Genomic DNA, 44,355 nt, shown 5'->3' with positions numbered 1-44,355 from the left:
GTATCATCTATTAGATGCTGTAGAGTTTCATTCATTTGTTTCACCTCAATCTGTTAAGTGATTATCTTATGGAAGGACGAATATGACGATAAAGCCGAATAGGATGATGATGGTCAAGAAACCTAAAGCCATTGCCATCATATTTGACTCTTTTGTATAACCTTTTAATTCGTGTTTCTCAGTAGATCGATCAATTTTTCTAATTCGAAAAAGCATACTTACATTGATAAGAGCTAAAGAAATAACCAAGAAGAAAATGAGAAAAATAGGGTCTATGTCAAAGAATGGATTCGGTATATTTTGAATATTAAACGACTGAAAGAACATAAGTCCACTCAATATCAATTTCCAAATATTTTCTATCTTTTTTTCTTTGTACCACTCTTTACCCAGTTTCTCCTTTTCATAAATAGCTACCTGCTCGAAAAGAGGAATGAAAGACTTTGTTGTTCCTTTTTTGATAAAGCCTAATACACCTTGAAAAAGCATTAGAATGCCTAAACAAAAAAAGAAATGTGTTAATCTTATTTCAGAAATTTGAATAATCATAAAAAAGATCACCATCATGATGCCAAATATTAAATTAGACGCAGCTATTTGTTTTAGTCGCATCTTTTTTAATGCAGCTTGTTCCATACTATACTCCTCCCCGTTCAAATGGTTTGATAATCGCTCTATCTGTACTACGTTTTTACCGGGAAAATGTTTCAATATTTTTCCTTTCTATTGTGAATTTGGTTTTTCACACACGAAAAAAGTAAAGAGTAATTCCCTTTACTTTTTCGCTTGCCTCTATGGGTTTAGTCCTATTCTCAAACCGCTGAATTGACTGCTTACTCATTTTCATGGACTGTCTAATCAGTTGATATTAGTGTTTAAAAATTCCCCTTCACAATCGTTCTTTTGGCTTTCTTGACAATTCTGCTAGTTGCTTTTGTATCAGAATCTTTTAACCACTGTTCACACAGGTTTATGACCCAATTTGGTTGTGTTTTACTAGCGTCATTGAGCCAGTTTCCTACAGAATCTTGAACATATGTTGATGGATCAGATTTGAGCAAGTCTAGAATAGGCTGTGCCCTCATTGGCTCTTGTTTTAATGACTCAATATGCTTTGTCCAAACACCTCTTGGGCGAATAGCTTCTACTGAGAATCGGCGAATATTTTCATCATTACTTTTAGCCCATGCTGTTAAATGTTCTATACTTTGATCGAGCTGATCCATTAGGCTTTCTCTCACTGACATCCACGCAATTTCTCGAACTCCAAAATGAGGATCAGCTGCAAATGGCTGAATGTACACCAATTTCTCTTCCAAAGTTGATAAACGGTGTTTGTTCATATAAGCAGCCCAACAGCGGACGCTATCAGATACATGGTGAGTAAATGCCTGTAGCACTTCCGTTTGTTTTTCCCCATTCTCTTTCTGTAACACTTCATCTAACAATTGACCGATGAGACGAATTGCTTTCATTCCAGACTCAGCCTTTTGTTGAGTGACATCAGATGATACATCGTCTAAATGATGGTCTAAACCAACGGATGGCAAAACATGATGTAATAACGTCAGATGATTGACAGCCAGCCATTCAGTTAAATTCACACTCTCTATTTTTCCTTGATTCAAAAGGAACAAGACGTCATGAGGGATATCAGTCCCCTTTCGAGCACCTTTTCGATTGATGATCTCTTCGCTGATTTGCATTTATTTTCTCTCCTCGTCTAGTGGTGCTTTTGTTTGATATTCATCGTTTTTAAAAGAAATATATGAATGCCTTCAATCTTTGGATATTGCCCCCTATTGTATCAAATAAACCACTTTACTGGTGCATTCTTCAAACCAAAAAGGAACTACCCAAAATAAGTAGTCCCTTCCATACAAAATTGAATTTAAGTTACCTTCCTTGCTCGATCACCTTCAAACTCTTCTGCTGAGAGATTCTGTCAAACGCCACCATCAAGATGGTCATGAGTAAAGCGAGAAGAACCGTTCCAGCACTGATCCAGCTCAGGTGCAATATAGATGTCCTGCTCAATACAATCCCCCCTAACCCCGAGCCTAAAGCAAATCCGAATTGAATAAATGATGTATTAACACTTAATGCGATATCAGGAGATTTCGGAACAAGGGTTACAAGATATAGCTGCTGAGCTGGTGATGTACTCCATGTAGCGATCATCCATATCATGATAACAGCCACCATGACCACGAGATTCCCTGTGACAAATGCTAGTAGCATGAGCATCATGATTTGCAAAGTGATGCCAGAAAAAATCGTGAAGATGGGTCCTTTTTTATCTGCTGCCATCCCTCCAAGGCTTGATCCTAAAAAGCTGCATATTCCCGCTAGTAACAAAATGCCACTGATTTCTGTGATGCTTAGGTTGGCTGATTTTTGCAGGAAGGGCGTTAAATAGGTAAATAACGTGGAATATCCCCCTACATAGAATAACGTGACTGCCACTGCAAGTAATATACGCTTGTCTTTTAAAATCGATAATTGCATACGAAGCGTCACCGGCTCTTGTTCTTTCATAGAGGGGATTCGCCTATACACCACAATCAGCGGAATAAGCGTGATCACTCCAATGGCTGCGAATAATGCTTTCCATCCGATCATACTGCTTAGAAATGTCCCGATTGGAACGCCTAAAACCAAGGAGCTGCTTAATCCCATTAAAATGATGCCAATCGCTGTTCCTCTTTTTTCCCGTTCTACAAGACGAGTTGCAACCGCCATCTCCACTACAATCACCGTTCCTCCACTGATTCCTTGTAAAACTCTTGTGATCATGACCATTTCAAACGAATGACTGATACTTGTGATGAAGTTACTTAAAATAAAAATGATCAGCGTCCATGATAATATTTTTCTGCGGTCGATATTGATGGTTAGTGCAATGACAATCGGTGCGCCGATTGCTGCTGAGAGCGCTAAGGATGTGACCAATAAACCAGCAGCTGATGTCGTGACCTGTAAATCATCTGCGACCATTTGAATAATCCCTGTAATGATATATTCGATTGTTCCGATTAAAAAGGCTGCTAAAGCAAGTAAATAAACAACGGCTTTATTTTTCATCGTGACGGTTCTCCTTTGGGCAATGTTTACGATTTGACTTCATTTTTTATAGGAATTTGAATTTCAATGAGTCTTCCTTCTTCATTTTCTGACAATGGGTAATAGATTTCTCGGCCCGGCTGATCATCTTTCACGCGGTATCCGTTATGTTCGATCCATGTCGCCAGGTCAACACAAGCAGATTGTGCAAATGGGGATTGTGAATGAAATAATAGTGTCGCCATGGTTTCTTCAGCTGGTAACGTGCGCATCGTAATTCCCTGAGGAAGAGAGCCCCTTAACGCTTTAGCGGAATACCCAACCTCAAATTCGAACTCACTTTCTTTAGCAAGTGATTCCCTCCACAGCACGATTTGTGGCTCTGAGTTCAATTCTTGCGGGTGTTTATGTAACAAATGATGAAACGTTTGAAAGAATGATGGGATCTCATCAACAGTTCCGTTGGATTGAAAAGACATGATGCGTTTGCTTTCAACCGATTTGATGATGACCTCCTGTTCTTTTTCAACACACCCCTCTCGTTTGATGAGGTGCATCCGCTCCTTAATACGGGCTAATTTCTGTTGTTCTTTTTCGATCAATTGCTGAATCTCACTCTCTTTCAAGAGAAACATGCCCTGAATTTGCTCTACCGAAATATCTTCACGAAGAAGCTGCCCCATTTGCTTTAACGTAAAGCCTAATTCCTTATAGAGAAAAATTCGATTGACCTCAAGCAGCTGTTCAGCTGAGTAATAACGGTATCCCGAATCTTGATCGATCTGTTTAGGTTTTAATAAATCAATTTGGTCATAATATCTTAAGGTTTTGACAGGCACTTTACTTAACATAGAAAAATCGCCGATCTTGAACATCCTGCATCTCCTCCGATTTGTTGATCTGATCACAGTATAAACCTTTCAGTTAAGGGGAAGGTCAACATGAAGTTGATTAAATTTTTCAAAAGCACGAAAAAACCTAGATTTCTCTAAAATCTAGGTTTTGCTCATTATCCTACTATTTTTTCTAACAATCCCATCTCTTCAACAATCTTTATATCATCCATAAATCGTTGCAAACTTACTTTATGCTCTTTCTTTTGTAAATCTGTTGAATAACCTAAGCATAGATTAAAAATACAATCTAACCTTTGTCCGACTCCACTATAAAAATAATTCGTCAATATTCCATTATTTTCACTTGCAAGAACCAAAACTGTAGCGATCTCTAATACATATTCTATATCTTCTATAGAAATCGTTTGATCCTTTTTCTTAGCAGTCATGAATTCATGACTATGAATAGAACGAATCCTACCTTCAAGTAAATTGAGTATAGACCTTTTATAGATGACATACACACTGTGAATATGATGTTTATCAGGACAATAGGTATCTTGTAAAATGAATTTTATACGTTCATCTTCTTTTTCCATTTTTATTGCATCAAGATCATATAATAAAATATGATCAATTTCTTCTATTTTCATAGGAGGAAACATGTGGGATACATCTGTTTTGTTTTTCAATTGATCACCCCGAAATCTAGTCTCTCTTACTCCAAACGTTCCAATCTTTCAAGCCACTTGACAATAGTTCCGTTTGTAAAAAAATCGAGTATGACACCCTCGCAAAATCGTTCAGCTCTCAGAACCCCCATGATGAGAGCCAGCACACACTGCGAATTTAAATTGGAAACGTCCACATCCTCCATGTCATTCATTCCCCATTCAATTCCATTTTCTTTGAGGATCTCCCTATAGCGGGTAATCTCCAGTTCTTGATGCTGTTCTGCAAATGTATAGACATCCTCGATAAAACGACGGACCGTTTCGGAATAATTCACATAGGGCATCTGAATCGGATGTTCCGCTGTTCCGTCATTTTCTTGATCTATGACCCATTCACCAATATCATTGCCCTGAAGCAAAGGGATATAGTTAGTTAGAATCTCAAATTGACTCAACCTCATCCTCCTCCATTCCTTTGATCGACATCTCTGAATAAGTTGGTAAAAAAAGTCCGTGATGATCCTACAAGCTAGAAGCCAGTATTCAAATCACGGACCGTTTTATTCATTTCACTTTTTATACTCTAACCATCGATACCACGGTCTCCACATGAGCCGTATGCGGAAACATATCCACTGGTTGCATGTATTCGATTTTGTAGTCTTTTGACATGTATTCAAGGTCTTTTGCTAGTGTGGATGGGTTGCAAGAGACGTAGACAAAGCGTTTTGGTTTGACTTGTTTGACGGTGTCTAGGAAAGTGCGTTCGCAGCCTGTTCTTGGCGGGTCGACGACGATAACATCGGGACGGAAGCCTTCTTTGACCCATTTTGGCAGCCAGTGTTCAGCTGTTCCTGTCACATAGGTTGCGTTTTTCATGCCGTGTTTTTTGGCATTTTTCTTCGCGTCATCAATTGATTCTTTGATGACATCCATACCTCTTACTTCTTTTGCTCCATCTGAGAGCCACATTCCAATGGTTCCAACACCGCAATACGCATCGACTACCTTTTCTTTGCCAGTCAGTTTGGCCGCTTTTTTCGCTTCGTCGTAAAGCTTTAATGTCTGCTTCGGATTCAATTGGAAGAAAGCACGTGCACTTAGTTCAAAGGAAACGTCTCCTAAAAATTCTTGGATGACCATGTTGCCAGCTAGGTGCGATGTTTTATGCCCAAAGATGACTGACGTTTTTTCGCCATTGATATTGTGCATAATTGACGTCACTTCTGGCAGACGTTTTTGAATGGCTTCGGCGATTTCTTTTTTCTTTGGAAACTCAGGCTTTGATGTGACAAGGACGACTTGTACTTCACCTGTTTCAAAGCCGACACGCACAACAATCGAGCGCACGTCGCCTTTTCTTGTCCGCTCGTTGTAGACAGATACGCCGAATTTCTCTAAAATTTTGCGGACGACGCCTGTTGTTTTGTTCGTTTTCGGATGCTGGACGATACATTCCTTGATTGGGACAAGTTTATGGGAATTCAGCCCATAAAGCCCTGCGATGATGTCGCCGCTATGTGATCTTCCGACTTGGAACTGACTTTTATTCCGATAGTGCCATGGATCTTCCATACCGATTGTTGGTCTAATGTCGATCTTTTCAACCGACAGCTTTGTATGACGCTCCATTGATTGAATGACAATATCGCGTTTTTCCTTTAACTGCTGCTCATACGCCAAATGTTGAAGCTGACAGCCGCCGCACTCTTCGTATACTGGGCATGGCGGTTTGACTCGATGTTCTGAGCGCTTGCGGACTTTCCTCACCGTACCTTCTGCATATTTCGCTTGAACATTCGTTGCTTCAACTACTACTTCCTCACCTGGAAGTGCACCTGGGACAAAGACCACTTGCTTTTTAAAATAACCGACCCCTTCCCCATTAATGCCAAGGCGTTTAATGGTAAGCGGGAACTGCTGTCCCTTTTGCAGAAGGGCTCCTTGCTGTTTTTCTTTCACGTTTATTCTCTCCGTTCTATTTAAACCTTTATCAGTTGTCCTCATTTTATTCCATCTGAATAGTATATCACGACTTGGACGAAGAGCGAAAATGCCTTTCAATTATTTATCTGTCTCTATACTTCTCCATAAATAAAGGGAGGCGTAGCTTAAATACGGTGCCCACTCCTTGCTTAAAACTGCCATCTCTTCTTTTGTTGGCTTTTCTGGCAGGTCAAAGTGACGTTTGATCGCATTTTGAATCCCGATATCTGCCATTGGAAAGAGATTTGGTCTTCCAAGTCCATTCATGAGGACATTTTGAACCGTCCAAGGTCCAATCCCTCTAATCGGAAGCAGACGTTCTTCAATTTCAATATCCGTTAAGTCGTGTAATTCTTCTAAATTCAGAGAGCCGCTCACTATTCGCTTTGAGACATCAATCACATATTCCGCTTTTCGCTGACTGAATTGCAGTTTTCTCAAATCATCGGTTTCAAGTGATGCAATGGTTTCCGGTAAAGGGTCAAACCAAACGCCGTCGATTTGCTCACCATACGTATGAACAAACCGTTTCGTCAGCTCATAAGCAAATGCAAGATTGAGCTGCTGATGAATGATGCATTTCATCAAGCAATGATATAGATGGAAATCCAGCATAAGCGGCGTTCCGATATGACGTTCAAAAATGGGCGCAAGATTTGTTTGAGCAAAATGGTCATGCACGGCATGTAATTGATGCTCCATGCCAAATATCCGCTTCACCTCAGAAAGGATGGCTTCCTCCGGCCCGTTAGCCTGTACCCGGAACGAAGGTGCTTCTTTTGTTCCTGTCGCTTGAACGACTGCAATGTACGGTTTATGATTCAGCCTCATCGGTACTTTGATTTCTCTTTTATCCAGATCGACCGCCTTTAATGGATCGCTCGACAAACGTCTCAGCACTTGATCGAAGTGATAGGGCGGTTCAACCAATAGGTGTTTTTCCCACATGTTTTTCCTCTTCCTTTCTGTCAACACACGCAGATGTGATTGTTTCACTTTGCATGAATGATTCTCTATATTGAATACTTTTAAATATAAAGAGTACAAGAATTTATCAGTTATATCTTCCTTATTTATGGTCATTCTCCTTTTGGATAGATGAAAATTTTTAGTCGAATTTAGCTAAAATTCGACAGCAATCTTCAACATTTTAGGATCATTTTCCTTAAATTAGAAATAGAACCTATGGGTGATATCTTCTATTCCAAAAATATTTGTATAATTATGACATATCAAGGAGGTGAACAAAGGAATTAGCGGATTAGGCAATCATTTGTTTCATCTTGCAGGAACATATTTACCTCATTGATAACCGGCTTCACCTAGTTTCACGTTTTACTAAAAGAAGACCCAAAATTTAAAAACAAAGGAGATCCGACCAATGAAAAAAACAATTCTTTCTGTTGCCCTTGCCACTGCTGTTTCTTCGACACTACCAGTATTCGCTGACGCTGCTGAGCAAAAAACTGCTCCAGTTTCAACAACTATTCAGCAAACTGTGTTAAACAAAGCTGCTGAAGGTAAAGCAACGACAAATGCGACAAATGTTAACATTAACTTTGACGTACTTGGAATTGCCAATGCATTAATTAATGCTGCAAATGCTAACACAAACCGTGAAGGCTTTGTCAAAGGATTAATGGAGTCTGCTTTCTATGAGACTCGTTTCAACGGTGTTAAAACGTTTGCTACTGTTAAATACGGAAGCATTACGTACGGAGTTTGGGTATTTGAAAATGGATCTTTCACAAACAAAGGTGATGGCGGTTACATCAACTGGGCATTTAGAGGTTGGTTCGACCGTAACGGTGGTTTCGTCAACTTCCGTCGTCCTTAATTCTCGCTTTATCCATCAATCATACACGCACATTGGACCGATCTCAGCGATGAGATCGGCTTTTTTATGGTGAAAACGTATAAGTTCACCGCTGCTGCTTCATGATATAATGCAAGTCTGGAGGGGTGCACATGCTGAAAAAACTTGCAGTGACAAAAAACGGCGACTTGATTGAACATGCAACATTGCAGCAGCTTTCAAGCCCCGATATTGCCTGGTATTGGATTGATTTTTATGCGCCAACGGAAAAGGAAGCAGCACTGTTAAAGGAATTTTTTCAGTTCCATCCGCTTGCGATTGAAGATTGCTTCCATTATTTACAGCGGCCGAAGCTTGATTTTTATGAAGGGTATTTATTTTTCGTTCTTCATGCCCTCAATCAAAAAACACTTCGATCTGAGGAAGTCGACCTGTTTGTTGGAGAAAACTATATCGTTACTTTTCATTTGAAGGAAGCACCCTACATTGATCGAGTCATTCGAAAGCTCAAAGGGTCTGATAAAGCACGAGAGAGCGGTCCAGAGCATATGGCTTATATGCTGATTGACCAGCTCGTCGATGATTATTTTCCTATTATTTATCAAATTGAGGACAGGCTCAATGAAATCGAGGATGAAGAAGGGCATAAAACGTATGGTACATTAATGAACGAAGTATTCGGGATTCGATCCGATTTGCTCAAACTGCGCAGAACCATTATCCCGATGAGGGACCTCTTATATCGAATTGTGAACACGAATATGATGAAAAGCGATGCAAACCGGCAAGCATATTTTAATGATATTTATGATCATCTATTGAAACTAACAGAGATCGTTGAGTCAAACCGTGATATGACAGCCGATTTACGAGACAGCTATCAAACACTAAATTCCAATCGAATGAATGCCATCATGATGACACTGACCATTGTTTCGACGATTTTTATTCCACTGACCTTTATTGTTGGGGTGTATGGGATGAACTTTGATAACATGCCTGAATTACACTGGAAATATGGCTATTTTGGCGTACTGATTTTCATGGGTTTGCTTGTCTCAGGGATGCTTTTGTGGTTTAAACATAAAGGATGGTTTAGGATTTTCAAATAGTTTTTTGAGAGAAGTACTTGAAAGGGAGATACTATGGAAAACTGGATTCCACTGACAGACAAAGAACTAAAGTACGCATGGAAAACATTTGATCAAAAGTTTAAATTTAACCCAAGCATCTCTCGCTTTCCCGGTTTTCAAGCACCATCTCCTTACATCACATATGATATCTCTGCTTATTTCGAGGACCCTTCTCTCCTAAGTGCGGATGAAGACCTTGAAAAGAAGGCACTGCTGTCTTTTCAGGAGAATATCACCGGAACCGGCGAATATATGCTGGTACTTGATTGGCAGCACGAATGCTATTGGATCACACCATATGGCTCATTTGAAAAAGATGAATTTGGAGAATGGAGAGTTCCTGTGCTCCCAAATGGGGATTACTATTTCTTTTTATCAAAAGAGATGACCTGGGGTTTACTAGGACATCCTTGGGAGCAAAGCATCACGATTTTCGGTGAGGGCTTGATTGACTCCTTTACTCGTCATCGTCCCCTTTTGTTCCAGCGTAAAATAAGAGAAGGATAAGTCAAAAAGCTTGCAGATGTCTGCAAGCTTTTTTCTATAGCTGAGGGAGATGCCATACTTTTTCAAGCATGAGATCGTCTAAGCTTTTAAAGGTATATCCTTGTTTTTTTAAAGCAGTGATGGCATCATCAAGTGCCTCGGCATTGTCCCTTGAGACGGTATGAAGTAAGTAAATGGCACCCGGATGCGCCTGTTTCATCATTTGATTGTACGCATACTGTTTTCCTTTTTGATGGTGGATATGCCAATCTACAAACGCTACTGACCAGAAAACGGTTTGGTAGCCAAGCTGTTTCGTTTCCTTTAGTACCCTTTCACTGAACACCCCGCGCGGTGGACGAAGGTAGAGGTTATCTTGTTTTCCTGTGATTTTGTATACCGCTTCATTGACACGATCTAGCTCTTCTTTGATTTCTTTCGTGCTCTTTGTTGTTAAATCTGGATGGTGATAGGAATGGTTGCCAATAATATGACCTTCCTCTGCCATACGTTTGACGAGCTTAGGCTGGTCCTTTACGAAGTGCCCAGTCACAAAAAAGGTGCCGGGTACTTGATGCTTTTTCAGCACGTCCAAGATTTTGGGTGTGTACCCATTTTCATAGCCATTGTCGAATGTAAAATAAATCTCTTTCTTTTTCGTATTTCCTAAATAGAAAGCATCATATTTCTTTAAGAGTGTCGTCAGTTCCTTGCCAGCATCTGCTGGCTTGTGCTCTTTGCTTTTAGCAAATCCCCAATGAATCGGCTGATTAGACACGGCTTCTAAGTTTGAAAAAGGCATCGATACAAAAAGCACACATAGACAGATCAGTATGCATTTTTTCATTTACGTCACTTCCCGGTTTTTCTTCTATTGTGCAGAATATACCGGGTACTCATACACTTTTTGACCTGCCAATTTAAAGAAAAAAGCCCGCATCAGCGCGAGCTATTCTTCCTTCCAATCGGTTTTAAACCGTTCATATTTCGCTTCTAGGTCGTCAATCATCTGGATGAGTCTGTCTATATCCTCAACGTCTGTGGATTCAGGATCTAATGAATCAATCACATTCATAAACATATCTAATCGGTTCTTTAAATAATCAACCTGCTGTTCTTTGCTGTCTGCTGCCTTGCCCATAGATACACTCCCTTTAGCATTTGTTTATAGCTTATCTTTTTTTCCTTTGTAAATCAATTGTGTCCCCTCTTGCGTATAACGGTGATGGGGCTTAAAATTAACTGTTGGCGGGTCTATGTTTGCCCGAATGAAAAGGAGATAGATACCATGAACCAAAAAACAGCACTTCGTCCGATTACACCTGCATTCGACCCTTGGGAAGCCTATCTCGATGTGCAGGATTACGGAGAAATGAAGCTGACAAATATTGAATTGACGACAACGACGTTGTGTAACATGAGATGTGAGCACTGTGCGGTTGGCTATACTTTGCAGCCAAAAGATCCGAATGCACTGCCACTCGATTTACTGCTTCGCCGTTTAGATGAAGTACCGCTCTTGCGTTCCCTTAGCATCACAGGCGGAGAGCCGATGCTGTCTCTGAAATCTGTACGGGAATATGTCGTTCCTTTATTAAAGTATGCCCATGAACGCGGCGTCCGTACCCAAATTAATTCGAATTTAACACTTGATTTGGCTCGATATGAAGAGATTATTCCATACTTGGATGTCCTACACATTTCACATAACTGGGGAACAGTCGAAGAGTTTGCTACGGTTGGTTTTGCAATGATGGACCGAAAGCCAACCTTTGAGCAGCGCGAGAAATTGTTTAACCGCATGATTGAGAATAGTCAAGCACTTGTGAAAGCGGGTGTAACCGTATCTGCTGAAACGATGCTGAATAAGCGTACGCTTCCTTATATTGAACACATCCATCGTCAAATCGTGGACGAGATGAAATGCCAGCGTCACGAAGTTCATCCGATGTATCCAAGTGATTTTGCCAGCGCCCTTGAATCATTGTCACTTCCGCAAATGCGGGATGCGATTCATCAACTGCTCGATGTTCGTGATGAGAACACTTGGATGCTGTTTGGCACATTGCCATTTTATTCATGCAGCACAGATGAAGAAGACCAGCGCCTCTTGACTCGATTGCGTCAAGCGAAAAATGTGACAGTACGAAATGACCCTGATGGCCGTTCACGGTTGAATGTGAATATTTTTGATGGGAATATTATTGTGACAGACTTTGGCGATACACCACCATTAGGAAATATTGAAACTGATACGTTGCAATCAGCTTATACACGCTGGATGAACACAAAATTGGCAAAAGAACTGAATTGTCATTGCCCGAGTGTGCAATGCCTTGGTCCGAATGTTCTTGTGAAAAACAGTTATTATCAAGATGTTGATTTTACTTCTCGTACAGCCAGGGGGTAACCGATAGATGGACGAAACATTTCTGACAGTAGTCAAGAACAAATACATTGAAATTCTCCTTGTTGGCCTCATTCTTTGGCTTGCCGTCTTTATGATCAACAAAGCGCTTCAGATTTTCTTTAAACGCACTGAATTCATTGAAGACAAGAAGAAAAAAACGATTGAGAGCTTGGTCAAATCGGTTTCAAAGTATACAGCTTCCATATGTTTTGTCTTATATGTGATTTCTCTATTCTTTCATGACTTTGGGAAGATTCTTGCGGGGGCTGGTGTTGCTGGAATTGTCATTGGTTTTGGCGCTCAAACCTTGATTCGTGATATTTTAGCCGGCATCTTCCTCATTTATGAAAGGCAAATTCATAAAGGTGATTATGTGACGGTCAATAATCTTTTTAACGGAACCATTGAAGAAATTGGTCTCCGGTCTTTGCAAATTAGAGAATGGAGCGGCAAGCTGTTAACCATTTCAAACGGAGACATTCGTCAAATCCAAAACTACAATATGCACTACATGCGTATCACAGAGTCAGTCTTGATCAGCGCAAACCAAAATCCCGACATTGCTTTCAAGGCGCTAGAAACAGCATGTGATCAGTTAAATCAAATGCATCATGATTTACTGAAAAAAGATGAATTCCAAAACGCCATTGAACCTTTTCAGGTTCATGGCATTATGGGGCTCAATAAATTGAATCGCGGGATTGAGATCACCGTAAAAGGAATGGTCGAAGATGAAAAATACTTCGAAGCCGCCCTCGCTGTGCGAAAAGAAATGATCACACAACTTCATCAGCATGATGTGAAATTGCTTGAGGATCTCGTCTATCCACAGCCTACAAAATAACCTCATTTGTGATGAGGTTATTTTTTTGATTGTTTTTAGTTAACCAGTTAATTATAATATTATATAGTTCACCGGTTAACTAAAAGAAAGGATGTTTACATTGAGAAAAACTGAAGCGATTTTTTTTATTAAGCAAATGTATCAAGAGGTGTTAATCCAATTAGATATAGAAAAGGTGGAGACTTATTTTTCTTCAGATTATCAGCAAGTCACTGATGGAAAGGTCTCTTCCCTTGATGAATTTAAAAAGCATCTCTCCACATTAAAAGTCATGACCAAACAGCTCGACATCCCCGCCTTTCATGATATGTTGTTTGATGAAGAGACTCAGCAAGGGTGTTTTCGTTACACTGTACATGTTGAGCTGTCCACAGGAGACCACGGTCTAATAGATGTGATGGCGTTATTTACTTTATTAGATGGTAGAATCATTCGGTGTGATGAGCTGACTAGACCGCATGAGAAAAATAAGACGCTTGAACAACTTGGACATATCAGCTAAGGAATTCTTTTCTTTTCAGCCCTCTTACTTCTATCCTCTTGACTGATTCATGTATAATAGAAAGCAGATTGATTTCATGCAGCATGGGGACCCTCATACTGTGTATTTACTAATTGAAAGAGAGTGAATAAGATGGGTCGTAAATGGAACAACATTAAAGAAAAGAAAGCATCAAAGGATGCCAATACAAGTCGTATTTACGCAAAATTCGGGCGTGAAATCTATGTGGCTGCCAAGCAGGGTGAGCCAAATCCAGAATCAAACCAAGCACTTCGTTTTGTCCTAGAACGTGCAAAAACATATAGTGTCCCAAAACACATTGTGGACCGTGCGATTGAAAAAGCAAAAGGCGGTGCAGAAGAGAACTTCGATGAGCTGCGTTACGAAGGATTTGGTCCAAACGGATCTATGGTGATCGTTGATGCCCTGACCAATAACGTCAACCGCACAGCGTCTGATGTTCGTGCAGCATTTGGGAAAAACGGCGGAAATATGGGCGTCAGTGGATCTGTTGCTTACATGTTTGACCAAACAGCGGTGATCGGTGTCGAGGGGAAAAGTGAAGAAGAAACGCTTGAACTTTTAATGGAAGCAGACATTGATGTACGTGACATTATGGAAGAAGATGATACGGTGATCGTCTACGCTGAACCAGATCAATTCCATCAAGTACAAGAAGCGTTCAAACAGGCAGGCGTAGAAGAATTTACTGTCGCTGAAATCACAATGCTGCCTCAAAACGAAGTGACATTAGATGATGAATCGAAAGCACAATTCGAGAAACTAATCGATGTATTAGAAGAGCTTGAAGACGTGCAGCAAGTTTATCATAATGTGGATTTAGGGGAATAATGAGCTAAGCCATCGTAGTTGTTGGATTCATTCAACTTCTGCGTTGGCTTTTTTATTGTCTAGGTAAGGTTTACGTTCTACTCAAGACCATGTAATATGAAGAAAGAGTCGTTTCCACAAATAACCAAGGAGCTGAGTTTCATTTTTAAAACATGGTGGTTTTCGTATTATGGCTTTATGATCCTCCCTTTTATTGGTCTATGCTTAATTTTCAAAAATTTGACGATATTCACGAAAGTCTTTCTCTTTCTTTTCTTTGTATATCTTTTATATAACGCCTTTGATTTTTACATTCATGAAATGAAAAAGAAAAAAGATAGGACATCTTAATCAAAAAACAGTCATCTCCCCTTGGTAAGAGGAGATGACTGTTTTTAATTCATCCCTTGAAACCCAAACGTCAGGTGATCCTGAACAGGAATCCAAGCGCCGATTCCTTGTGAGGTCACATTTTTTACGACAAGTTTGCGTTTATTTCCCTTGAGCACAAGATACACTTCTCCGTAAGTAACCTTTCCTTTTTCGTTAATCGCTGGAGCGTATGCATGCAGGGTTGCTGCTTTTTTCGGAGATACGTGGTAGGACTGATCTCGCTTTGTTCCTGCACCAATCACTGTGTCGAAGGCGAGCGGAAGTTTTGTTTTTTGGATGGCTTTTTGCATCATCAATGTTTTCACATCTTCTGGGTTTGGTACTTTTGCTGTGAGCCCTCCACTTACTTTTACTTGTTGCTTTTGCAAATATTTGCCGATGGCTGTTTTGTTTCCGCCTCTATTATCAATGTGATTCGTGTTCACTTTTTTGTATTCCCAATTGGCGACGGTTTCGTTTGAATCATAGCTGAGTGCCCATCTTCCAAGAAAAATCGTTGCCCTGTAGCCAACTGCTAGCGGTGTACCTGAGATACTGGATTCATTCAGCATTTTAATTAAATGTGTATTTTCAATTGGTACACTTGTTGTTTTAAATAATTCGGCCGTCAGCTCGCTTGGCTGTAGCAGCGGTTGATCTTGTGAAGCATTTGGATACGTATTTTCCTTTGAGATACTGGCGACAGACGATGGCACCTTAAACGGCTTTGCTGCCTCGGCTGGAAAGCTGTATAGAAAACTTAAGGTTAAGAGAACAACAAACATGATGCGGGGCATCTTTTTCATATCATCACTCTTTCTCATTCATTTTTCCATAGTATTTTCCCGAAAGACGTCCCTTATCCACAAAAGATTATAAAAGGAAAAATCCAATCGCCATAATGAAATAGGCAGCGAGCAATGTAGCACCTTCAAACCAGTTCGTATCCCCATCATTTGAGAGGATGACCGTTAGTAATACAGAGGATGCCATGGCAATGAGCTCTGGTAATGAGAAGATCAGTGGCATTTGCTTTTCAAAAAACAGAGAGCTGATCACAAGGATCGGTGCGACCATCATGGCGACTTGAAGCGTAGAACCGAAAGCAATTTCGACCGCGACATCCATTTTGTTTTTATACGCCATGATGACGGCAGATGCGTGTTCTGCTGCATTACCGACAATCGCAACAATGATGACCCCGATAAACAGCTCACTCCAGCCAAACTGTTCTCCGACTGTGTCAAATGTATGGACGAGCCGCTCTGAAATATACGCCACAGCAATTGTCGCAAGGAGTAAAATCGCCGTGGCAAACTTCCCAGACCATTCTGGTGTTTCTTCTTCCGTCGCTGCTTCCCCTTCCGCAATTTCCTGCTTGGCAACATACACACCCCTGTGGCTGACCAGTTTGAAATAGAGTGCTGCGACATAAAGCAAAATCATCACGATGCTAATGCCGATACTTAAAACAAATTGACGATTTTCTGCCATCCCTATGGAAAAGACTTCTGGAATGACAAATGCCACAATAATCGCAAACATAAGAAGCCCAGAGTTATGCCTTGCATCGTGGACATTGAACTCTTGTCGTTTAAATTTCAATCCGCCAACGAAAAAAGACAGTCCAGCCACGAGCAGTAAATTGCCGATCACTGAGCCAGTGAGTGAAGCAAGGACAATAGCGGTGAGTCCTTGTTTTAATGCAAAAAATGAAATGATTAATTCCACTGCATTTCCAAAAGTAGCGTTTAATAACCCACCAATTCTTGGTCCCGCTATAATGGCAAGACTCTCTGTCGCTCTTCCCATAAAACTTGCAAGACCGATGATGGCGATACAATAGACGGCAAACATGACAGCCTGCGGAAAATGAAGAAAACTGCCAATTACAGATAATGGAACACCGATTGCGACAATCACAAGAAACAAACGATTCATACAGCCAATCTCCTTTACATCATATCTGACTGTTATTCTTTCGTGAGTGCCGGCATCATATACATTTAGATTCGTTCGTGTGAAAGGGTGATATCAATCGTTCCTTTCACGGATTGCACCATGGAGCAATGCTTCAACGCAAGTTTCATTACTTTTTCCAGCTGTTCATCAGAGGTGCTGATGCTTTCAAAGATCATATGTAAATGAATATGAGTGATTTTGTTTACAGTTCCTTCTCTTGTCGTTTCAGGCGTAATGGTCAGTCCTTGATAGGATATTCGTTTTTTCCGGCATACATGAATGACCATTTCTCCAAAACAGCCCGCAATAGCCGAGGTGAACAATTGATACGGCCTGTATCCCGCTTCTTCATTTCCTGAAATATGTAGCTGCCTTTGATCAGCATTAGCGACCCACCGATCATTTTCGTATATCAGCTTCATTCCTTTTCCACCTTTCTATTGAAACCCCTATGGTTCCATTGTACGATGAAAGCATGAACTTGTAAGGAGCTTCTTATGTCGAGAATTCATTTTATGATTTTAATTTTACTTGTATCCGTATCTGGTTTTTCACAGGGAGCGTTACTGCCAGTTATTTCGATTATTTTCGAACATGCCGGCACTTCCCCGACGTTAAACGGACTGCATGCCACAGGCTTATATCTCGGCGTGCTGCTTGCGTCTCCTTTTATGGAAGCGCCGCTGCGCCGCTTCGGATTTAAACCATTGATCGTCATTGGGGGCGCTGCTGTCTTTTTAAGTTTATTTAGTTTTGTCTTTATTGAATCTTATGTCGTCTGGTTCTTCTTGCGGCTGATGATCGGCATCGGTGATCATATGCTTCATTTCTCCACACAGACGTGGGTAACCTATGCCTCTTCATCTAGAAATCGCGGGCGAAATATTTCATTGTATGGGTTATCCTTTGGACTCGGTTTTGCCGCTGGCCCTTTTTTAACACCACTCATTGAAATCAATCCATCCTTGCCGTTTATTGTGTCTGGTGCAGTTAGTTTGTGTATTTGGCTGCTTGTGTTTGTTTTAAAAAATACATATCCTGATACAGGTGAAATGCAGACGTCAGAGCAGACAAATAGTTTGAAGCGCTTCAAGAAGGCGTTTCAATTTGGCTGGGTAGCGTTTATGATGCCGTTTTGCTATGGCTTTTTAGAAACGACGCTCAATAGTAACTTCCCTGTGTATGCGCTGAGAAGCGGGGTGACGATAGATGCTGTTGCGTTTATTTTACCTGCGTTTGCGATTGGGAGTATTGTTTTTCAGCTTCCTCTCGGGATGCTGAGTGACCGTTTCGGCAGACGACGCATGATTTTAGTTGTGACACTCGTCGGTTCATTCTTTTTCCTTTTAGCAGGGATTTTCATTCAGTCCGTTTTGGCTGTTGCGATCTGTTTCTTTATCGCAGGTATGGCTGTAGGTTCGACCTTCTCACTTGGCATCAGTTATATGACGGACTTATTGCCAAAGCATCTGCTGCCTGCTGGGAATTTGATGTGCGGGATGGCGTTTAGTGCAGGAAGTATTCTCGGTCCGGTTCTTGGCGGATTCTTTGTGCAGACGTTCGAGGGCATGAATTTACTTTACCTTGTCAGCATTGTGATTTTATTTGTGTTTTGTTGTGTTCGATTTGGGAAGACGCTGGCAGTGGTTGAAAGTAACTAAATGGAGGATCTATTTTGTTTACATTTAACATTTCAGATGACTTAAAATTGGCGTGTTTACAAGTAGCAGATGCAGAGGCATTATTTGCACTTATCCAGCAGAATAAAGATCACTTGGGAGAGTGGCTACCATGGGTGAATCACTGTCATCGCATAGAAGATGTTCAATCATTTATTCAATCTGCCCGCACTGCCTATGCTGAAAAAAAAGATATAGAAGCGGGTATCGTATTAAACGATCAATTAATCGGTGTATTCCGCATGACGTTTCAGCATCCGATAGGCAATATTGGGTATTGGATTGGTGAAGATGCGCAAGGGCAAGGTATTGTGACCAAAACAGTGAAATGTATGACAGATGCCTTTGCTCCAGAAGTCGATGAATTTGAAATCTTTTGTCCTGTTGGGCATGTCAGAAGTGAACGTGTTGCGATGAAAGCGGGCTTTCAGCTCGATCCAAACTATCAGCCAAAGCCTGATTCAACTTTTCTCCTGAAGCGTTATATATGGAAACTGAATCATTAAAAACTCCCCTGCACCTATGCAGAGGAGTTTTTTCATCTAGTGATACCCATTTTGCCCATTCGCACTTCCGCTTGTTTTGTGCTTTGGCTGATGGCCTTTGTTTTGTTTTGTGTTGCTTCCGCCTTTTTTCGATTGTTTAGACATTCGGTATTCCCCCATCCGTCAAGATTGAACATGTTCGTTCTTCTTTAGGATGCCCAGATTTCTTCACACCTTGCCTGGTACGATTTTACGCTTATGTAAAAGCGCATTGAGCTCGCCGCCGAGGATGATCATAATGCCGGTTAAATAAAACCAGATCATTAATATAATGATTCCCCCAATGCTTCCGTACATCGCACTATAGTTAGCAAATTCGCCTACATAAAATGAGAACAGCATGCTGACGAGAATCCAGCCAACAGCTGCGAATATGGCACCCGGCAGCACAAATTTCAATTTCAGCCTAATGTTAGGGGCAAAATAATATAGGGATGTAAAAACAATCAGTAAAATCAGTGGACTAATAATCCACCTCATGGCTGTCCAAATGGTGAGAAACGCATCTGACTGCCCTACTAATTTGGCAACGAATAAGCCAAGCTCTTTTCCAAAGACAGGCAGCATCAAGGCAAAAATAATCGTAAGCACCATCGCAATGGTTAAGATAATCGATGTTAAACGTACGAGAATGAAGGAACGATTTTCCTCGACTTCGTAAGCATGGTTAAATGCTCTGACAACCGCATTAATACCGTTGGATGCAGACCAGAGTGCCGCAATAATCCCGAATGACAACAATCCGCCGTTACGGTTATTCAGCGTCTCTTCGGCAATGGATTCAATCATCGAAAGCGCTCCCTCTGGCGCATAACCAGAAATGACGCTTAGAACATCCTTTGATGTCAGCGGCAAATAACCAACAAGCGTCAGCACGAAGATGAGAAACGGAAATAATGAAAGCAAAAAGAAATACGCAAGTTCAGCTGATTTTGCCGGTCCTTCATGCAGCAAAAAGCGTCCAATTAACGCTTTAACAAAACCCATACGCCTCATCTCCAATGATCAATCTTTCTGTTTCTTTTGAAAGTGATCCTTTGTTTCTTCAATAATCTCTAATACCTTTGGTGTTGTTTCCTTTAACTGATTCACCTGTTCATTCAGAAAAGACAAATCATCTGAGACCGTTCTCATCAATTGCTTCGTTTCTTCCATTTTTCCCTTCACACAAGCAGACATCTTGCCAGGCTCCAGGCGGTATTCATCCAGCTTTTGCTGGCAGTCATTCCATTTTTCTTTCAGTACAGTTCTTGTTGGACGATGAAATAATGTCAGCAATATGCCGCAGGCTGCGCCTATAACAGCTCCCCGAAGCACGATTTGTTTGTTCTCTTCCATCTCATCTGATCTCCTTTCAGTTAAAGGTGTTTCTCTTTTTTTACATACGTCAAAAAACGATCAATTCCTGTTTCAATTAAATCATGTACTTCCTCAAAGTTCCCAGTGTAATAAGGATCTGGCACATCGTCTCGATCGTCGTCTTCTACAAAGTCAAGAAGACGGCCAATAAAGTGATGTTTTCCATAGCCGGCTAAACTGCGGAGGCCGCCAACATTTTCAGCATCCATCGCAATGATATAGTCGTATGTGGTGATATCCTTATCCATGATTTGTCTTGCAGTCATTCCTTCATAACTGATACCCTTTTCATCAAGCAGCTTTCGTGTTCCTTCATGCGGAGGACTGCCTTGATGCCAGCCGCCAATGCCTGCTGAATCAATCACAAAGTGTTCGCTCAGCCCTTCGTCTTCGACTCGTTTTCTAAACATCGCCTCTGCCATCGGTGACCTGCAAATATTGCCGAGGGACACAAATAATACATGAATCATCCTTCATTCTCCTCCTATCTTTTCCCTAAGAATCCCTTTGGAAAACCTTTTCTCTATCATATCAAGCCCCTTTTCTTTTGGAAACTTTGCAAGAAAAACTCCCATCGGCATTGACAAATTACACAAAAACAGGAGAAACTTTAGGAGAATTACACAAACAAAGGGGGACATTAGATGGGAATCATTGAGCAATTTGTCACGACGATGAACAATTTTTTGTGGGGGCCTCCCCTGTTAATTTTAATTGTTGGTACTGGAATCTACCTCACCTTTCGCGTTCTCTTCATTCAAATTAGATTACTTCCTTATTCTTTAAAGCTCGCTTTTTCAAAACAAGACAAAACTTCAGAGGGAGATATCTCCCATTTCCAAGCATTAATGACGGCTCTTGCTGCAACTGTCGGTACAGGGAATATCGTCGGTGTTGCCTCAGCTGTCATTGCAGGTGGTCCTGGTGCAGTATTTTGGATGTGGTTTGCTGCATTTTTCGGGATGGCCACCAAGTTTGCAGAAGCTGTTCTTGCTGTAAAATACAGGGTCAAAAACGAAAAAGGCGAAATGTCTGGCGGACCTATGTATTATTTAGAGCATGGCTTAAAACAGAAATGGCTAGGGGTGCTATTTGCTGTTTTCGGTGCCAGTGCTGCCTTTGGGATCGGCAACCTGGTACAGTCTAATTCCATTTCAGGCGTCATGAATTCTACTTTTCAAATTCCAACATGGGTAACAGGTATCATCATTACCGCCTTTACGGCACTCGTGATTTTAGGCGGAATTAAAAGTATCGGCCGAGTGACATCTATTTTTGTACCAGTCATGGCTTTATTTTACGTCATTTGTGGGCTCATCATTCTTGTCATGAATGCTGATCTTGTTCCTGGCGCAGTCAGTCTTATTTTCTCAGATGCCTTTACAGGTCAAGCCGTGGCAGGTGGTGCGATTGGAACCGTTATTCGTTGGGGTGTCGCGCGAGGCGTCTTTTCCAATGAAGCTGGTCTTGGATCAGCACCAATTGCTGCTGCAGCTGCGAAAACGGATATGCCTGCCCGTCAAGCGCTCGTCTCTATGACGCAAGTGTTTATTGACACCATCATTGTTTGTTCTATCACTGGCATTACGATTGTCATGGCAGATATGTATTTAACAGAAAAAAGTGATGCGCTGACTTCGTTATCCTTTGCTCACTTCCTCGGTCCAGCTGGCTCAACCATCGTGGCAATCGGGCTGCTCCTGTTTGCCTATTCAACCATCATTGGCTGGTCCTATTATGGAGAGAAATGCTTTACATATTTGGCGAAGGATTCGTACGTCATGTATTACCGTATCGTGTTTGTGATAGCTGTCTTTTTCGGTGCCGTGTTTAAGAATGACTTCGTTTGGGGCGTAGCAGATATGCTCAATGGACTGATGGCCATTCCAAACTTAATTGGCCTCATCGGTTTATCAGGTGTTGTGGTGTTTGAATCCAAACGAATCATTGATAAGATCAAAGAGGAGAAAAAGGAAAAAAACATTTCAGTGTCGTCATAATAGCCCTTTTATTCTTTTGCTTTTCTGTTAAAATAGACATATTATTCGACACATGCAGGAAAGGACGTGCCGCCCTTGTCACAGCAAAAAGCGGCTGAAGTCAATCAGCTGATTGAAGACATTTCGCAAAAGCTCAATATGCTGAATATTGGAGTCATCAAAGCCGAAGACTTCAGTCCAGATAAGTATGAAGATATTGAATTTCTTCACCAAATGGTGATGAAAAAATCTTCATTCAGCCCAAGTGAAATGCAAGCCATTGCAAGCGAACTGAAAAGCTTAAGAAAATAATCGTGCACCTGATACTGAATTGCGGTTGACGCCGCTTTCTTACATCCATGCACAGAAAAAGCCAGCACCTCGCGAGGTGCTGGCTTTGTTTATCCTGTCAAAACTACTTATTTTGCGAGCAGTTTTAATGATTCACGGTTAAATGCTGGAATGTCATCAGGTGTACGGCTTGTGACAAGCTGATCCTGACAAACGACGACTTCTTCATCTTTGAATTTGGCGCCTGCGTTTTCCATATCTACTTGAATGGATGTATAGCCGGTCGCGCCTCTTCCTTCCAGCGTCTTCGCTGTAATAAGCAATTGCGGTCCATGACAGATCGCAAATACTGGTTTTTTCTCGTCCATAAAGGCTTTTGTGAATTGCACGTAGCGATCATCCGCACGCAGAATGTCTGGTGAGAAGCCGCCAGGAATCAGAAGTGCATCGAAGTCTTCTGGTTTCACGTTATCGATAGACGCATCGACTCTTACTTCTGCCTCTCCTTGCTTTCCTTTCACTGTTTTTCCTTTTTCGTTTTCAATGACTGTGATCTCATGGCCTGCGTCTTTAAAGGCTTTTGCAGGCTCGGTGAATTCAACATCCTCAAAGTAATCTGTTAAGACAACTGCAATTTTCTTACCCATGTAGAAACCCTCCTGCTTGATTATCGTTTACACTACACACTATACCCCCACCAATTGAAATCAAACATCCTATCCCTATGAGAAAACCCCCTTTCATAAAAATAAGCATTTAGACTCATTCACATTCCCTTAACAAGGTAATTCGTATGATTTATGTTATCTTTACAATAATCTGCAAAAAATAACTACAAAAGTTAACGAAACATTTCTACAATAGGTATTGTGGTCAAAAAAATTAGAAAGGCGGAGATCAGGTGAAGAAGCAAGCACATAGGTCTAAACGAAGGAAAAACCTGTCTATTCTGCTCACTTCCATTATGTTGATTAGTCTCATTCTCCCAGCAGTACCTACTCATGCAGAAACAGAAAGCGGCAGCGCCGTAAAGGTCAGTATCTTAGCCACAACGGATGTTCATGCGAACATGATGAATTACGATTATTACAGCGACAAAGAAACAAATGAATTCGGTTTGGCAAAAACAGCCGAGCTGATTGACAAGCACCGTTCACAAAATCCTAATACACTCCTTGTTGATAACGGAGACCTGATTCAAGGAACCCCTCTTGGAGAATACGTTTATAAAAATGAAAAAGACAGCATCATCAATCAAACAAAGGTTCACCCCATTATTCATACACTCAACAAATTAAAATATGATGCAGGTACACTCGGCAATCATGAATTTAACTACGGTTTATCTTTTCTTGACGGTACCATTGCGGGCGCCAACTTCCCGATTGTCAATGCGAACGTCAAAAAGTTAAACGGAGAACACCGATTTACTCCTTATGTCATTCAGGATAAAACCTTTAAAGATGCAAACGGAGCCTCCCAAACTCTGAAAGTCGGTTACATAGGATTCGTACCACCACAAATTATGACGTGGGATAAGAAACATTTAGATGGACAAGTTCAAGTGCAAGATATTGTGGAGTCTGCCAATGAAACCATTCCAGAAATGAAAGCAAAAGGCGCAGATGTCATCGTCGCTCTTGCTCATACAGGAATTGAAAAAACAGCTTCATCTAAAGGATCAGAAAATATGATCTTTGACCTTGCCACGAAAACAAAAGGCATTGATGCGATTGTGTCTGGCCACCAGCATGGCACATTCCCAAGCGCTGAATATAGCGGCGTTGACAAATTTGATGTCGCAAAGGGAACCATTAATGGCATTCCTGTCGTCATGTCAAAAAACTGGGGAAGCTACCTCGGGGTCATTGATTTAACGCTAGAACCAGACGGAAGCAACTGGAAAGTCACAGACGGAACAGGCAAAATCGAATCCGTTGCCGGGGTGACATCTCAAAACAGTACAGTGAAAAATGCCATTCAAACAACTCACCAAAACACCCTAGATTACGTCAGAAAGCCAGTTGGAAAAACAGAAGCAGACATTAACAGCTTTTTCGCTCAAGTGATGGATGACCCTTCTATTCAAATCGTGACAGATGCCCAGAAATGGTATGCACAAGAAAAAATGAAAGATACTTCGTACAAAAACTTGCCGATTCTCTCTGCGGGTGCGCCATTTAAAGCCGGCGGACGCAACGGTGTGAACTATTATACAAATATCGCAAAAGGTGATTTAGCGATTAAAAACATCGGCGATCTCTATCTTTACGATAACACCGTACAGATTGTAAAACTAAAAGGCAGTGAAGTAAAAGACTGGCTTGAAATGTCTGCTGGTCAGTTTAACCAAATCAAACCAAACACTTCAAATGAACAGCCTATTTTAAACGAAGAATACCGCTCATATAATTTTGATGTAATCGATGGTGTGACGTACCAAGTAGATGTCACACAGCCTGCTAAATACAGCACAACGGGCACACTTGTTAACGCTAGTGCGAACCGCATCAAAAACTTGTCTTACAACGGAAAACCCGTTTCTGACAATCAAGAATTTTTAGTCGTGACAAACAACTACCGTGCATCTGGCGGCGGAGGCTTCCCGCACCTCACACAAGATAAAGTCGTGCTTGCCTCAGCAGATGAGAACCGCCAAGTGCTGATGGATTATATTATTGAACAAAAAACCATTAACCCAAGCGCAGATCAAAACTGGTCCATTGCACCGATCAAAGGCGCAACCGTCACTTTTGAATCTTCTCTTTTAGCCAAACCGTTCGCAGAGAAATCAAGCAGCGTCGACTTTATTCGGAATGCCAGCACAGACGGACTTGGCGTGTACAAGCTAGCGTTTAAAGATGATGGTACAACAGAACCACCTGCAACAGACAATTGGCATTTAACGGTGATGCATACAAACGATACACATGCCCATCTGGATGATGCAGCAAGACGCGCAACCAAGATCAAAGAAGTTCGCGCCCAAAGCGAAAACAATATTTTATTAGACGCTGGAGATGTCTTCTCTGGTGATCTCTATTTCACAAAATGGCAAGGACTTGCCGATCTGAAACTGATGAACTTAATGAAATACGATGCCATGACGTTTGGGAATCATGAATTTGACAAAGGTCCATCTGTCCTTCGTCAATTCCTGACAGGTGATGCATCCAGCGTAGATGCTCAAAACCGTCATCAGTTTGAAAAACCGAACTTCCCGATCGTGTCATCAAACGTGAATGTCTCTAAGGAAAAACAGTTAAGCGACTTAGTGAAAAAACCAGCAACATTTAAAGCTGGTGAGAAAAAAGAAGCTGGCATTTACCCTTACATTCTGCTTGATGTAAATGGTGAAAAGGTCGCTGTATTCGGTCTCACCACTGAAGACACAGCCATTACATCCAGCAGTGGTCCCAACATTCAATTTCAAGATGCATACAAAAAAGCAAAAGAAACAGTCAATACCATTCAAACTGAAGAAAAAATCAATAAAATTATTGCGCTCACACATATTGGCTATAACCGTGATCTAGAACTGGCTCAAAAAGTAGATGGCATTGATCTCATCATTGGTGGTCACACCCACACCCTTGTTGAAAAATTAAAGGTCGTCAATAAAAAAGAACCAACGATTGTTGCGCAAGTAAAAGACTACGGACAATTTTTAGGAAAAGTAGATGTGGCCTTTGACAAAAAAGGCGTCGTACAGCCAAAAGAATCTACTTTTGACCTCATCACGATCGACGACTCTGTGAAAGAAGATGCGGACGCAAAAGCGATTCTTGATCAGTACAAGGCAGATATCCAAGATTTAAAAACCGAAAAAGTCGGGACGTCAGATGTCTTCTTAGATGGACAGCGTGAACACGTCCGTGCAAAGGAAACGAACCTTGGAAACTTAATTGCAGATGGCATGTTAAAGAAAGCACAAGAATCTGCTGGGGCTGACCTTGCCATTACAAACGGCGGTGGCATTCGAGGCAGCATTGAAAAAGGAGATATCACATTAGGGGATATTTTAACCGTGATGCCTTTTGGAAACACACTATATGTCGCAGATTTAAAAGGCAGTCAAATTAAAAAAGCGCTTGAACAAGGTCTTTCAGGCATTGAAGAAGGCGGAGGCGCATTCCCTCATGTAGCCGGTATTGAATATACGTTTACACTGAGTAAACCAGCTGGCAGCAGACTGATTGATGTCAAATTGAAAGATCAAAATGGCAATCTGACTGACATTGATGATCAGAAAACATACCGCGTGGCGACTAATGCATTTGTCGGCACAGGCGGTGATGGCTACAGCGTCTTTACAGAAGCGTCTCATGGTGAAGACTTAGGCTATGTTGACTATGAAATTTTCAAAGAGCAAATTGAACAGGCAGACGGTCATATTTCTCCAGTCATCGACCATCGAGTGAAAGAAGTATTCCTTCCTCGCTTGAAAGGAAAAGGCGCCTATGACATTCAAGATGATGAGAAATTCCAAACGTATGTGCAGCATACGAACAAAGCATTGCTCTATTTAGACAAAGCAACCGAAGCGAAAAAGGTTCAATTGTCTCTATCAAAAGGGCAAGTAGCTGAACTGAAGAAACGAGAGCAAGATCCAAACGTCACCATCTATCATGACAAAGTCGGTCTAGCATTACCGCTCTCCAATTTGTCAGAGCAAGATGCAGATATATCAATGGCAAAAACAAATAAGGTGAAAAACGCATTAACCGACACTTACGATTTCCAAATCAAACAAGATCAGAAAAATGTGTCTACCTTTAAAGATCCCGTCACACTGTTCTTTACATTAGATGCGCCTGAAAAAGCGAAAAAACCAGGTGTCTATTATGTCGATCGTGAGAAAAACCGCTATGCCAAAACAAGTAACGGTTCATTCGAAAACGGGATTGTCTCAGGTAAAACGGAGCACTTTAGTGAATACACCGTACTCAATCAAAGTGAAGCGGCTGGAACAGCTCCAGACCAAAATGGCGGAGACGGTGGAACTTCTGCTCCAGGCGGTTCGGATCCAAATCAGGATGGAAGCAGCATGCCAGGTGGCACACTGCCGAATACGGCAACGATGATGTATACAGCGGTATTGATTGGCTTACTCATGCTCGCCTCAGGCGGTATCCTTTATTACTACCAGCGCAAGCGCACACGAAACAAAGTATCATCTTAATAGAAAAGGACAGAGCATTGGCTCTGTCCTTTTTCCATCTTCCATCTCACTATCAATCTTGGGATAAATACATCCAATGACGATCATCAAATTCTTTCACATCATCTGACCCTATATGACGCAGCATTCTATTAAAGAACGTGATATCATCTTCATCATCAACGGCATATAAATCCTCTTGAACATATTCTCTCGTAATGAAATTCGTTAAGTTCGTGTTATTCACAAATTCAGCAAAGTACGATTTCACAAGGGTTAAATCTTCTTCACTTAATGTTTCATCACTGATAATTGAGATATGAAATACATTCAAAATCGCTTGAATGTCTTCTTCATCCATATAACATAATGGCTCTAATTTTCTATCTTCTTCCGTAAACGGTTTTCGCGTGTCTTCAATGATGACATAACATAAAATCCTGTGATCTTTCATCACGCTAAAAATTTCTAAATCTCGTAATTTTAATGGTCTATTCAGTCTGATCATTTGTCCTCCTAGAATGTTGCTCTTGTTTCCCTAAAACCTGAAATAGACAGAGCCTCGGCCCTGTCTACTTCTCTCTTCTAGCAAAATCCACGAATCTGAAACGATCTAGCCGGTGGCGGCTTTCGGTGTATTGGAATAGACTCGTATCCTCCAAGAACACATAATTTTTCACCACCACCACATGATCAAACCCGTTCAAATCGAGATACCTCTCATCTTCTTCAGTACATGGCTCGACCACAAATTCCTTTTGAGCGTAACTAATCGAGACCCCAAGTTCTCCTTCAATATACTCATAGATCGATCCTTCACAAATGTCCTTAGACAAGAACGGCACATGTTTTTGCAAGAAGTAATCTTTGTCTAAAATGACTTCTTCTCCGCTAATATTGCGAGAGCGAATGACTTCCCAAACGTCCTCCTGCCCACTGATTTTCAGCTCAGACTGAATATACTGATCTGGCTTGATTAAACCGAACTCATGAACCGTTGTTACCGTCTTTCGCCCAAGCGTTTGGGAAAGCTCTTTAAAGCTGACAAGACCCGAAACTGGGAACTGCATTTTCTCCCGATTCAGCAATACTGAGCCTTTCCCACGAATTTTTTGGATATAGCCATTTTGCACAAGGATGTTTAATGCCTTTCTCACCGTCTCACGGGATGTGTCATACATGACAGACAGCTCATGTTCTGATGGGAGGATGCCTTTATCCTGCCATTCACCTTGTTCAATTCGTCTAGCGAGCTGATCATAAATCACTCGAAACTTATTCTCTTTCATTTTCCTTCCGCCCCATTTACTAGCGTTTGGTTAAATGATAAACGATTGACTCATATGGGCGCAACGTAAATCCCTTGATATCTGCCGGCACATCCTCATAATTGGACAGCAGGACTTGCCCTTTCATGTCATTGACATCCTTTGCAAGCTCATCTGGAAGTGTAAAGTCCGTCTCGCCTGCATAAAAATGGTTGATCACGAGGATCTTCTCATCTTTGCCTTCTCGGACATATGCAAACACCTTTGGATCATCTGAAAGCAGTAAAGTAAAGCTCCCATAGGTGATTACATCAAGTTCTTTGCGAAGTCTACAAAGGGCTTGATAATGATAAAAAATCGACGTCTCATCTTTTAAGGCAGCTTCTACTGAAATGCCGTTTTGAGCTGGTTCAATCCAAGGCGTACCTTTTGAGAACCCCACATTTTTTTCCGACGTCCATTGCATAGGTGTCCTTGCGTTATCTCTTGATTTGACCTGTAAAATCGCCAAAGCTTCTTCCTTTGTTTTCCCTTTTTCAAGCATGACTTCGTACATATTAAGTGATTCGATATCGCGGTATGACGAAATGTCCTCAAAACGAGGATTCTTCATCCCAATTTCTTCACCTTGATAAATATAAGGAGTGCCTTGCATCAAATGAATGGTGGTCGCCAGCATCTTCGCTGATTGCTGATGGTACGTGCCATCATCACCGTATCTAGACACGATGCGTGGCTGATCATGGTTGCACCAAAATAGTGCGTTCCAGCCGCCGCCCTCATGCATTTTCGTCTGCCATTCTGACAGAATTGATTTCAACTCTAGAAAATCAAATGGCGCAATGGCCCACTTTTCACCGTTAGGATAGTCAACTTTTAAATGATGAAAATTAAACGTCATATCCAGCTCCTGCCGATCAGGTCTTGTATACCGAATGCAGTCTGCAATATTCGTTGAAGACATTTCCCCTACGGTCATGCTATCGTATTTCGAAAACACTTCCTGATTCATTTCATGCAAGAATTCATGAATTCTCGGCCCATCTGTATAGTACATACGCCCGTCACCTTGCACTGATTGCCCGGCATCATCTAAAAAGCGTTGATCCTTTGAAATGTTATTGATGACATCCAGTCTGAATCCATCGATCCCTTTTTCAAACCAAAAGTGCATGATGTCATATACTTTCCTGCGCACTTCATCATGTTCCCAATTGAGGTCTGCCTGGGTAACATCATATAAATGAAGATAATAGTCACCTGTCGCTTTATCTAATTCCCACGCTGGCCCGCCAAACTTTGACTGCCAGTCATTCGGAGGAGAGCCGTCCGCTTTCGGCTCCTTCCAAATATAATAGTCTCGATACGGGTTCTCCTTCGACTCTCGGGAGGCTTGAAACCACTCATGGAAAATCGACGTATGGTTCACGGCTAGATCCATGATGACACGGATCCCTCGTTCATGTGCTTCTTTCAGCATGTGTTCAAAATCAGCCATTGTGCCGTACATGTCATGTATTTTTGTATAATCACTAATATCATAACCATTGTCATGCTGTGGTGACTCATACATTGGGGTCAGCCAAATACAATCCGCCCCTAGCTCTTTGATATAGTCGAGCTTTTTCGTCACACCATTGATATCACCTGTACCAGAGCCTGTTGTGTCTAAAAAGCTCTTCGGATAGATTTGATAGACCACGGCTTTTTTCCACCACGGTTCGTTTGTTTGTTGATTCAATTTCCTTCACCACCACTAGTTAAGTTCTTGTGATACATCCTTCTTCTTAAGTTTTGCATATAAAAGGGTACCAATGAATGGGACGATCAGCACAATCACCATTCCGATGGCAAATGCCCCCCAATATTTCGGAATGATCGAGAAGATTCCTGGAATGCCTCCAACGCCGACTGAACTTGCCAGTACCCCTTGTGAGGCAATAAACATACCAGCTATCCCTGAACTGATCAGGGCAAAAATAAACGGGAATCTATAGCGCAAGTTCACCCCAAACATCGCCGGTTCAGTAATCCCCAAGTAAGCAGAAATACTTGATGTCAGCGAGAGCCCTTTTTGCTTTTCATCTTTTAAGACAAACATCATCGCAAGTGCCGCTGATCCTTGAGCGATATTAGACAGTGCGAGCATTGGCCATAGGAACGTGCCGTGCAGTTTTGAGTTAATCAGCTGAATATCGACCGCTAGGAACGTATGGTGCATGCCTGTAATGACTAACGCTGCATATAATCCGCCATATAAAAGGCCACCAAGTGCTGCGAATTGCTGGAATACAGTGACGAGTCCAGATGTTAATACGTTTCCGATCGCAAATGTAACGGGACCAATGACGATAAATGATAAAAATCCAATGAGTAGTAATGTAATTGGTGCAACAACTAACAACTGAATACTTTCAGGTGTCCGCTTTGTAATAAATAATTCGAGCTTTGCGAGTAAATAGGAAGCGACAAGTATCGGAAGAACCTGCCCTTGGTAACCTACCTTTTGTACTTCAAGTCCAAACAAATTCCAGACAGGAATGTCACCTGTCTTTTCCGCCGCTCCATACCCCCACGCATTCAACAGATCTGGATGTACAAGCATCAGTCCAAGGACCATCCCTAAAAGCGGATTACCTCCAAACCGCTTGACAGCCGACCAGCCGATTAATGCTGGCAAAAAGGTAAAAGCAGTACCTGCAATCAAGTTGATCATATTCGCTAAATCCGCCCATGCCGGATACACATCCACAATGGATTTTTGATCAAAGAAAATATCAGGAGCTGTTAAAATATTATTAATCCCCATCAATAAACCGGCTGTCACGATAGCTGGAAGGATTGGAATGAAGATATCTGCAAGCGTTTTCACCGCACGCTGAAGTGGGTTTAATTTCTGATCAGAGGCACGCTTGACGTCCTCTTTTGTCGCTTCGCCGATTCCCGTCTGTTTGACCATTTCGGCATAAACCCGATTCACCACTCCTTGACCAATGACCACTTGGTATTGGCCATTCGCTGAGAAAGATCCCTTCACTTCATCAATTTGTTCTAGTGCTTTCTCATCCACCTTACCTTCATCTTTTAGCACAAAACGAAGTCTTGTCACACAATGTGTGGCTTGATCAATGTTTTCTTTGCCGCCAATGGCTTTCACAATCTGATCTGCCGCTGCCTGATAATCAGCCATGCTATCCCCTCCGAGATCGTTTTTTTATAAGAAAAAAGAATCAAAACTTGTATATACATGTTCACTTCATATTTTATATTTGTATATACATGTAGTCAACAATAAAATGTAGCGCTTTCATAAAAAAAGCTCCCTCAATGTGCTCAAAGAGGCAGCGTGTCATCATCTTTTTTTATGCTCCGTTAGTTTTTCGTAGACCCTATTCTTATAAAAGGAGGAGGCTGGTCGAGCAAACGTTTGGCGCTTGGATGTGAGTTCATCAAGGCGTTTTTGTTTTTCCTCACATACGAGAGAGAGTTTTTTTCTTTCTTCTCCATCTATACTCGTTTTCAGTAACTCTTTAACCGTCATTAGTTCTTTTTTCAAAGCTGTTTCTTCCCCGGCAAAGCCAGCATTTTTCATGATTCGATAGCCCATCCTCAGTTCTTCAGGTACATGAGCAGCATCATCCTTTGGCAGAGGTTTCCCAAAACCTGCTAGTCCTTCAAAAGCTCCATGGTCCATCGCCTTTTTGATCCGTTCTTCTGACAATCTCTGCGCAAAATCCATGACACGTCTCCTTTCAGATCGTCTGATATTTTGGTTAAGCATAGCAAAAAAGCTGACTCTCTCACAAGAGCCAGCTTTCTCGTTATTTTTTGTCGATTTTAAAAGTAGATACCATTTGTGCCAAGTCCTCTGACATGTCAGAGAGCTGTTCAATCGCACTTGAAATTTGCTGCATGCCAGCACTTTGCTGTTCTGTTGCTGCCGCTACTTCTTGAGAGCTTGCCGCATGTTCTTCTGACACGACCGAAATTTGTTCAATCGATGTAGAAATTGTTTGATAAGCGCGTTCTACCTGCTGAATAGATTGAAGCAAATTGTTCGTTCTGCTTGCAAATTGAGACACTCCATCATAAATACCAGCGAAGTTCTGCGAGGTGCCTTTCATTTGCTCACGGCCTTCTTCCACTGCTTTACTGCTTTCCTCCACGCTTTCAAGGACACGCTGACTATTTTCCTGTGTGCCAATGACTAAGTCTGAGACCGTTTTAGCTGCATCAGCTGACTGTTCAGCTAACTTACGGACTTCATCAGCCACAACAGCAAATCCTTTTCCTTCTTCTCCTACACGGGCGGCTTCAATAGAAGCATTCAGTGCAAGCAGATTCGTTTGCGCTGAAATGTCCGTAATAATGGAGATGACACTTTCAATTTCTGTTGAATGTGATTGCAATTCTTCTGCCGCCTGCTTTGAGCTTGTCATCATGTCGTGTAACATGTTGAGATGTTCAAGCACATGCTGCACCAATTTTTGACCAGATTCTGACTGCTCTTGTACTTCTGATGAAACAGATTTCATTTCATCCACTTCTTTTGTCACGCCTTCGATTTGAGTATCGATTTCCGCAACAGATGTTGTGCAGTCTGTAATGTTTGCGACTGAATCATTGATTCCTTCACTCATATTCGTCATCGCTTCTGACACTTGTTGTGCACTTTGACTAGATTCTGTTGTCACTGTGCGAAGCTGCGAAGACATTTTCGACACTTCACTTGATGAGTTTGAGATCTTTCCAATAAGCTCTTTGATCCGTCCCTGCATTTTCTGGAAGGAAGCTGCTAATTGACCGATCTCATCTTGACTTTGAACTTCTACCATGCCAGTTAAATCACCATCTGCAATTCGATCTGCTGATTCCATTAATGAACGTGCTGGTTTTGCAATTCTTCTTCCCATGAAGAATGAGAAGAGTAATCCACCGATGAGCACAATCGCAGATGCTACTGTAATATAAATTGTCAGCTTTTTCGTTGTTGCTGGAACAACAGACGCATCTAAGTCAATTCCTAAAATCCCCGTGAGTTCACCGCCTGAATCTTTAATTGGTAAAAAGACGGATTTATGAGTCCCATACGAATCAACGTAAATGTCGCTTTTGACCATTTTATCTTCAGAAAGAGCTTGTTTCATTTCATCTGAAAAGACATAATCTTGATCAAAATCATTGTCTTCCCCTGTTAGTACGATGATTCTTTCTTTGCCGCCCTTATTTGATAACACGTATAAGTTCTCAAGCGTATGATCTTTTTGTAGTTCTGTGAATTTCTTTTTGATCTCCACATAAATAGGATCATCCTTCCCGCTAATGCTAAGGACATTTCCATCCATATTATCGATTTCTTTTTTCGCTGTATCAATATCTGTTGTTAATCGATAATCAAATTGCTTTAATAATTGGGAAGATAAATCCTGGCTAACTAAATAAAATGTTAGAACGAATAATGCAACGGTTGCGAGTAATGTTACGACAACGACTGACATGATTTTGGAGGAAATCGTAAGTCCCCCAAACTTCCTTTGTTTCGCCATTTTTTTCTACATCTCCACTCTCAATTTTAATTTAAGCCTCTACACTTTCAAATTGTCCACAAACAGATGCAATCACATCTTTTAAATAAGATACGATATGAGGGATATGCTCCGGTAACGTATAAGGTGAAATCACAAAAAATTTACTCACACTTAGATAGAATTCTTGACCTTCTTTGGCATTGACTTGTAAAAACTTCGTTGTATCGCCAAAGAACATTTCGTCTCTTTTCTCTCCAAGCTTTTCAAAGAGGATTTTGTTCAAATCATTGTTGCGCTCAATTTCCATAGCAGTTGCTTCTCCAGACACTTCTTCCTTAAAACGAGGAGAGCCGTCTAGGTAAATTCTAAACAATGTAGCCATTCCGACATTGTCATCATTGACGACTTCTGCTTGTGGAATTTCCTGACGAAGTGCTTCTCTAAATGCAAGGTTCACCTCTAAAAATTGACCGAGCAAGCGCTGGTATCCTTCAATTCCAAACGTTAGCAGCACACTTAGCATGCTGATGGAGCTTCCCATTCTTGAGCATTCCAGTGTATAACCGGTATGGTATTCCCCGTATCCTCTATGTCCAACGTATGGTGTTTCTTGTTCTTCTAGGTCCAAGCGCTTTAAGTCAGCAGCGTTTTTCACCAAGAATAAACTAGATGTGTACGGTGTTTGTCCGAGCTTTTGAAAGTCAAAGCACATCGTGTCAGCAAGAGAAAGATGCTGGAATTTCGCTTTGATTTCTTTTAGCATACGAAGAACACCGTCTGAGAATTGCAGCGGGTTTTCAGATACATCATACTCATTAAAGAAAGCAAAGAATCCACCAAGCGCCGAATCCGCATGAATATGCGGCACCTTGAGACCATACTCCTCAGCAATGGCTTCTGCCGTTTCACGTACCCCTTTTACATCATCAATTGCAATGGCATCTGTTGTTCCGGTTGTTGCCACAATATAAACGGGAATTCCGCCATTTTGGGCAACACGTTCCATTTGACAACGCAAATCTTCCATATCCATCGAATGATCTTTATTCGTCTTAATTCTGATTAAGTTGTCTGTGCCAAGCCCTGTTGCTTCCATTGACTTAAATAAGCTGTAATGTGCTGCATCAGAACAAAACGCATAAAGATTTTGCGGGACACCTTTTCGTAATGACTCCGGTGCAACTTTCGCAATTGCTAAACGAAGCCCCGAGAAAATAGCCCCTTGACCTCCCCATGTTGTGTAGCCCCCGCTCACATTTGGATCATATCCGATGAGCTTAGACATCATTGAGACCACTCTGACCTCAGCTTCTGCGCCTGCTGGTCCATACACATCCCATAGGTTGTTTCCGTTAACCAGCATAGCCGTCAGCATGCCTAGAATTCCTGGTGTACTTGCCATTGGCAAAATGTTCGTGAAGAAATACTTCGTGTGGTATGGATGATTATGTAAAAGCTTCAGTAATTCTTCATTCACAAGTTCCGCTTGTTGTCCGTTCATCGGAATTTGACTTGTTTCAGTGAGCTTTTTGTAAAAGTCCTCCTCACGATTCTTTTCACCTTTTAGGTGAGCACGGTTCGGATCCTTCAGGTCATCGACCCCTGAAATGATCTGTTCCATTAATTTAATGAGTTCTTTCCGCTCTTCTGCATTTCCGTCCTCACTCGGAAACCAGTTCTGAACGAGGTTCTGTGCTCGTACAGTCATATACTATCAATCCTTTCAATGGAAGATTTCCTGTCACTGTCTATATCGACCCCGTTTCAAAAGTTTATAGTGTCGAACTGTTCGCTTAAGTATATTTAGATAATTTGTTCGCTCGTCAAAACGAATAAAACCCTTACAATACACATCAAAACCATTATGTTTGTGAAACAATAAAATATATTAATATACTTCCATGAAGGAATTATTATCCAGACAATTCAGCTGCTTATTCATTCATTTTTTTTACTTAACCTGCATAAACATTAATAAACACTGGAAATCCGCCTAAATGCACCATTGTAGAAATCAAATTAATTCTTTAGACTTGTGTCTTTTTACCTGTTTTATTGATATAGCAACAGGAAAAATACAGAATTTTCTGTAATTATTAGGATAGATTTCACAAAAAGTTTTTCGGAAATCGAATGTTTTCGATGTCTTCCCAACTCTAGCTCGGACAGGCTGCCTTAGGTGCTCACCGGTTATGACTTTTCTATTTGTGCATTTCATGGTATATTCTAATGGTTCGTTTTCTTTCGTTCCGCCTCTTCCGTTTAACGGAGAAAAGGAGTGTTTAAATGAAAACATTTATTCAAAAAAGAGGCCTCGGCTTCTTTGTAATTGCAGCCATCTTGTTATGGCTCAAGACGTATACAGCTTATTTAATCGAATTTAAACTTGGTATATCAAATGTGCTTCAGCATATTTTGCTTTTTGTGAATCCTATTAGCTCCAGCTTGTTCTTTCTTGGCTTTGCTTTATTGTTCAAGAAAAAATGGCAGCCTGCCGCTATCATTGTGATTCACTTTTTCATGTCTTTTTTACTTTACGCAAACATCGTGTACTATCGATTCTTCAATGACTTTATCACGCTGCCTACAGTGATGCAGGCAGGAACGAATGGCGGACAATTAGGTGATAGTGCATTTTCACTCATGCGTTGGACTGATATGTTTTACTTTCTCGATACCATCATCTTGATCGTACTCGCAGTCCGCATGAAAAGACAGCAGCAAACAAGTACGACTGTACCTGTTCAAAAAACAAAATCGTTTAGACTCGTTCTTGTGTCCTCTGTTCTGATCTTTGTTGTCAACTTAATCGCAGCAGAAATTGATCGCCCAGAGCTTTTATCAAGATCGTTCGACCGCAATTATTTAGTCAAATACTTGGGTGCTTATAATTTTACGGTGTTTGATGCCATTCAAAATGTGAAATCAAACAGCCAGCGTGCCCTGGCAAATTCAAGTGACGTAACAGATGTAGAGAATTATCTAAAGGCGAACAGCGCTGATCCTAACCCAGCTTATTACGGGAAAGCGAAAGGCATGAACGTCATTACGATTTCTCTTGAATCACTGCAAAACTTTGTCATTGATTACAAGGTGAATGGAAAAGAGGTCACTCCTTTCCTAAATTCATTAGCCCATAACAACAAAACGTTTTATTTTGACAATTTCTTCCATCAAACAGGGCAAGGAAAGACATCTGATGCGGAATTTATGATGGATACGGGGCTTTTCCCATTATCACAAGGCTCTGTGTTTATTAACAAAGCTCAAAACACATATCAGGCGCTTCCTGGCATTTTGAAAAAGGACCAATACACGTCCGCAGAATTCCACGGGAATACGAAAACGTTCTGGAACCGAAATGAAATGTTTAAGTCCTTTGGATATGACAGATTTTACGATTCTGAATACTACGATATGAATGAACAAGATACGAAGAACTATGGATTGAAAGACAAACCGTTCTTCAAAGAATCCATGCCAATGCTTGAAAATCTGAAACAGCCGTTTTATTCAAAATTCATTACGCTGTCAAACCACTTCCCATTTGGTATGGATGAAGGTGATACTGATTTTGAACCTGGCGACTTCGGAGACTCCGTCGTTGATAACTACTTCCAATCTGCTCATTATTTAGATGAAGCCATTGAACAGTTCTTTAATGACTTGAAGAAATCTGGTCTCTATGACAATACCGTCGTCATTATGTACGGTGACCACTACGGCATTTCAGAAAACCATAATGAAGCGATGGAAAAAGTGACTGGCGAAAAAATTGGAGATTATGAAAATGCCCAGCTTATGCGTGTGCCGCTCTTTATCCATGTGCCAGGCGTAAAAGGCGGACAGATTCATAAATACTCTGGTGAAGTCGATGTTGCGCCTACCCTTCTCCACCTGCTCGGAGATGATACGAAGAACTATTTAATGTCTGGTTCTGATATCTTATCGAAGAACTTTAAAGAGCTTGTGCCATTTAGAAATGGAGACTTCGTGTCTAAGGACTACACGAAAGTAGGCAACAATTATTACAGCAACAAAACAGGTGAAAAAATCGAGCCGACTGAAAAGGCATCACAAGAAAACGAAACGGTGAAAAAGATGCTAGAGACATCTGATAAGATTGTCACGGAAGATTTACTCCGTTTCTACAAACCTAAAGGCTTTACACCAATTGAGCGAAATGATTATGACTACACAAAGAAAGTACAGGATGAAAAAGATTCCTCTTCCGCCAAAGATGAATCCAGCTCGTCTTCCAAATAACTTTCTCATTTAAGGCCCCAGCCGATCCAAGATCAGCTGGGGCTTTTTACGTTTGATCCGCATGACACCGGGTATAGTTGAAGAAGGAGGGATTGATTAATCATGAAAAAAACAGCAGCTTTTGTCGTGACCGCTTCACTCGCTTCTTCCACCTTATTTGCTTTCAGCCCATCGATTTCAGCGCACACCATGACCCAAACGCAGGCAGAACAGTCCATTCCTCAAGGGCCGAATGCAGCGCTAAACAGCATCTATCAGCTGGCGCATAAAGGACAAATGCCATACTATGCAGAAGGACTCAAAATAGGGGTTCAAACAAAAAAAGACGTTCGGCATAAACTAGGACAGCCTTATCCAGAAACGGGTCAAAGCGGCTTTGATTTGTATCATGCCGAAATGGGCAACCCTGGATTTGCTTTTCACTATGACAAAAAAGGCAAGATTAACGAAATCCGTTATTTTGGAACAAATGTAGAAAAAGAAACGAATATCGGAGGAATGACTCCTTCCCTATTAAAGAAACAGCTTGGACCAGCAGATTCAGTCAGCACCATCCCGCAAACAAAAGAGAAAAAATACGTTTATCAGACCGGTGATTATGAGCTCGAATTTGTCGTCGGACATGATCCAGATATCAGTCAGCACGAGCTGACTGTGGTGCATATTAACCTCATCAAAGCCGGTTCCTAAATAAAAAGCATCCTGAGTTTTCGCTCAGGATGCTTTTCTTTATTATGATGCCACTTCTAAATGCGGCTTTCTTTTCAGTTTTCGCTTAAGGACTGGACCTGCTACATAATCAAGGCCAAGTTTTCCGGCATTTCCTTTCGCTGCCATAATGAAGACGGCGATTAGAAGAAGAAGCGGGTTAACAGAAACGGTTCCAGCTAGTAAGAAAGAGACATTCATCACGCTTCCAAAAAAGGCTGCTGTTGTTGTGAACAATCCAACAATTAGTCCTAGACCAACTAAGATTTCTCCCCACATGACCATGGCACTGAAGAGTCCGGCATTTGGCAACGCGACATTTTCTAAAAACCAGACATAGAACGGATAAACAAGATGTCCATCTTTCACAACAGGTTCAGCTATGGCAAATTGCAAATATCCTGATGCATCGAATCCGCCTGTTAGTTTTCCAATACCAGATGTCAGCCAAGTCCATCCGATATAAAGTCTTGCTGCCAAAAGGATAACCGCTGCCCATACATTCGTTTGTAAGAATTTTGTAAACATGATGATGCCTCCTTTTAAATTATGTGAAATATTTCACATTTTCTTTATGATCTTATTATACTACTTAATATACATTTGTGATCCTTTTCACATATATATTCACAAATTGTTCATGAATATCTAGTCGAGGTAAACTTTCCCCTTGCTATTGCCGTCTAAGTTATTTCAGACAGTAAAAAGGGGTTACATTTTGTATGAAAACATTATTTCATTTTGCTTATTTACAGGCCATCTCTTGTCTATTTCCTGTCATGATCTTTACGGCGCTTGCCCTATCAAAGGTCGTGTCTATTCCTTTTCTTCATCGATATGATGTTATTCTTCTGCTTTGCCTCATGGCACAGCTTCTCATGCTGATGCTACGGCTTGAGACGCTGACAGAGTTGAAGGTTATTTGTCTCTTTCATGTGATTGGAATAGGCTTAGAAATCTACAAAGTACATATGGGTTCATGGTCCTATCCTGAAGAAGCTTATACGAAAATTTTGGGGGTTCCGCTCTATAGCGGTTTTATGTATGCGAGCGTGGCAAGCTATATTTATCAGGCACTGACTCGGCTTCACGTGAAGGTGAAAGCATGGCCTCAGCCGTACCTTTCGATTGGGATCAGTTTATGTATTTACCTTAATTTCTTTACTCATCACTGGATCTATGATTTACGCTGGTGGCTGACATTACTCCTAGTGGTTGTGTTTCGAAAAACAAAAGTGTCCTTTCAGGTCGGTTCATCGACCTTTCGTATGCCGCTTGTTATCTCGTTTTTGCTGATTGGCTTTTTTATTTGGGTGGCCGAAAATGTCACGACCTTTTTAGGAGCATGGCAATATCCAAATCAGCAGCATGCTTGGTCTCTCGTCCATCTTGGTAAAATCAGTTCATGGTTTTTACTTGTTGTCATCAGCATTGTACTGGTGATCGAACAGCGAAAACAAAAAAACGTTCAGCCCATTTGATCTGGCTGAACGCTTTTTTTAGTCCCGAGCGACTTCCTTGCGAAGATCATCGGCGACAAATTCGACATTTGTTCCAATGATGATTTGTACGGAAGTTTTTCCTGACGTCAGTACCCCTTTGGCACCTGCTTTTTTCAATGTACCTTCATTTAATAAATTGGTATCTTCTACTGTTAAACGAAGACGGGTCGCACAATGGTCAATTGTGGTGATATTGTCTTTGCCGCCTAGTCCCTCTACGAGCATACTTGCTCCGGCAGTATGTGTATCATCCCCTGGGATATCTTCGATGTCATCATCTTCCCTGCCCGGTGTTTTTAGCTTTAACAATTTAATCAGGAAATAGAAAACAACAAAGTAAATCACGCCATAGATGACCCCAACCACAAGTAACAGAATTGGTTTTTGCGCAATTCCAAAACTTAAAACGTAATCAATCGCACCGGCTGAAAAAGCGAAACCGCTATGAATGCCTAAGGTGTTGACAATAAAGAGCGAAAGACCAGTTAATATCGCATGAACACCATATAAAAGTGGAGATAAAAACATAAATGAGAATTCAATTGGTTCTGTGATTCCTGTAATAAATGACGTCAGTGCCATTCCAATCATAAGACCGGCTGTTGCTTTTCGTTTTTCAGGCTTTGCGGTCACAACCATCGCGAGACATGCCGCCGGCAGCCCGAACATCATCACTGGGAAGAAACCAGTCATAAAGACACCTGCACTTGGATCGCCTTTGAAGAACCGCGCTAAATCACCTGTCGCTCCGCTGAATTCACCGAATTGAAACCAAAATAGATTATTCAGCACATGGTGAAGTCCTAATGGAATGAGCAAGCGGTTAAAGAAGCCAAACAGCCCGGCACCCGTTGCTCCAAGACTTAAAATCCACTCCCCTAAATCATTGATCACACTTTGAATTGGAGGCCATACATATCCAAAAACGGCTGCTAATAGAATGGTAAAAAGTGCTGTCATAATTGGCACAAGCCGTCTTCCACTAAAGAAACCTAAGTATTCCGGCAGTTTCGTGTCCTTAAATTTATTGTAAACGTAACCTGCCAAAAGTCCGCACAAAATACCACCCAATACCCCCATATTGTTGGTCGAATTGATCGACGTGGTACCAGCTGACAAAATAAAATAAGAGATCGCTCCAGATAACGCCGCTGCTCCGTTACCATCCTTTGAAATACCAATCGCTACACCCATAGCAAAAATTAAAGCCAAATTCGCAAAAATTGCATTTCCTGCCGCATGAATAAACGGGATGTTGAATACATCTTCTCGCCCAATAGCCAAAATGATACCCGCTGCAGGAAGCACAGCGATTGGAAGCATAAATGATTTTCCTAACTTTTGAAAAAACTGAAACACCATCTTATTTCTCCCCCCTTCGTCATCATCATGAACAAATCTCTCATGATGTTCATAAAAAATATATCATATGCACATCTAGTTATCTATACCAATTTGTCCACATCTCACCCAAATCTCAGCCTTTACTCTTTTGGCGTAAAATGTGGTAAGCTATTGAATAGAATGAAGTTATAGAAAGCGGGAATGAACAGTGATTGTCAAACATGATCATGAGTTAGAAGCCTTAAAAAAAGTCGGCCGAATTGTCGCTTTGGCAAGAGAAGAAATGAAAAGCCAAGCGAAACCAGGCATGTCTACAAAAGAATTAGATTTGATTGGGAAAAAAATATTAGAAGAGCATGGAGCCAATTCAGCTCCTGAAAAAGAATATGATTTCCCCGGTACGACTTGCATCAGTGTCAATGATGAAGTCGCACATGGCATTCCAAGTGAAAAAACCATTTTACAAGAGGGCGACCTCATTAATATTGATATCTCAGCAGAGCTTGATGGATATTATTCCGATACTGGGATTTCATTCGTTTTAGGTACAGGAGATGCTCGTCTTGAAGCATTATGCCAGTGTGCAGAGGATGCATTCCTTGAAGGATTAAAGCACGCGAAAGCCGGAAAAAGACAAAATCAAATTGGCCGTGCAGTCTACAATACGGCGAAAGAACAAGGATTTACCGTCATTAAAAACCTGACAGGACACGGCATTGGGAAAAGCCTGCATGAAGCACCTAACCATATTTTGAACTATTATGATCCATTCGATAATGCTTTGTTTAAGAATGGGACAGTGATCGCCTTTGAACCTTTCATTTCAACAAATGCTGAATCGATTTATCAAGCAGATGACGGCTGGACATTTAAAACACCTGATAAGAGCCTGGTCGCACAGATTGAACATACGATTGTGATCACAAAAGACGAACCGATTATTTTAACAAAGCTGTAAGTAAGCGGGTCCCCTCCTTCACTGGAGGGGGTTTCAGCGTGTAGACAAACCCTCGCATTCGGTGTCAGTCCTGCGCGCCAGTACTCGTCCTTCCTAGACTTCAAAGGTTTTCTATCACGCTGAAGAGAAGACAAAGGGCTAAAATCAAGTTCATTTTAGCCCTTTCTCAACAATCTGCAATCCCTTTCACGAATCTGTCACGACTAAACAAAAATGCCTGTGGTAAAATAGGCAAAGATATGCGAAAGGGGTCTTATTTGATATGTGGTTCATCATCATCGGTGTTATCTTCTTTATTGAAAGTATTATTTTAACGGTTGTAGGTATTAAGAAAAAACAATCCATGATGACCTACCTCGGTATTGTCATCATGATTATGACAGTGGGCATGATCATCGTTACCCTCAACCCGCCAAATTCATAAATAATTATTTCCAGCATATACATGGATCATAGGCAGATAGAATCAGTTTTCATTTCTAAACACCTGCACACTTTTCACGTCCTTTTTTGAGATGTTACAATGCAGGCAGTTTCCATTGAAAGGAGTTTTCTATCATGCATTATGGTAGCAAAGGCTGGTATGTCGAAGAATTAAAGAAGCTTGGTGTGACCAAGCATGAAGGAAGAAAGCTTCAAAGCTTTAAAACTTATTTCCTTGCAAATCTTCTTGAGCAAAAGAAAACGAGCTCTTAAATGTTGAAAAGCCGTACATCCATAGCAGATGTACGGCTTTTTTATATGGGCTGAACACGTTTTTCTAAAGATTTTCTGACCACATCTGCTAAGGCATCTACTTCAAGAACTGCTTTCAGCCTGTTTTGATCTACTTGACGGTATTTGACTTCATTG

At 41.2% G+C, this 44,355-nt stretch carries 45 protein-coding genes (1 of these 45 only partly in view); 18 read left to right on the top strand and 27 right to left on the bottom strand.

All coding sequences use genetic code 11. From position 1 onward, the window contains the following. Positions 1-66: 66 nt before the first annotated feature. From V7L95_RS10925 to V7L95_RS10890, 8 genes are all read right to left on the bottom strand, one after another. Positions 67-636, bottom strand: coding sequence for a hypothetical protein (locus V7L95_RS10925; protein WP_017358809.1), 570 nt, complete (start codon positions 634-636; stop codon positions 67-69). A 239-nt stretch (positions 637-875) separates the two neighbouring features. Beyond that, entirely contained in the window at positions 876-1,706 is an 831-nt protein-coding gene (locus tag V7L95_RS10920) for a DNA alkylation repair protein (protein ID WP_017358808.1), read from the bottom strand. Between the two features lie 190 nt (positions 1,707-1,896). Then, the gene (locus tag V7L95_RS10915; protein ID WP_340966314.1) at positions 1,897-3,084 is read right to left on the bottom strand and encodes an MFS transporter; all 1,188 of its coding nucleotides are present in this window, start codon (positions 3,082-3,084) and stop codon (positions 1,897-1,899) included. 26 nt (positions 3,085-3,110) lie between these two features. Further along, positions 3,111-3,938 carry a MerR family transcriptional regulator gene (locus tag V7L95_RS10910; RefSeq protein ID WP_017358806.1) on the bottom strand — a complete coding sequence of 276 codons (828 nt, stop codon included), beginning with the start codon at positions 3,936-3,938 and terminating at the stop codon, positions 3,111-3,113. 134 nt (positions 3,939-4,072) lie between these two features. Beyond that, positions 4,073-4,591 (bottom strand): hypothetical protein, encoded by a 519-nt coding sequence (locus tag V7L95_RS10905; RefSeq protein WP_340966311.1) that lies wholly within the window; start codon positions 4,589-4,591, stop codon positions 4,073-4,075. 26 nt (positions 4,592-4,617) lie between these two features. Then, positions 4,618-5,034 carry a DUF6508 domain-containing protein gene (locus V7L95_RS10900; protein ID WP_251186106.1) on the bottom strand — a complete coding sequence of 139 codons (417 nt, stop codon included), beginning with the start codon at positions 5,032-5,034 and terminating at the stop codon, positions 4,618-4,620. Between the two features lie 115 nt (positions 5,035-5,149). After that, complete coding sequence (rlmD, locus tag V7L95_RS10895) at positions 5,150-6,541, bottom strand: 23S rRNA (uracil(1939)-C(5))-methyltransferase RlmD (protein WP_029575437.1); 1,392 nt, start codon at positions 6,539-6,541, stop codon at positions 5,150-5,152. A 96-nt stretch (positions 6,542-6,637) separates the two neighbouring features. Then, the gene (locus tag V7L95_RS10890; RefSeq protein ID WP_017358802.1) at positions 6,638-7,507 is read right to left on the bottom strand and encodes a DNA-3-methyladenine glycosylase; all 870 of its coding nucleotides are present in this window, start codon (positions 7,505-7,507) and stop codon (positions 6,638-6,640) included. Positions 7,508-7,940: 433 nt separating this feature from the next. Here V7L95_RS10890 and V7L95_RS10885 point away from each other — a divergent pair, with 433 nt between their 5' ends. From V7L95_RS10885 to V7L95_RS10875, 3 genes are all read left to right on the top strand, one after another. After that, on the top strand, positions 7,941-8,396 hold the full coding sequence (locus V7L95_RS10885; protein WP_340966308.1) for a stress protein: 456 nt from the start codon (positions 7,941-7,943) through the stop codon (positions 8,394-8,396). A gap of 131 nt (positions 8,397-8,527) precedes the next feature. Next, the gene (gene corA, locus V7L95_RS10880) at positions 8,528-9,487 is read left to right on the top strand and encodes a magnesium/cobalt transporter CorA (protein WP_007496624.1); all 960 of its coding nucleotides are present in this window, start codon (positions 8,528-8,530) and stop codon (positions 9,485-9,487) included. A 33-nt stretch (positions 9,488-9,520) separates the two neighbouring features. Further along, positions 9,521-10,015, top strand: a complete 495-nt coding sequence (locus V7L95_RS10875) for a DUF2716 domain-containing protein (protein WP_017358801.1) — start codon at positions 9,521-9,523, stop codon at positions 10,013-10,015. Positions 10,016-10,049: 34 nt separating this feature from the next. Here V7L95_RS10875 and pdaA read toward each other — a convergent pair whose 3' ends face one another. Both pdaA and V7L95_RS10865 read right to left on the bottom strand, forming a co-directional pair. After that, positions 10,050-10,796: a delta-lactam-biosynthetic de-N-acetylase gene (gene pdaA, locus V7L95_RS10870; protein ID WP_230677056.1), complete on the bottom strand. Its 747-nt coding sequence runs from the start codon at positions 10,794-10,796 to the stop codon at positions 10,050-10,052. Positions 10,797-10,943: 147 nt separating this feature from the next. Next, positions 10,944-11,135 (bottom strand): SE1561 family protein, encoded by a 192-nt coding sequence (locus tag V7L95_RS10865; protein ID WP_003218031.1) that lies wholly within the window; start codon positions 11,133-11,135, stop codon positions 10,944-10,946. A gap of 147 nt (positions 11,136-11,282) precedes the next feature. Between V7L95_RS10865 and yfkAB the strand changes: the two genes are divergently transcribed. The 4 genes from yfkAB to V7L95_RS10845 all read left to right on the top strand — a co-directional run bounded on the left by yfkAB (position 11,283) and on the right by V7L95_RS10845 (position 14,602). After that, positions 11,283-12,404 (top strand): radical SAM/CxCxxxxC motif protein YfkAB, encoded by a 1,122-nt coding sequence (yfkAB, locus tag V7L95_RS10860; protein ID WP_017358799.1) that lies wholly within the window; start codon positions 11,283-11,285, stop codon positions 12,402-12,404. A gap of 7 nt (positions 12,405-12,411) precedes the next feature. Further along, positions 12,412-13,248, top strand: a complete 837-nt coding sequence (locus tag V7L95_RS10855; RefSeq protein ID WP_017358798.1) for a mechanosensitive ion channel domain-containing protein — start codon at positions 12,412-12,414, stop codon at positions 13,246-13,248. A 100-nt stretch (positions 13,249-13,348) separates the two neighbouring features. Then, positions 13,349-13,750, top strand: coding sequence for a nuclear transport factor 2 family protein (locus tag V7L95_RS10850; protein WP_017358797.1), 402 nt, complete (start codon positions 13,349-13,351; stop codon positions 13,748-13,750). Positions 13,751-13,882: 132 nt separating this feature from the next. Next, positions 13,883-14,602 (top strand): YebC/PmpR family DNA-binding transcriptional regulator, encoded by a 720-nt coding sequence (locus tag V7L95_RS10845; RefSeq protein ID WP_007496614.1) that lies wholly within the window; start codon positions 13,883-13,885, stop codon positions 14,600-14,602. Positions 14,603-14,976: 374 nt separating this feature from the next. Here the strand turns inward: V7L95_RS10845 and V7L95_RS10840 are convergent, their stop codons facing one another. The 3 genes from V7L95_RS10840 to V7L95_RS10830 form a co-directional block, all read right to left on the bottom strand. Then, positions 14,977-15,738, bottom strand: coding sequence for a YfkD famly protein (locus tag V7L95_RS10840; RefSeq protein ID WP_234932511.1), 762 nt, complete (start codon positions 15,736-15,738; stop codon positions 14,977-14,979). 88 nt (positions 15,739-15,826) lie between these two features. Beyond that, entirely contained in the window at positions 15,827-16,894 is a 1,068-nt protein-coding gene (gene cax, locus V7L95_RS10835; protein WP_206116060.1) for a calcium/proton exchanger, read from the bottom strand. A 65-nt stretch (positions 16,895-16,959) separates the two neighbouring features. Then, a complete protein-coding gene (locus V7L95_RS10830) occupies positions 16,960-17,337 on the bottom strand; it encodes an OsmC family protein (protein WP_041090698.1) in 378 nt (125 codons plus the stop codon). A gap of 75 nt (positions 17,338-17,412) precedes the next feature. Between V7L95_RS10830 and V7L95_RS10825 the strand changes: the two genes are divergently transcribed. Both V7L95_RS10825 and V7L95_RS10820 read left to right on the top strand, forming a co-directional pair. Continuing rightward, positions 17,413-18,576, top strand: a complete 1,164-nt coding sequence (locus tag V7L95_RS10825) for an MFS transporter (RefSeq protein ID WP_008341750.1) — start codon at positions 17,413-17,415, stop codon at positions 18,574-18,576. A gap of 14 nt (positions 18,577-18,590) precedes the next feature. After that, positions 18,591-19,100 carry a GNAT family N-acetyltransferase gene (locus V7L95_RS10820; RefSeq protein ID WP_058336526.1) on the top strand — a complete coding sequence of 170 codons (510 nt, stop codon included), beginning with the start codon at positions 18,591-18,593 and terminating at the stop codon, positions 19,098-19,100. Between the two features lie 207 nt (positions 19,101-19,307). On the opposite strand, the gene V7L95_RS10815 is transcribed toward V7L95_RS10820, so the two are convergent. The 3 genes from V7L95_RS10815 to V7L95_RS10805 are packed head-to-tail and all read right to left on the bottom strand — an operon-like array spanning position 19,308 to position 20,968. Next, positions 19,308-20,126, bottom strand: a complete 819-nt coding sequence (locus V7L95_RS10815) for a YhjD/YihY/BrkB family envelope integrity protein (protein WP_017358792.1) — start codon at positions 20,124-20,126, stop codon at positions 19,308-19,310. Between the two features lie 18 nt (positions 20,127-20,144). Then, positions 20,145-20,477 carry a hypothetical protein gene (locus V7L95_RS10810; RefSeq protein ID WP_058336527.1) on the bottom strand — a complete coding sequence of 111 codons (333 nt, stop codon included), beginning with the start codon at positions 20,475-20,477 and terminating at the stop codon, positions 20,145-20,147. A 20-nt stretch (positions 20,478-20,497) separates the two neighbouring features. After that, positions 20,498-20,968: a low molecular weight protein-tyrosine-phosphatase gene (locus V7L95_RS10805; protein WP_340966293.1), complete on the bottom strand. Its 471-nt coding sequence runs from the start codon at positions 20,966-20,968 to the stop codon at positions 20,498-20,500. Positions 20,969-21,142: 174 nt separating this feature from the next. Here V7L95_RS10805 and V7L95_RS10800 point away from each other — a divergent pair, with 174 nt between their 5' ends. Together V7L95_RS10800 and V7L95_RS10795 are read left to right on the top strand one after the other, a co-directional pair. Next, positions 21,143-22,498, top strand: a complete 1,356-nt coding sequence (locus V7L95_RS10800; RefSeq protein ID WP_007496593.1) for a sodium:alanine symporter family protein — start codon at positions 21,143-21,145, stop codon at positions 22,496-22,498. Positions 22,499-22,573: 75 nt separating this feature from the next. Beyond that, positions 22,574-22,789 carry a DUF1128 domain-containing protein gene (locus V7L95_RS10795; RefSeq protein ID WP_008341757.1) on the top strand — a complete coding sequence of 72 codons (216 nt, stop codon included), beginning with the start codon at positions 22,574-22,576 and terminating at the stop codon, positions 22,787-22,789. A 107-nt stretch (positions 22,790-22,896) separates the two neighbouring features. Here the strand turns inward: V7L95_RS10795 and V7L95_RS10790 are convergent, their stop codons facing one another. Beyond that, the gene (locus tag V7L95_RS10790) at positions 22,897-23,415 is read right to left on the bottom strand and encodes a type 1 glutamine amidotransferase domain-containing protein (RefSeq protein WP_007496591.1); all 519 of its coding nucleotides are present in this window, start codon (positions 23,413-23,415) and stop codon (positions 22,897-22,899) included. A gap of 254 nt (positions 23,416-23,669) precedes the next feature. Between V7L95_RS10790 and V7L95_RS10785 the strand changes: the two genes are divergently transcribed. Then, a complete protein-coding gene (locus V7L95_RS10785) occupies positions 23,670-27,950 on the top strand; it encodes a multifunctional 2',3'-cyclic-nucleotide 2'-phosphodiesterase/3'-nucleotidase/5'-nucleotidase (RefSeq protein WP_340966289.1) in 4,281 nt (1,426 codons plus the stop codon). 52 nt (positions 27,951-28,002) lie between these two features. Here the strand turns inward: V7L95_RS10785 and V7L95_RS10780 are convergent, their stop codons facing one another. The 7 genes from V7L95_RS10780 to V7L95_RS10750 form a co-directional block, all read right to left on the bottom strand. Further along, the gene (locus tag V7L95_RS10780) at positions 28,003-28,437 is read right to left on the bottom strand and encodes a terpene synthase (RefSeq protein ID WP_159145502.1); all 435 of its coding nucleotides are present in this window, start codon (positions 28,435-28,437) and stop codon (positions 28,003-28,005) included. A 64-nt stretch (positions 28,438-28,501) separates the two neighbouring features. Then, positions 28,502-29,218, bottom strand: coding sequence for a trehalose operon repressor (gene treR, locus V7L95_RS10775; protein ID WP_340966287.1), 717 nt, complete (start codon positions 29,216-29,218; stop codon positions 28,502-28,504). Between the two features lie 19 nt (positions 29,219-29,237). Next, positions 29,238-30,938 carry an alpha,alpha-phosphotrehalase gene (treC, locus tag V7L95_RS10770; RefSeq protein WP_340966285.1) on the bottom strand — a complete coding sequence of 567 codons (1,701 nt, stop codon included), beginning with the start codon at positions 30,936-30,938 and terminating at the stop codon, positions 29,238-29,240. Between the two features lie 15 nt (positions 30,939-30,953). Continuing rightward, positions 30,954-32,387 (bottom strand): PTS system trehalose-specific EIIBC component, encoded by a 1,434-nt coding sequence (gene treP, locus V7L95_RS10765; RefSeq protein ID WP_017358785.1) that lies wholly within the window; start codon positions 32,385-32,387, stop codon positions 30,954-30,956. A gap of 162 nt (positions 32,388-32,549) precedes the next feature. Beyond that, complete coding sequence (locus V7L95_RS10760) at positions 32,550-32,936, bottom strand: DUF1992 domain-containing protein (RefSeq protein ID WP_008341761.1); 387 nt, start codon at positions 32,934-32,936, stop codon at positions 32,550-32,552. An 82-nt stretch (positions 32,937-33,018) separates the two neighbouring features. Further along, positions 33,019-34,743, bottom strand: a complete 1,725-nt coding sequence (locus tag V7L95_RS10755) for a methyl-accepting chemotaxis protein (protein ID WP_340966282.1) — start codon at positions 34,741-34,743, stop codon at positions 33,019-33,021. A 31-nt stretch (positions 34,744-34,774) separates the two neighbouring features. Continuing rightward, positions 34,775-36,433: a pyridoxal-dependent decarboxylase gene (locus V7L95_RS10750; protein WP_056408471.1), complete on the bottom strand. Its 1,659-nt coding sequence runs from the start codon at positions 36,431-36,433 to the stop codon at positions 34,775-34,777. A gap of 578 nt (positions 36,434-37,011) precedes the next feature. Here V7L95_RS10750 and V7L95_RS10745 point away from each other — a divergent pair. Continuing rightward, complete coding sequence (locus V7L95_RS10745) at positions 37,012-38,991, top strand: LTA synthase family protein (protein WP_340966278.1); 1,980 nt, start codon at positions 37,012-37,014, stop codon at positions 38,989-38,991. A 102-nt stretch (positions 38,992-39,093) separates the two neighbouring features. Beyond that, a complete protein-coding gene (locus V7L95_RS10740) occupies positions 39,094-39,681 on the top strand; it encodes a YjgB family protein (RefSeq protein WP_340966276.1) in 588 nt (195 codons plus the stop codon). 42 nt (positions 39,682-39,723) lie between these two features. Here V7L95_RS10740 and V7L95_RS10735 read toward each other — a convergent pair whose 3' ends face one another. Further along, positions 39,724-40,227, bottom strand: coding sequence for a DoxX family protein (locus V7L95_RS10735; protein ID WP_007496570.1), 504 nt, complete (start codon positions 40,225-40,227; stop codon positions 39,724-39,726). A 194-nt stretch (positions 40,228-40,421) separates the two neighbouring features. Here V7L95_RS10735 and V7L95_RS10730 point away from each other — a divergent pair, with 194 nt between their 5' ends. After that, positions 40,422-41,180, top strand: coding sequence for a DUF817 domain-containing protein (locus V7L95_RS10730; protein WP_057078333.1), 759 nt, complete (start codon positions 40,422-40,424; stop codon positions 41,178-41,180). Between the two features lie 18 nt (positions 41,181-41,198). Here the strand turns inward: V7L95_RS10730 and nagE are convergent, their stop codons facing one another. Continuing rightward, positions 41,199-42,563, bottom strand: a complete 1,365-nt coding sequence (gene nagE / locus V7L95_RS10725) for an N-acetylglucosamine-specific PTS transporter subunit IIBC (protein ID WP_065459989.1) — start codon at positions 42,561-42,563, stop codon at positions 41,199-41,201. Positions 42,564-42,753: 190 nt separating this feature from the next. On the opposite strand from nagE, the gene map reads away from it, so the two are divergent. From map to V7L95_RS10710, 3 genes are all read left to right on the top strand, one after another. Next, positions 42,754-43,503 carry a type I methionyl aminopeptidase gene (map, locus tag V7L95_RS10720; protein ID WP_008341769.1) on the top strand — a complete coding sequence of 250 codons (750 nt, stop codon included), beginning with the start codon at positions 42,754-42,756 and terminating at the stop codon, positions 43,501-43,503. Between the two features lie 262 nt (positions 43,504-43,765). After that, the gene (locus V7L95_RS10715; protein WP_008341770.1) at positions 43,766-43,927 is read left to right on the top strand and encodes a hypothetical protein; all 162 of its coding nucleotides are present in this window, start codon (positions 43,766-43,768) and stop codon (positions 43,925-43,927) included. Positions 43,928-44,061: 134 nt separating this feature from the next. Then, positions 44,062-44,199, top strand: coding sequence for a YflJ family protein (locus V7L95_RS10710; protein WP_008341771.1), 138 nt, complete (start codon positions 44,062-44,064; stop codon positions 44,197-44,199). 41 nt (positions 44,200-44,240) lie between these two features. Here the strand turns inward: V7L95_RS10710 and V7L95_RS10705 are convergent, their stop codons facing one another. Continuing rightward, positions 44,241-44,355 carry the 3' portion of an MOSC domain-containing protein gene (locus V7L95_RS10705; RefSeq protein WP_046342941.1) on the bottom strand. The gene runs 536 nt beyond the window's last position, so the window shows 115 of its 651 coding nt (coding positions 537-651); its start codon lies beyond the right edge, outside the window; it ends in the stop codon at positions 44,241-44,243.

The sequence above is a fragment of the Bacillus sp. PPSBB_11 genome (genome assembly GCF_038023285.1).
Lineage (GTDB): Bacteria > Bacillota > Bacilli > Bacillales > Bacillaceae > Bacillus > Bacillus altitudinis.
The sequence above is the reverse complement of the archived record's forward strand: the minus strand, read 5'-3'. Positions and strand labels throughout refer to the sequence as shown.

Bases quoted from the DNA above. Each gene is read 5' to 3' on its own strand.
- V7L95_RS10815 (WP_017358792.1), bottom strand. From the start codon at position 20,126: ATGGGTTTTGTTAAAGCGTTAATTGGACGCTTTTTGCTGCATGAAGGA.
- V7L95_RS10875 (WP_017358801.1), top strand. From the start codon at position 9,521: ATGGAAAACTGGATTCCACTGACAGACAAAGAACTAAAGTACGCATGG.
- V7L95_RS10900 (WP_251186106.1), bottom strand. From the start codon at position 5,034: ATGAGGTTGAGTCAATTTGAGATTCTAACTAACTATATCCCTTTGCTT.
- V7L95_RS10730 (WP_057078333.1), top strand. From the start codon at position 40,422: ATGAAAACATTATTTCATTTTGCTTATTTACAGGCCATCTCTTGTCTA.
- nagE (WP_065459989.1), bottom strand. From the start codon at position 42,563: ATGGTGTTTCAGTTTTTTCAAAAGTTAGGAAAATCATTTATGCTTCCA.
- V7L95_RS10890 (WP_017358802.1), bottom strand. From the start codon at position 7,507: ATGTGGGAAAAACACCTATTGGTTGAACCGCCCTATCACTTCGATCAA.
- V7L95_RS10865 (WP_003218031.1), bottom strand. From the start codon at position 11,135: ATGGGCAAGGCAGCAGACAGCAAAGAACAGCAGGTTGATTATTTAAAG.
- V7L95_RS10745 (WP_340966278.1), top strand. From the start codon at position 37,012: ATGAAAACATTTATTCAAAAAAGAGGCCTCGGCTTCTTTGTAATTGCA.
- V7L95_RS10740 (WP_340966276.1), top strand. From the start codon at position 39,094: ATGAAAAAAACAGCAGCTTTTGTCGTGACCGCTTCACTCGCTTCTTCC.
- cax (WP_206116060.1), bottom strand. From the start codon at position 16,894: ATGAATCGTTTGTTTCTTGTGATTGTCGCAATCGGTGTTCCATTATCT.
- pdaA (WP_230677056.1), bottom strand. From the start codon at position 10,796: ATGCCTTTTTCAAACTTAGAAGCCGTGTCTAATCAGCCGATTCATTGG.
- V7L95_RS10910 (WP_017358806.1), bottom strand. From the start codon at position 3,938: ATGTTCAAGATCGGCGATTTTTCTATGTTAAGTAAAGTGCCTGTCAAA.
- V7L95_RS10925 (WP_017358809.1), bottom strand. From the start codon at position 636: ATGGAACAAGCTGCATTAAAAAAGATGCGACTAAAACAAATAGCTGCG.
- V7L95_RS10825 (WP_008341750.1), top strand. From the start codon at position 17,413: ATGTCGAGAATTCATTTTATGATTTTAATTTTACTTGTATCCGTATCT.
- treP (WP_017358785.1), bottom strand. From the start codon at position 32,387: ATGGCTGATTATCAGGCAGCGGCAGATCAGATTGTGAAAGCCATTGGC.
- V7L95_RS10780 (WP_159145502.1), bottom strand. From the start codon at position 28,437: ATGATCAGACTGAATAGACCATTAAAATTACGAGATTTAGAAATTTTT.
- V7L95_RS10710 (WP_008341771.1), top strand. From the start codon at position 44,062: ATGCATTATGGTAGCAAAGGCTGGTATGTCGAAGAATTAAAGAAGCTT.
- V7L95_RS10845 (WP_007496614.1), top strand. From the start codon at position 13,883: ATGGGTCGTAAATGGAACAACATTAAAGAAAAGAAAGCATCAAAGGAT.
- V7L95_RS10840 (WP_234932511.1), bottom strand. From the start codon at position 15,738: ATGTTTGTTGTTCTCTTAACCTTAAGTTTTCTATACAGCTTTCCAGCC.
- V7L95_RS10800 (WP_007496593.1), top strand. From the start codon at position 21,143: ATGGGAATCATTGAGCAATTTGTCACGACGATGAACAATTTTTTGTGG.
- V7L95_RS10715 (WP_008341770.1), top strand. From the start codon at position 43,766: ATGTGGTTCATCATCATCGGTGTTATCTTCTTTATTGAAAGTATTATT.
- V7L95_RS10760 (WP_008341761.1), bottom strand. From the start codon at position 32,936: ATGGATTTTGCGCAGAGATTGTCAGAAGAACGGATCAAAAAGGCGATG.
- V7L95_RS10920 (WP_017358808.1), bottom strand. From the start codon at position 1,706: ATGCAAATCAGCGAAGAGATCATCAATCGAAAAGGTGCTCGAAAGGGG.
- V7L95_RS10810 (WP_058336527.1), bottom strand. From the start codon at position 20,477: ATGGAAGAGAACAAACAAATCGTGCTTCGGGGAGCTGTTATAGGCGCA.
- V7L95_RS10855 (WP_017358798.1), top strand. From the start codon at position 12,412: ATGGACGAAACATTTCTGACAGTAGTCAAGAACAAATACATTGAAATT.
- V7L95_RS10735 (WP_007496570.1), bottom strand. From the start codon at position 40,227: ATGTTTACAAAATTCTTACAAACGAATGTATGGGCAGCGGTTATCCTT.
- V7L95_RS10790 (WP_007496591.1), bottom strand. From the start codon at position 23,415: ATGGGTAAGAAAATTGCAGTTGTCTTAACAGATTACTTTGAGGATGTT.
- V7L95_RS10750 (WP_056408471.1), bottom strand. From the start codon at position 36,433: ATGACTGTACGAGCACAGAACCTCGTTCAGAACTGGTTTCCGAGTGAG.
- corA (WP_007496624.1), top strand. From the start codon at position 8,528: ATGCTGAAAAAACTTGCAGTGACAAAAAACGGCGACTTGATTGAACAT.
- V7L95_RS10915 (WP_340966314.1), bottom strand. From the start codon at position 3,084: ATGAAAAATAAAGCCGTTGTTTATTTACTTGCTTTAGCAGCCTTTTTA.
- treR (WP_340966287.1), bottom strand. From the start codon at position 29,218: ATGAAAGAGAATAAGTTTCGAGTGATTTATGATCAGCTCGCTAGACGA.
- V7L95_RS10755 (WP_340966282.1), bottom strand. From the start codon at position 34,743: ATGGCGAAACAAAGGAAGTTTGGGGGACTTACGATTTCCTCCAAAATC.
- V7L95_RS10805 (WP_340966293.1), bottom strand. From the start codon at position 20,968: ATGATTCATGTATTATTTGTGTCCCTCGGCAATATTTGCAGGTCACCG.
- yfkAB (WP_017358799.1), top strand. From the start codon at position 11,283: ATGAACCAAAAAACAGCACTTCGTCCGATTACACCTGCATTCGACCCT.
- V7L95_RS10830 (WP_041090698.1), bottom strand. From the start codon at position 17,337: ATGAAGCTGATATACGAAAATGATCGGTGGGTCGCTAATGCTGATCAA.
- V7L95_RS10885 (WP_340966308.1), top strand. From the start codon at position 7,941: ATGAAAAAAACAATTCTTTCTGTTGCCCTTGCCACTGCTGTTTCTTCG.